This is a genomic window from Pedobacter sp. KACC 23697 (assembly GCF_045348445.1).
GTDB lineage: Bacteria > Bacteroidota > Bacteroidia > Sphingobacteriales > Sphingobacteriaceae > Pedobacter.
Window position 1 is genome coordinate 4,325,361 of sequence record NZ_CP157485.1, and the last position, 57,671, is coordinate 4,383,031.

At 39.3% G+C, this 57,671-nt stretch carries 55 protein-coding genes and 1 riboswitch (2 of these 56 cut by a window edge); of the genes, 25 read left to right on the plus strand and 30 right to left on the minus strand.

Annotated features, from left to right (window positions below; translation table 11 throughout):
* From ABEG20_RS17415 to ABEG20_RS17425, 3 genes are all read right to left on the minus strand, one after another.
* A protein-coding gene (locus tag ABEG20_RS17415) for a pectinesterase family protein (RefSeq protein ID WP_406824523.1) crosses the window boundary here: on the minus strand, positions 1-199 show its beginning. Its footprint begins 758 nt before the window's first position; only the first 199 of its 957 coding nucleotides appear in the window; the start codon lies at positions 197-199; the stop codon falls past the left edge of the window.
* 214 nt (positions 200-413) lie between these two features.
* The gene (locus ABEG20_RS17420; protein ID WP_406824524.1) at positions 414-665 is read right to left on the minus strand and encodes a DUF6814 family protein; all 252 of its coding nucleotides are present in this window, start codon (positions 663-665) and stop codon (positions 414-416) included.
* Positions 666-670: 5 nt separating this feature from the next.
* On the minus strand, positions 671-2,194 hold the full coding sequence (locus tag ABEG20_RS17425) for an MFS transporter (protein ID WP_406824525.1): 1,524 nt from the start codon (positions 2,192-2,194) through the stop codon (positions 671-673).
* A gap of 151 nt (positions 2,195-2,345) precedes the next feature.
* On the opposite strand from ABEG20_RS17425, the gene ABEG20_RS17430 reads away from it, so the two are divergent.
* Positions 2,346-3,236 carry a bestrophin family protein gene (locus tag ABEG20_RS17430; protein WP_406824526.1) on the plus strand — a complete coding sequence of 297 codons (891 nt, stop codon included), beginning with the start codon at positions 2,346-2,348 and terminating at the stop codon, positions 3,234-3,236.
* Positions 3,237-3,350: 114 nt separating this feature from the next.
* Here ABEG20_RS17430 and ABEG20_RS17435 read toward each other — a convergent pair whose 3' ends face one another.
* The 4 genes from ABEG20_RS17435 to ABEG20_RS17450 form a co-directional block, all read right to left on the minus strand.
* A complete protein-coding gene (locus tag ABEG20_RS17435; protein ID WP_406824527.1) occupies positions 3,351-3,893 on the minus strand; it encodes a TlpA family protein disulfide reductase in 543 nt (180 codons plus the stop codon).
* A 68-nt stretch (positions 3,894-3,961) separates the two neighbouring features.
* Positions 3,962-5,248 carry a hypothetical protein gene (locus ABEG20_RS17440; protein ID WP_406824528.1) on the minus strand — a complete coding sequence of 429 codons (1,287 nt, stop codon included), beginning with the start codon at positions 5,246-5,248 and terminating at the stop codon, positions 3,962-3,964.
* 147 nt (positions 5,249-5,395) lie between these two features.
* Complete coding sequence (locus tag ABEG20_RS17445) at positions 5,396-5,923, minus strand: hypothetical protein (RefSeq protein ID WP_406824529.1); 528 nt, start codon at positions 5,921-5,923, stop codon at positions 5,396-5,398.
* Complete coding sequence (locus tag ABEG20_RS17450; RefSeq protein ID WP_406824530.1) at positions 5,916-6,473, minus strand: RNA polymerase sigma factor; 558 nt, start codon at positions 6,471-6,473, stop codon at positions 5,916-5,918. The genes ABEG20_RS17445 and ABEG20_RS17450 overlap by 8 nt, the downstream gene beginning before the upstream one ends.
* Before the next feature lie 1,234 nt (positions 6,474-7,707).
* Here ABEG20_RS17450 and ABEG20_RS17455 point away from each other — a divergent pair.
* The 3 genes from ABEG20_RS17455 to ABEG20_RS17465 all read left to right on the plus strand — a co-directional run bounded on the left by ABEG20_RS17455 (position 7,708) and on the right by ABEG20_RS17465 (position 9,028).
* Positions 7,708-8,112 (plus strand): hypothetical protein, encoded by a 405-nt coding sequence (locus ABEG20_RS17455; RefSeq protein WP_406824531.1) that lies wholly within the window; start codon positions 7,708-7,710, stop codon positions 8,110-8,112.
* A gap of 90 nt (positions 8,113-8,202) precedes the next feature.
* Positions 8,203-8,427 (plus strand): DUF2798 domain-containing protein, encoded by a 225-nt coding sequence (locus tag ABEG20_RS17460; protein ID WP_406824532.1) that lies wholly within the window; start codon positions 8,203-8,205, stop codon positions 8,425-8,427.
* A gap of 31 nt (positions 8,428-8,458) precedes the next feature.
* Positions 8,459-9,028 (plus strand): Crp/Fnr family transcriptional regulator, encoded by a 570-nt coding sequence (locus tag ABEG20_RS17465; RefSeq protein WP_406824533.1) that lies wholly within the window; start codon positions 8,459-8,461, stop codon positions 9,026-9,028.
* A 29-nt stretch (positions 9,029-9,057) separates the two neighbouring features.
* On the opposite strand, the gene ABEG20_RS17470 is transcribed toward ABEG20_RS17465, so the two are convergent.
* Complete coding sequence (locus ABEG20_RS17470) at positions 9,058-9,207, minus strand: hypothetical protein (protein WP_406824534.1); 150 nt, start codon at positions 9,205-9,207, stop codon at positions 9,058-9,060.
* A gap of 153 nt (positions 9,208-9,360) precedes the next feature.
* On the opposite strand from ABEG20_RS17470, the gene aspS reads away from it, so the two are divergent.
* On the plus strand, positions 9,361-11,106 hold the full coding sequence (gene aspS, locus ABEG20_RS17475) for an aspartate--tRNA ligase (RefSeq protein ID WP_406824535.1): 1,746 nt from the start codon (positions 9,361-9,363) through the stop codon (positions 11,104-11,106).
* A gap of 189 nt (positions 11,107-11,295) precedes the next feature.
* Here the strand turns inward: aspS and ABEG20_RS17480 are convergent, their stop codons facing one another.
* The 7 genes from ABEG20_RS17480 to ABEG20_RS17510 all read right to left on the minus strand — a co-directional run bounded on the left by ABEG20_RS17480 (position 11,296) and on the right by ABEG20_RS17510 (position 16,376).
* Positions 11,296-11,733: a hypothetical protein gene (locus ABEG20_RS17480; RefSeq protein WP_406824536.1), complete on the minus strand. Its 438-nt coding sequence runs from the start codon at positions 11,731-11,733 to the stop codon at positions 11,296-11,298.
* Positions 11,720-12,097 (minus strand): phage holin family protein, encoded by a 378-nt coding sequence (locus tag ABEG20_RS17485; RefSeq protein ID WP_406824537.1) that lies wholly within the window; start codon positions 12,095-12,097, stop codon positions 11,720-11,722. The genes ABEG20_RS17480 and ABEG20_RS17485 overlap by 14 nt, the downstream gene beginning before the upstream one ends.
* Positions 12,098-12,150: 53 nt before the next feature.
* Positions 12,151-12,417 (minus strand): YtxH domain-containing protein, encoded by a 267-nt coding sequence (locus ABEG20_RS17490; protein WP_406824538.1) that lies wholly within the window; start codon positions 12,415-12,417, stop codon positions 12,151-12,153.
* A gap of 72 nt (positions 12,418-12,489) precedes the next feature.
* Positions 12,490-13,539 (minus strand): AI-2E family transporter, encoded by a 1,050-nt coding sequence (locus tag ABEG20_RS17495; protein WP_406824539.1) that lies wholly within the window; start codon positions 13,537-13,539, stop codon positions 12,490-12,492.
* A gap of 65 nt (positions 13,540-13,604) precedes the next feature.
* Complete coding sequence (locus tag ABEG20_RS17500) at positions 13,605-15,023, minus strand: sigma-54-dependent transcriptional regulator (RefSeq protein ID WP_406824540.1); 1,419 nt, start codon at positions 15,021-15,023, stop codon at positions 13,605-13,607.
* Between the two features lie 147 nt (positions 15,024-15,170).
* Positions 15,171-15,950, minus strand: coding sequence for an enoyl-CoA hydratase/isomerase family protein (locus tag ABEG20_RS17505; protein ID WP_406824541.1), 780 nt, complete (start codon positions 15,948-15,950; stop codon positions 15,171-15,173).
* Between the two features lie 3 nt (positions 15,951-15,953).
* Positions 15,954-16,376, minus strand: a complete 423-nt coding sequence (locus tag ABEG20_RS17510) for a cobalamin B12-binding domain-containing protein (protein WP_244278738.1) — start codon at positions 16,374-16,376, stop codon at positions 15,954-15,956.
* A 113-nt stretch (positions 16,377-16,489) separates the two neighbouring features.
* On the opposite strand from ABEG20_RS17510, the gene ABEG20_RS17515 reads away from it, so the two are divergent.
* A complete protein-coding gene (locus ABEG20_RS17515; protein ID WP_406824542.1) occupies positions 16,490-18,145 on the plus strand; it encodes a glutamine--tRNA ligase/YqeY domain fusion protein in 1,656 nt (551 codons plus the stop codon).
* 147 nt (positions 18,146-18,292) lie between these two features.
* Here the strand turns inward: ABEG20_RS17515 and ABEG20_RS17520 are convergent, their stop codons facing one another.
* On the minus strand, positions 18,293-19,129 hold the full coding sequence (locus tag ABEG20_RS17520; RefSeq protein ID WP_406824543.1) for an N-acetylmuramoyl-L-alanine amidase: 837 nt from the start codon (positions 19,127-19,129) through the stop codon (positions 18,293-18,295).
* Positions 19,130-19,242: 113 nt separating this feature from the next.
* Between ABEG20_RS17520 and ABEG20_RS17525 the strand changes: the two genes are divergently transcribed.
* Together ABEG20_RS17525 and ABEG20_RS17530 are read left to right on the plus strand one after the other, a co-directional pair.
* Positions 19,243-20,922, plus strand: coding sequence for a dipeptidyl-peptidase 3 family protein (locus ABEG20_RS17525; RefSeq protein WP_406824544.1), 1,680 nt, complete (start codon positions 19,243-19,245; stop codon positions 20,920-20,922).
* A gap of 622 nt (positions 20,923-21,544) precedes the next feature.
* Entirely contained in the window at positions 21,545-23,986 is a 2,442-nt protein-coding gene (locus ABEG20_RS17530; RefSeq protein WP_406824545.1) for an outer membrane beta-barrel protein, read from the plus strand.
* Between the two features lie 135 nt (positions 23,987-24,121).
* Here the strand turns inward: ABEG20_RS17530 and ABEG20_RS17535 are convergent, their stop codons facing one another.
* The 6 genes from ABEG20_RS17535 to ABEG20_RS17560 form a co-directional block, all read right to left on the minus strand.
* The gene (locus ABEG20_RS17535) at positions 24,122-24,616 is read right to left on the minus strand and encodes an N-acetyltransferase family protein (protein ID WP_406824546.1); all 495 of its coding nucleotides are present in this window, start codon (positions 24,614-24,616) and stop codon (positions 24,122-24,124) included.
* Complete coding sequence (locus ABEG20_RS17540) at positions 24,613-25,173, minus strand: thiamine pyrophosphokinase (protein WP_406824547.1); 561 nt, start codon at positions 25,171-25,173, stop codon at positions 24,613-24,615. The genes ABEG20_RS17535 and ABEG20_RS17540 overlap by 4 nt, the downstream gene beginning before the upstream one ends.
* A 63-nt stretch (positions 25,174-25,236) precedes the next feature.
* On the minus strand, positions 25,237-26,529 hold the full coding sequence (locus ABEG20_RS17545) for a hypothetical protein (RefSeq protein ID WP_406824548.1): 1,293 nt from the start codon (positions 26,527-26,529) through the stop codon (positions 25,237-25,239).
* Between the two features lie 59 nt (positions 26,530-26,588).
* Complete coding sequence (locus ABEG20_RS17550) at positions 26,589-27,233, minus strand: thiamine phosphate synthase (protein ID WP_406824549.1); 645 nt, start codon at positions 27,231-27,233, stop codon at positions 26,589-26,591.
* Between the two features lie 125 nt (positions 27,234-27,358).
* Positions 27,359-29,803: a TonB-dependent receptor gene (locus tag ABEG20_RS17555; RefSeq protein ID WP_406824550.1), complete on the minus strand. Its 2,445-nt coding sequence runs from the start codon at positions 29,801-29,803 to the stop codon at positions 27,359-27,361.
* A gap of 624 nt (positions 29,804-30,427) precedes the next feature.
* Positions 30,428-30,958: an AAA family ATPase gene (locus tag ABEG20_RS17560; protein WP_406824551.1), complete on the minus strand. Its 531-nt coding sequence runs from the start codon at positions 30,956-30,958 to the stop codon at positions 30,428-30,430.
* Positions 30,959-31,391: 433 nt separating this feature from the next.
* On the opposite strand from ABEG20_RS17560, the gene ABEG20_RS17565 reads away from it, so the two are divergent.
* Both ABEG20_RS17565 and carB read left to right on the plus strand, forming a co-directional pair.
* A complete protein-coding gene (locus ABEG20_RS17565) occupies positions 31,392-31,712 on the plus strand; it encodes a carboxypeptidase regulatory-like domain-containing protein (protein WP_406824552.1) in 321 nt (106 codons plus the stop codon).
* Between the two features lie 207 nt (positions 31,713-31,919).
* On the plus strand, positions 31,920-34,757 hold the full coding sequence (carB, locus tag ABEG20_RS17570; RefSeq protein WP_406824553.1) for a carbamoyl-phosphate synthase large subunit: 2,838 nt from the start codon (positions 31,920-31,922) through the stop codon (positions 34,755-34,757).
* 163 nt (positions 34,758-34,920) lie between these two features.
* Here carB and ABEG20_RS17575 read toward each other — a convergent pair whose 3' ends face one another.
* Positions 34,921-36,228, minus strand: coding sequence for a M20/M25/M40 family metallo-hydrolase (locus ABEG20_RS17575; protein WP_406824554.1), 1,308 nt, complete (start codon positions 36,226-36,228; stop codon positions 34,921-34,923).
* 234 nt (positions 36,229-36,462) lie between these two features.
* Positions 36,463-37,587 carry a DUF4407 domain-containing protein gene (locus ABEG20_RS17580; RefSeq protein WP_406824555.1) on the minus strand — a complete coding sequence of 375 codons (1,125 nt, stop codon included), beginning with the start codon at positions 37,585-37,587 and terminating at the stop codon, positions 36,463-36,465.
* A gap of 128 nt (positions 37,588-37,715) precedes the next feature.
* Between ABEG20_RS17580 and ABEG20_RS17585 the strand changes: the two genes are divergently transcribed.
* Together ABEG20_RS17585 and ABEG20_RS17590 are read left to right on the plus strand one after the other, a co-directional pair.
* Positions 37,716-38,033, plus strand: coding sequence for a rhodanese-like domain-containing protein (locus ABEG20_RS17585; RefSeq protein WP_215165554.1), 318 nt, complete (start codon positions 37,716-37,718; stop codon positions 38,031-38,033).
* Positions 38,034-38,077: 44 nt separating this feature from the next.
* A complete protein-coding gene (locus tag ABEG20_RS17590; protein ID WP_406824556.1) occupies positions 38,078-38,341 on the plus strand; it encodes a DUF6358 family protein in 264 nt (87 codons plus the stop codon).
* A gap of 106 nt (positions 38,342-38,447) precedes the next feature.
* Here the strand turns inward: ABEG20_RS17590 and ABEG20_RS17595 are convergent, their stop codons facing one another.
* Entirely contained in the window at positions 38,448-39,479 is a 1,032-nt protein-coding gene (locus ABEG20_RS17595) for a dipeptide epimerase (protein ID WP_406824557.1), read from the minus strand.
* 78 nt (positions 39,480-39,557) lie between these two features.
* On the opposite strand from ABEG20_RS17595, the gene ABEG20_RS17600 reads away from it, so the two are divergent.
* Positions 39,558-40,694 (plus strand): hypothetical protein, encoded by a 1,137-nt coding sequence (locus ABEG20_RS17600; protein WP_406824558.1) that lies wholly within the window; start codon positions 39,558-39,560, stop codon positions 40,692-40,694.
* Positions 40,695-40,861: 167 nt separating this feature from the next.
* On the plus strand, positions 40,862-41,845 hold the full coding sequence (locus tag ABEG20_RS17605; RefSeq protein ID WP_406824559.1) for a hypothetical protein: 984 nt from the start codon (positions 40,862-40,864) through the stop codon (positions 41,843-41,845).
* A gap of 220 nt (positions 41,846-42,065) precedes the next feature.
* On the opposite strand, the gene ABEG20_RS17610 is transcribed toward ABEG20_RS17605, so the two are convergent.
* From ABEG20_RS17610 to ABEG20_RS17620, 3 genes are read right to left on the minus strand one after another with little or no spacing between them, the layout of a single operon-like run.
* Positions 42,066-42,680: a rhomboid family intramembrane serine protease gene (locus tag ABEG20_RS17610; protein WP_406824560.1), complete on the minus strand. Its 615-nt coding sequence runs from the start codon at positions 42,678-42,680 to the stop codon at positions 42,066-42,068.
* A gap of 6 nt (positions 42,681-42,686) precedes the next feature.
* Positions 42,687-44,426, minus strand: a complete 1,740-nt coding sequence (locus ABEG20_RS17615; RefSeq protein WP_406824561.1) for a M14 family metallopeptidase — start codon at positions 44,424-44,426, stop codon at positions 42,687-42,689.
* Positions 44,427-44,456: 30 nt separating this feature from the next.
* A complete protein-coding gene (locus ABEG20_RS17620) occupies positions 44,457-45,098 on the minus strand; it encodes a hypothetical protein (protein WP_406824562.1) in 642 nt (213 codons plus the stop codon).
* A gap of 149 nt (positions 45,099-45,247) precedes the next feature.
* Between ABEG20_RS17620 and pepT the strand changes: the two genes are divergently transcribed.
* The 3 genes from pepT to ABEG20_RS17635 all read left to right on the plus strand — a co-directional run bounded on the left by pepT (position 45,248) and on the right by ABEG20_RS17635 (position 48,084).
* Positions 45,248-46,501, plus strand: a complete 1,254-nt coding sequence (gene pepT / locus ABEG20_RS17625) for a peptidase T (RefSeq protein ID WP_406824563.1) — start codon at positions 45,248-45,250, stop codon at positions 46,499-46,501.
* A 104-nt stretch (positions 46,502-46,605) separates the two neighbouring features.
* A complete protein-coding gene (locus ABEG20_RS17630) occupies positions 46,606-47,472 on the plus strand; it encodes an aldose 1-epimerase family protein (protein WP_406824564.1) in 867 nt (288 codons plus the stop codon).
* 339 nt (positions 47,473-47,811) lie between these two features.
* The gene (locus ABEG20_RS17635) at positions 47,812-48,084 is read left to right on the plus strand and encodes a VOC family protein (RefSeq protein ID WP_406824565.1); all 273 of its coding nucleotides are present in this window, start codon (positions 47,812-47,814) and stop codon (positions 48,082-48,084) included.
* A gap of 116 nt (positions 48,085-48,200) precedes the next feature.
* Here ABEG20_RS17635 and ABEG20_RS17640 read toward each other — a convergent pair whose 3' ends face one another.
* Positions 48,201-48,767: a Crp/Fnr family transcriptional regulator gene (locus tag ABEG20_RS17640; protein ID WP_406824566.1), complete on the minus strand. Its 567-nt coding sequence runs from the start codon at positions 48,765-48,767 to the stop codon at positions 48,201-48,203.
* A gap of 168 nt (positions 48,768-48,935) precedes the next feature.
* On the opposite strand from ABEG20_RS17640, the gene ABEG20_RS17645 reads away from it, so the two are divergent.
* Positions 48,936-49,598 carry a DUF1349 domain-containing protein gene (locus ABEG20_RS17645; RefSeq protein ID WP_406824567.1) on the plus strand — a complete coding sequence of 221 codons (663 nt, stop codon included), beginning with the start codon at positions 48,936-48,938 and terminating at the stop codon, positions 49,596-49,598.
* A gap of 153 nt (positions 49,599-49,751) precedes the next feature.
* Here ABEG20_RS17645 and ABEG20_RS17650 read toward each other — a convergent pair whose 3' ends face one another.
* Positions 49,752-51,050: a leucine-rich repeat-containing protein kinase family protein gene (locus tag ABEG20_RS17650; protein WP_406824568.1), complete on the minus strand. Its 1,299-nt coding sequence runs from the start codon at positions 51,048-51,050 to the stop codon at positions 49,752-49,754.
* 317 nt (positions 51,051-51,367) lie between these two features.
* Positions 51,368-51,456: riboswitch (TPP riboswitch) on the plus strand.
* 64 nt (positions 51,457-51,520) lie between these two features.
* Between ABEG20_RS17650 and thiS the strand changes: the two genes are divergently transcribed.
* The 7 genes from thiS to moeB all read left to right on the plus strand — a co-directional run.
* Positions 51,521-51,724, plus strand: coding sequence for a sulfur carrier protein ThiS (gene thiS, locus ABEG20_RS17655; protein ID WP_406824569.1), 204 nt, complete (start codon positions 51,521-51,523; stop codon positions 51,722-51,724).
* A gap of 110 nt (positions 51,725-51,834) precedes the next feature.
* Complete coding sequence (gene thiC / locus ABEG20_RS17660; protein ID WP_406824570.1) at positions 51,835-53,718, plus strand: phosphomethylpyrimidine synthase ThiC; 1,884 nt, start codon at positions 51,835-51,837, stop codon at positions 53,716-53,718.
* A gap of 9 nt (positions 53,719-53,727) precedes the next feature.
* Complete coding sequence (locus tag ABEG20_RS17665) at positions 53,728-54,342, plus strand: thiamine phosphate synthase (protein WP_406824571.1); 615 nt, start codon at positions 53,728-53,730, stop codon at positions 54,340-54,342.
* On the plus strand, positions 54,339-54,983 hold the full coding sequence (locus ABEG20_RS17670; protein ID WP_406824572.1) for a thiamine phosphate synthase: 645 nt from the start codon (positions 54,339-54,341) through the stop codon (positions 54,981-54,983). Before ABEG20_RS17665 ends, ABEG20_RS17670 begins: the two co-directional genes overlap by 4 nt.
* A gap of 2 nt (positions 54,984-54,985) precedes the next feature.
* Entirely contained in the window at positions 54,986-55,756 is a 771-nt protein-coding gene (locus ABEG20_RS17675) for a thiazole synthase (protein WP_406824573.1), read from the plus strand.
* Complete coding sequence (gene thiH / locus ABEG20_RS17680; protein WP_406824574.1) at positions 55,743-56,861, plus strand: 2-iminoacetate synthase ThiH; 1,119 nt, start codon at positions 55,743-55,745, stop codon at positions 56,859-56,861. Before ABEG20_RS17675 ends, thiH begins: the two co-directional genes overlap by 14 nt.
* Positions 56,858-57,671, plus strand: the 5' portion of a protein-coding gene (gene moeB, locus ABEG20_RS17685) for a molybdopterin-synthase adenylyltransferase MoeB (protein WP_406824575.1). 215 nt of this gene lie beyond the right edge of the window; the window shows 814 of its 1,029 coding nt (coding positions 1-814); its start codon is at positions 56,858-56,860; its stop codon lies off the right edge, out of view. The genes thiH and moeB overlap by 4 nt, the downstream gene beginning before the upstream one ends.

Consider the following 57,671-nt stretch of genomic DNA (forward strand, 5'->3'; position numbering starts at 1 on the left):
TCAGCTTTTCTTTATAGATGCCTTTTTTGATAAAAATTACAGTTGTTTTATTTCTAAAATCGGGCACCGCATGGATAGCTTCCTGTACGGTTTTAAAATTTCCGCTTCCATCTGCAGCTACGATAAAATCGGGTTTAACATTGGCTGCATTTGCGATGAATGAAAATACGAGCAGAAAGAACAGGATAATTGCTTTCATATCAATTTGGTTAGGCTAAAATTAAAATCGGCCGCATAAGAATGTAAACTTCACTACGCAGCCGAATTTTAAAAATATATGATGAACAATTTTAAACATTAAAATTCATCAGAATGATTTTTTTTTCGAAATTAAACGTTGCAAACGATCTCGGGAACGATTGCACAGTATTAATTTATTTTATAGATCTCCGAAAATTCTAAACAAATAAAAACTATAATTCTTCAGAACTTTCTGGCAGACGATCGTACTCGCCTTTCCATGCATAAAAGCCGAATATCATCAAGCCCAAACTAATTGGGAGAAAAATAAAAAGGATAATTGCCCACTGCAATATGGTATTGGTACGTTCAATATCTGTATGGGTCAAACCTACCTTATCTATCGCCTGGATAAACAAAAAAGTCATGGTTAATGGCCCTAAAACCATCCAAAACAAGCCTAAAAATTTCTTTAATGTATTCATCCTATTTAGTCGTTAATTTTTTCGTCTCTTTTATTTGATAAATAAATTGTGCCAATAACCAAACTTAGGGCTGCTATCCCTATCGGATACCAAAGGCCGGATAATGGTGTAGCGCCAGAAAAACTTGCAATTAGTGTAGCGATAAATGGCACAAGCCCCCCAAAAACACCATTGCCGATGTGGTAGGGCAGTGACATGGAAGTATACCTGATTTTAGTAGGGAACAGCTCGACCAGAAAAGCAGCAATTGGCCCGTAAACCATGGTTACCAACAAAATCTGGAAAAAGATCAGGCCAACAAATTTCCAGAATACCGGTGTGGGTAAAATTTTATCTTTTATAATCTCCTTACCTAAAAGGATCCCTTTTGTTGCAGAAATGGTATCAATTTGTATCTTATTAAAGGAAGCCCCATTGCTAAGCCTTACTTTAGTGGAAACTGTTCGTAAGCTATCGGTTGAGTTCTCCATTAAAACAGCTGTAAACGGAGCCGGTGTAACAGATAAGATATCCGCCTGTTCAATTTTAGTATAATCGGTATCATCCAAAAAAATCTGATAGATTGGTCGGTAAAAAAGAATACCCAAAAGCATACCGCTTAACATGATCCATTTACGGCCCACCTGATCGCTCCAGGCACCAAAAACCACAAAAAATGGCGTAGCAAAAGCGATTCCCCAGAGCAAAATATATCGCGAATCGTTAAAATCCAGCTTACAGGTGTTTTCCAAAAATGATTGTGCATAAAACTGCCCTGTATACCAGATTACACCTTGCCCCATAGTAGCGCCAAACAGTGCCAGAAGCACCATTTTAAAATTCGCCTTATTGTTAAAACTTTCTTTCAGTGGATTCTTGGAGATATTTCCTTCAGCCTTCAGTTTAGAAAATAGGGGCGACTCGTGCATTTTCATGCGGATGTAGATCGAAACCACAACCAGTACAATCGATAACAGGAAAGGGATTCTCCACCCCCAATGGCCAAATGTTTCAGCTCCTAAAATATTTTTTGTGATGACGATAATCCCTAACGAAAGGAACAAACCCAAAGTTGCAGTGGTCTGGATCCAGCTGGTAAAATAGCCGCGTTTGTTTTTGGGCGCATGCTCTGCCACATAGGTAGCGGCACCACCATATTCGCCACCCAAAGCCAAACCCTGGATTAGCCTTAATATTAAAACCAAAATTGGTGCAGCATAACCGATGCTTTTGTAAGATGGAATTAAACCGATAAAAAATGTAGATCCACCCATGAGTACCAAAGTGAGCAAAAAAGTATATTTCCGGCCAATTAAATCGCCAAGCCTGCCAAAAACCAATGCACCAAACGGACGGACAATAAATCCCGCTGCGAAAATCGCCAAAGTATTGATCAAGGCTGATGCACCTGCATCTTCCGGAAATAACTGATGACCAATGATCACCGCAAGGCTGCCAAAAATGTAAAAATCGTACCATTCAATCAACGTGCCCAGAGAGGATGCACCGATTACTTTAAAGATATTGTTCTTGGGTAAATTGTCGCTCATAAGTGATCCGGAATATTTGGTTTACCAAGATAAACATTTGCGCCATAAACGGCAACCAGTAATGTTTGTCGGTTAATTTGTTACAAAATCAAACATTTTGGCTTTAGTTTTGTAATTTCACCGATAACTAATTCATTTTCCATCATATTATATGCTGTTAATACAAAACATCAGGTTAAGTAGAATTTTGAGGAATACATGGCATGTTGATCTGATCATGATTGCCTCTTGTACTGTAGCTTATCTTGTACGAGAATATTTAATTGCGCATCATTTTTCCATTCCATCAATAATCCCAACCGTTTTAGGTACGGCGATTGCTTTTTTCATCGGTTTTAACAATAACCAGGCTTACGACAGGTGGTGGGAAGCAAGAAAAGTATGGGGAGCCCTGGTAAATGATTCCCGCTCCTATGCAAGGGCTTTGCTCAATTATGTTGAGGAAGATGAAGAAAGCGTAAAAAGGATGATTTACAGGCATATTGCATTCTTATACGCACTAAAAGCTAATTTAAGGGGAGCGGTAGACGAAATTTATACCAAATATTTAACCGCAGCCGATTTAAAAGAAATAGAAAAACACAACAATAAGCATAATGCCATTTTAAATATCCAATCGAGGGATTTACAAAAGTTATCAAAATCACATGCTATTGATGGCTTCCGTTTTATCGAGATTAATGAAATGCTCACCCGGTTTTCTGATTCAATGGGTATGAGCGAGCGCATTAAAAATACCATATTCCCCACAACCTATACCTATCTTACCAAGGTGTTTATCTGGTTATTTGTAGTTACATTTACCCTCGTAATTAGTCAGGATGCTGGGCCTGCTGCCATCTTTTTAGGTTGGCTGATCGGTTTTGTATTTGTATCTACGCAGATTAATGGCATGAGCCTGGTTAACCCTTTCGAAAACAATTCGGCAGGCGTTCCGCTAAACCAAATTACCAGGACGATAGAGATTAATCTTTTGCAAATGTTGGAAGAAGAAGAAATTCCGGAGCCGGTTAAGCCTATCAATGAAGAATACGTTCTTTAAATTTAGGTTTTTCCCATAGATACGAAGGGAAAAAGCCGGGAGACCATAACTGCATTCAGATAGCTTTTAGATGATGCATCTGTGGCAGATTAATAAATGCATTCATCATTCCGACTAATTCTTTAACTCAATTTTTAATTTCTCTTCAAAAAGCACTGATTTAGCCTTGAACTGTGGATCAGAAAAAGAAATATTGGCTGTGGCATAAATAATCTTGCTATCTTTTCCAACCAGCACATTAGATGGAAAACCATGATTAACATTTAGTTTTCTAATCTCGTCATTACTCAGGGATACTATTTCATATTTGTAGCCGTTTCGTTTTTGAAATCGCCTGGCAATAGCAGGACTATCATGGGTAATGCCGATAAACCTTACAGCCTTTTTGCCATATTTAGCGACCAGGTTATTCAATTCGGGCATTTCGGCTATACATGGAGGGCATTTTTCGAACCAAAAGTTGATCACGACTATCTGGTTTTTTAAATCGATATTGGAAAATGGTTTTTTATTGATGGTTACACCATTAAAAGAAGGTAAATCTTTACCCGTCAAATCTTCAAAAAAAGTTTCCTGCGTAGCCCATTTAACCGGGGCATCTTGGGCAAATGCTTTAAAAGAAAAAACACAGCATAAAAAGATAAGGTAAATTTTCATCAGCGTTAAATATAAAAAAAGTCCGGCCATTACAGCAGGACTTCAATATTTGTTTGGTTTAGAAAATCTTATTTAAAGGTAATGGAGCCATATTCAGATTTGATGGATACGTTTGCAGCACCACCGCTACCGATTTTGCCCGTATATTTTTTAGTTTCATCATCTTTACTAACCAAACTTGATGTGACGTTTGAACCATATTTAAAGCCGGCATACGAAGTAGAAACATTGAAGTTACCATTATAACGATCTGCAAAGCCCAATCCAACATTTGCATATTCACCCCCGAAAGTGAAGTTTTTACAAGCCGGCGTAATTTCGTTCACATTTAGACGGTTGTAATCCATTTTGATGGTAGCATCACCATTCAACGTACCTAAATTAACATTTGAGTATTCTGCGTTAACTGCAATTTTACCTGCTGATGCAATATTTAAATCGCCATAAGCTTGTTTGACTACCGCATTGCCTTTAACCGTATTGATGTTTACTTTGGCATATTCGGCACTCAAGAGCAAGTTGCCGCCTATGGTGCCAACGGTTAAGCCTCTTCCATACTCTACTTTAAGATCCGCAGATTTTCTGATGGTATTGATGTTTACGGCTACGTATTCCGCAACGAGTTCTAAAGTGCCTACAGCACCAATGGTTACCGGTCCGTTATATTCGTGCTTAATCACGGCTGCATTTAAATCCTGAATATCACATTTCCCATACTGAACATTGATATAGTTGTTGGTATTGCTCAGGTTTCCTGCTACAAGATTGCCGTATTCTACCTTTAATGAAGTTGGTCCGGCAAAATTGCCCATTTCAACACTACCATATTGCTGTTGCACGGTTAAAGGATTTACTGCTGGCATAAATACGGTATAATTCACCTTTACTTCTCTTCTCCAGGTCGTCACACCATTTTTTATTCCACGTCCATAACGCCCGTTTCTGTCACCCATATTGGTTTTGAAAGAAACCACATCCCCATTTTTAGTGGCATCAATACTCACGCCATCAATTAATTTCTGCACATCGCTGTCTGAATTGCTGTAAGCTTTAATATCTACATCAACACGTACCTCATTTTTATCCCAGGTTTTGATTACGATAGACCCGAACTGGTTATTTAAACTCACCTTGTCATTTCTATCCACATTAAAGCTTTTACTAAAGGATTTTGAACGTTCAGCATCGCTGCCTGTTTGCTTGTATACAGAAGTATTAACCATCGCAATCATTGATGAATTCTCTGTATGATCTACCATTACTTTCTCTGATGGACTATTTACCACCACTTCCTGCGCATTGGTTTTTACGGCAACTAAAGCCAAAAAGGCTAAAAATATTCTTATTTTTTTCATGTTGTTAAATATTAAACACCTATGCGCTTAAAACCTGCCGGCTGGCCTTAAACTTTCGATGTGGTGAGCGTTCTCCTATTCGTATCAAGTATGTTGAATCAAATATCAAGACAGATGTTGATACCAAATTTGTTTGTTTTACTTGTATTAAATCTGGTTAACTCTTTTATAATCGTCAACCTGGTTAATAATCAATAATTGTTGTTTTAATAATTGCAATTGTATTTCGCGGTTTTTTACCATAGCCTTTACCACAAAAGTTTGGTTAGGTGAGGTTGGCAATTCTGCTTTTAATTTTTCGTAATCTTCGTCGAGTTTTCTTAAATCAGCTGTAAATTTTTTATAAAGTTCTGGATTTGCTGAAGCAAAAATGGCCAGACTATCTCTTTTTTCGGTTATTAAACCTGCAAAATGAACATCCTTTTTGGCATATGAAGCACTAACGTCTGCAATTTCTAAATCTTTGTTTCGTGATTTTCCTACGTACAACCAGGCTAAACCGAAAATAACCACTATAGCCGCTGCCGCACTCATCCATAAATACAGTTTGACCGGTTTTTTTTTCTTTTTTTTATCTAAACCTTGTTCAATCTTTGCCCAAAGATCTGCCGATGGCTCCATCATATCGAAAGCTTTACGGTTTTCTTTTACAAAGGTTTCCAATCTATTATTCATCTCTCATCCCTTTCGTTTCTAAAATACTTTTTAACTTATTTTTAGCCCTCATGTACTGCGTACGGCTGGTATTTTCGCTTATTTTTAAAATATGTGCAATCTCCTCATGGTCGTATCCTTCCAAAAGGTACAAACTTAATACTACCCTGTAACCATCCGGCAATTGGGTAATGGCCTGCCTTATTTCTTCGGCCTGCAATTTCATTTCACTGTCATCAAAACTATCTTCGTCCGGTACTTCCGATATTTCATCCGTACCTACAAACTCCATCTTCCGCTTACGCAGGTAATTGATGGATTTGTTGATCACAATCTGCTTTAGCCAGAGCCCAAAGGTAGTTTCCTGCCTAAAATCAACAATTCTGGTAAAAGCATCTAAAAATGCTTCCTGTAAAACATCTTCAGCCTCTTCCTCGTAATTTAAAATGCGCAGTGCCACATTATACATCGCCTTTGCATACAGCTTGTACAATTCAAACTGTGCTGCGCGACTGCCCTGCATGCATTTTTTAACGAGTTCCAGATTTTTATCGATGTATACGGCTTCCAAAATTTCGAATATTCTGATAATAAGACATCAAGGATTTTAAAACGTTGCATCAAGGTAGAAAAAATTTTAAAATATCTTAATTTCAGGTTAACATGTGGAACATGCAGGAAACATGTCTATGTTAATCATTTTTCTATTTCTTAAAATAAAGTATTTTCCAAAAACCGTAGTGACTTACATGTACTAACCTGATTTGAATTAATAATGTAGCTTTAAATTTGTCTCATTTAAGATATTTTTAATTCTGAATCGTCACCCTGAATTTATTTCAGGGTCTTTCATGCCAAAAGATGCTGAAATAAATTCAGCATGACGAATACAGATAAATCCGGCGCTTTTAAAGCACTATTTCAACAAATAACTATCAATTTCAGGTTATCAGTAAATGTAGGGTTCTGTGCTTTTGGCCATTTCAGCCCCGCTTTCCATTACAAGTCCTCGCTGCGCTCCGGGCTTTCCATTGCAATCCGGGTTTAATTACAAAGCCTGGCGTCCTGAAAACGGGCCATTGTTAATAAACCCGACAGCAGCGAACACGTAGTGCAACGAAGTAAAGCGGATGGCGGGACTACAGTACCGATGAAATGCTGCACTTTCATTTCCAAAAAATAGAGATCATTTAAAAGTATCAGGAAATGTAGGGTTCTGCACCTTTGGCCATTTCAGCCCCGCTTTCCATTACAAGTCCTCGCTGCGCTCCGGGCTTTCCATTGCAATCCGGGTTTAATTACAAAGCCTGGCGTCCTGAAAACGGGCCATTGTTAATAAACCCGACAGCAGCGAACACGTAGTGCAACGAAGTAAAGCGTATGGCGGGACTACAGCACCGATGAAATGCTGCACTTTCATTTCCAAAAAATAGAGATCATTTAAAAGTATCAGGAAATGTAGGGTCCTGCACCTTTGGCCATTTTAGCCCTGCATTTGGTACGAGTTCCGGTGAAGGACCGGAAGCTCTTCCCGACAATCAGGTTTAGAGACAACGTTTGGTGCACTGAAAACTAACCTTTTTCATCAACCCGACAGGAGCGGGCATCCCGATTTTTTCAATCGGGATAAAGCGGATGGCGGGACTACAGCACCGATGAAATGCTGCACTTTCATTTCCAAAAAATAGAAATAATTTATAAATACCAGCAAATTAAATGCCCTTTGCTTTTTGACATTTGTGGAAAATCAGCTGCCAGATCATCATAAATTTGAAAACCCTGATCCAAACCATTAACTTCATGCCATGGAAACCGATTTAATCCTTTCAGAAATTAACGAGCTACACCAAAAAGCAAACCAGGCTTTAGAAAATAAAGATTTAATGGCCTATACATCGATGTTTGGCGATGATTTGAGTTTTACCCCTTTCGAAAAACCCACCATAAACAAACGTGATTTTACCATCGATTTAAAAAAATATTTCAGCGGGGCCAGAACCATACAAACCAGCCATTATCGGATCAAATCGTCTGTGGAGAATGATATTTTTACCGAGAAAATTGCACGTAAATCGGTTATTTTAAAACCCAATCTGCTTTTTTTTACTAAAAAACAGACCATACAAACGGAAGAAATTTACCACTGGAAAAATAGTAAAGGAGAATGGAAGGTTATCGCCCTGGAGATTACTTTAGAAGAAAAGTATTAGCAAATAAAGTATAATCCCTTCATTTTTTGACCTATATCAAAGGTTAAGTTTTTTAATCCCCGCACCTTTGGAGTATTAAAAAATTTAAAAATGAAAAAAGAACATTTCAAACACATCAACACACTTTTTGTGGTTATCCCCATGACATTAATTATGGCATTTGTGGGTTTAATGCGGAACTATGGTTTTGGCGAGGGTTGGTTCCTCAAATTCTTAAAGGCCTGGAGCGTGATGCTGCCTGTAGCTTATTTTGCAGCCTTTATTATTATTCCCAACGCCCGGAAACTGGCAGAAAAAGTCACTTCTAAAACCTAAACATGGTTACATTTGGCTAAAAGTATTTTTAATGTGCAAACAGCTTTCTAATTATATCAGAGAAAAAATTATCATCAGCGATGAGGTGATGGAAAAAGTATTGTCTTTTTTCAAGTTCGTGCAGGTAAAGAAAAACGAAATCCTGATCAGCCCTGGCGAAACATGTCAGCGCATTTACTTTGTTGACAAAGGTTGTCTGCGAATTTTTTTCTTAACAGCAGGTGGCACCGAAGCCACAAGGCATTTTGCTTTCGAAAACCAATTTGCAACAGCCCTGGTGAGTTTCATTACCAACGAAACGTCAAAGGAATTTGTGCAGGCCGTAGAAGACACGAATCTATCCTATATTTCGCAAAACGATTTTTACTCCCTGCTTCAAATTGTGCCCCAGTGGGAAAAACTTTACCGCCATTATCTGGAGTACGCGTACGTGACCAATACCAACAGGCTGATGTCTTTTATTACGCTTGATGCCACAGCGCGTTACCGCCAGTTACTTGCACAAAATCCGAGCATAGTGATGCGCCTACCCAACAAAATGGTGGCCTCTTATCTCAATATTTCACAGGAAACGCTGAGCAGATTAAAATCGAAAGCATAAATTTAGGCCGTGATTTTAAGTCTGCCAGGTTATTTTATCCAAACATATTTGTTCGCTACAATATTTGCATTTTCATCTACACTTTTTAGCTGGTTAAAACGACCAAAGTGTATCTTGCGAAATTCATGAAACCAAACCAATAATAGTATTTCTGCCAAAGGATAAAGTTTTAACATCATACAATATGGTTTTCTTCACTAAAATTTTCATTAATTAAAAGTTTTCAAAATGCAAACTTTTAAGGTCCTAAAAATCCAGTCCAAAAACCTTCAGCTATAGCACCAACTTTAAAACAAAATCGGTATTTTTGCCGCTCAATTTAGATTATATATATGTTAAGAACAGTAACTTGTGGTGCATTAAACCTAAATAACTTAGGCGAAAGTGTTACGTTATGTGGTTGGGTACAAAAATCAAGAGATTTGGGCGGTATGACTTTTATCGATATCCGCGATCGTTATGGTATTACCCAGTTGGTTTTTAACATGGACGATAATCGTGAGCTTTGCGAAACCGCACGTACTTTAGGTCGCGAGTTTGTTATTAAAGCTGTTGGTACCGTTGTAGAAAGAAGCAACAAGAACCCAAAAATGGCTACCGGCGATGTGGAGATTAAAATTTCGGCATTAGAGATTTTAAATTCTGCAAAATTACCACCGTTTATGATCGATGATGAAACGGATGGCGGTGATGAGTTGCGTATGAAATACCGTTATCTGGATTTACGCCGTAACCCGGTGCGCAATAATCTGGTTTTACGTCATAAAATGGCACAATCGGTTCGCCGTTATCTGGATGCTTTAGATTTTATAGAGGTTGAAACGCCGGTGTTAATTAAATCAACACCAGAAGGCGCAAGAGATTTTGTAGTGCCTAGCCGCATGAATGAAGGTGAGTTTTATGCTTTACCTCAATCGCCGCAAACCTTTAAACAATTGTTGATGGTTTCGGGTTTCGACCGTTATTTCCAGATTGTAAAATGCTTCAGGGATGAAGATTTAAGGGCCGACCGTCAGCCGGAGTTTACACAGATCGACTGCGAAATGTCGTTCATCGAGCAGGAGGATATTTTAAATACTTTTGAAGGATTGATCCGTACTTTATTTAAAGAAGTGCGCAATTACGACCTACCGGAGGTGCCACGTATGCAATATGCAGACGCGATGCGTTTATATGGTTCTGACAAACCAGATACCCGTTTTGCCATGCAGTTTGTGGAGCTTAACGATCTGGTAAAAGGAAAAGGCTTTCCTGTTTTCGATCATGCTGAATTGGTGGTAGGTATCAATGCAAAAGGAGCGGCAAGCTATACACGCAAGCAACTGGATGAATTAACAGATTTCATCAAACGCCCGCAAATTGGCGCTACAGGTTTAATTTATGCCCGTCATAATGACGATGGAACCATAAAATCTTCCGTAGATAAATTTTTTAATGAGGAAGACCTAAAACAATGGAGTGAGGCTTTCGCTACAGAAAAAGGCGATTTATTATTGATCTTAGCCGGTTCTACCGATAAAGTACGCAAACAGTTAAATGAGCTTCGCTTAGAAATGGGTAACCGTTTAGGCTTACGCGATAAAAATACGTTCTCTGCCCTTTGGGTATTGGATTTCCCGCTTTTGGAATGGGATGAAGAAACCGAACGTTACCATGCCATGCACCATCCGTTCACTTCACCAAAACCTGAAGATATTGCTTTATTGGATACCAAACCGGGTGAAGTACGCGCCAATGCATACGATTTGGTGATTAACGGAACGGAAGTAGGTGGCGGATCGATCCGGATCCATGATCGTGCATTGCAGGCTTTGATGTTCAAACATTTAGGTTTTAGCGCAGAAGAAGCACAAAAACAATTTGGTTTCTTAATGGATGCTTTCGAATTTGGTGCACCTCCACATGGCGGAATTGCTTTTGGTTTCGACCGCTTGACTTCAATTTTCGCAGGTTTAGACTCCATCCGTGATGTGATTGCTTTCCCTAAAAACAACTCAGGAAGAGATGTCATGATTGATAGCCCGAGTACAATTGATGAGAAACAATTGAAAGAATTGAAAATTAAGACGGATTTATAAACAGATCCATCATGCTGAACTCGTTTTCAGCATCTTTTTAAAGAGCCCCTGAAATAAATCCGATAGCTATTGGACAGGGTGACGAAACGCATGAAAAAGCCTCAGAATTTAAAATCCTGAGGCTTTTTTGATTGAAGTCATTATGAGTTTCGCTCACTAATTGCCTAATGAACTATTGAACCAATTTAACTAATATGTTTCACTATCTGGCGGGATGCCATAATCAATAAACTTCTTTTCTTTTTTTTCTTTCTTTTTACCGAACCAACCTTTAACAGAATTAAAAATTGCCGATAAATGTTCTGCATCAAGTGATTTACCAACCTTGCCCGAAATCAGACCTACTGCTGCCTTGGTTAAAAAACCAGCCCCTCTGAAGAGGGTTTTATTCATTACCATAGGTAAAAGCAATGACATGGCTGTACCACTGATATTTAATTTTTCGTCTGCTTTGAACAGATTATTAGGTGTAGCATACCGTTTAATCAATGCACCAAGCGTAAACTGCTTAAAAAAAGTTTTGGTATCTGATTTAAGCATATTTTGCTTAAGGGTATACTCCACCTTAAGTTCTAATTTTCTCGCCTGCAGATCTTCTAAGTTCCGGATTTCTTTATAACTTCTCATCTTCCTCCTTATCTGCAAGTTTATCAAAGTATTTTCTAATTGCTACATTGATAATTGCTTTTTCAATGTATTTATCTTTGGTTAAATAAACAATGATGGCCAATAAAATATAGAATAGGGAAACGCAGCCAAAACCTCCGGCATAACTACCCAACAGATCTGATACGTATAGCGCCAAGGTTACCGAGCCAAATAAAAAGGCCAAAATAAAGCAAACAATAACAGCAGTACTGGTTACCAGATCGGCAAAAATTTTTGATGCCTTTTCTACAATGTAAAGTCTGGCATACTCTACCCTGGCTTCTAAAAAACCCTTAGCATCGTCTACCAGATCTTCAATACTTTTATCTTTATTCTCCTGCATAATTCAGATGAGATTTAACCGGTAAATACCCGGCTATGCAATATATTTATTTATTAAGCGTGCTCTATATCGTCGCTGTATTCTTCTTCTACACTTCTCAACTTGGTTTTGATAGAGCTTACTACTTTATCTTTTAGGCTAGCGAGATTGTTAATCTCATCTGCTGCTTTATCTTTGATAGAATCGCCAAGATCTTTTAATGATTGGCTTAGTTTATCACGGGTTTCATCACCTTTATCTGGTGCGAATAAAATTCCTAAGGCTGCACCGGCAGCTAAGCCTGCTAAAAGCGCAACTACAACTTTTGAGTTATCATTCATAATCAATTTATTTTAAGGGTTTAACAATGATGTACAATATAAAACTATTACATTATTTATTGTTAAGCTATATTATAACTCACTATGCTCATTATTTGTTTTAATTCTTTCCAATCTTTCTGATGCCAGTGTACTGGTTTCGTAAATCTTAACAAGCAATATAAAATAAGATAACAGTAGCGGACCAAAAACAAGGCCCAGTATTCCGAACAAAGGGATACCAATAATTACGCCAATTACGGTTATTATAGGATGAATATTGCCAACTTTTTTTGCAATCATAAACCGCAGCACATTATCGATATTGATAATAACTACAAAACCAAAAATAAGCATGGCCCAGCCTGCAAAATTATTCCCGTTTGCGATCTGCAAAATCGCGGCCGGAACAAAAACGACAGGAGGTCCTAAAACAGGCACAAAAGAAATAAATGTTGTAATTACGCCCCAAAACACAGGATCTTTATAACCCAAAACATAAAATGACAGGCTTACGAGTGAACCTTGAACAAGACAAATTAACCCCTGCCCCAATACATTTGCATAGGTTGTATTCCTCATTTCATCGCCAAAGCGAAGCGCATTCTGCTCTCTAAAAGGTGCATATTTAACAAGCGAAAATTCGAATCTTTCCCGTTCTATCAACATAAAGTAGAGTAAAAAGTACATAACTAACAAGCTTAATACAATATTTACTGCACTCGATAGTAAAGAAGGAAAAAGATCAGTAGCCCAATTGCCTAAACGGTTTAACCCTTCCTGAATAAGTTCCTGATTGATTTTAAAAGGAATAAGGTGTTGTAATTTAATCAGCAGGTTCTTAAAAAAAACCTCATTATTCTTTAGTTCCGAAATTTTACTGATCACCATGCTGCTTAACGCATAAAATGGCATTACAATCAGTATGATGGATATAGCGATGAGGAAAATAGCCGTGACTCTTCTGTTCCACCCCTTGTTTTCAGCCAAATGGATATAGGCTGGCCGCATGATCGTATAAAGCACCAGCGTACTTAAAATAGCACTAAAAATACTCTGCAGGGAGTATGCGATTAATACGCCGAGCGCAATAATAATAACCAGATTAATGTTATTGCGCTGCTTATAAGAAAATACTGACATTTCTGGACAATAAGGTTATTTCTTTAAATGCTAAAATGGCTGGTTTTGTTTTCCCGATTTAAAATTTATGTCCCCTTACTAAAATCAATAAATTTGATTTTATTATAAAGTGTTTTTCTGTCGATGTTTAATAATTTTGCGGCCTTGGTTTTGTTAAAATTAACTGTTTTCAGCACTTCTAGAATTGTATTATATTCAGCTTCCTTAGTAGCGTGTCGCAAATTAAGTGATTTGTCATGATTTAATGCCAGCGGAAAAAGGGTAACCTTTTTTTCATTCGGTTTCTTCCGATAATCAGTCATACCAAATTCCAATGGTAAAACCCGGGGCTCTATCCAATCGCCATCAGTTAATAAAGCAATGCGCCTAATTACATTTTTCAGCTCGCGTACATTACCCGGCCAATTGTATGCCAGCAAACATTTCTTCACCTCATCAGAAAAGCCTTTAATTTTTTTATTTAATTCCTGGTTTACGGTGGCCAAAAAGTGTCCGGCAAAAATCAGGATATCATGGTCACGATCTTTCAATGCCGGTACATGTATCGAAAATTCATTAAAGCGGTGATATAAATCTTCCCTGAATGTACCTTTTTGAATCGCTTCCGCTAAATTTTCATTGGTGGCTACTATAAGCCGCACATCAAGATCAATTTCCCTTGTACTTCCAATCCGCTTTATTTTCCGCTCCTGTACTGCCCTGAGCAAGGTTGCCTGGATCTCGTACGACAAATTACCGATTTCATCAAGAAATAATGTGCCACCATTAGCTTGCTCAAAGTGACCAATCTTCGTGAAGGTTGCTCCGGTAAATGCGCCTTTTTCATGTCCAAAAAATTCGCTGGCGGCTAGCTCTTTAGTTAAAGAGCCGCAATCCATCGCAATAAAAGGCTGTTCACGACGAGAACTATTAAAGTGAATGGTTTTGGCCACACATTCTTTTCCTGTTCCACTTTTCCCCGTTAAAATAACGGTATAACCTGTTGGTGCAATGAGCTGGATCTGCTTCAGTAGAAACACCGAAGCATCGCTCTCTCCATTTATATACTCTGGGTAATTGATCACATCGGAAATAACATTACCACCGGCTTGTTCAAAATTTTTAGGAGATTTCAGTTTTCCCTCTGTTTCCAGGGCTTTATTGATGGTATTTAAAATTTCATCCGGGTAAAGCGGCTTCACAATATAATCGTAAGCACCAAGTTTTATCAATTCTACAGCAAGCTTAATGTCTGAATAACCTGTGATAATAATTACACTGGTGTTTGGATAGTTTTCTTTAATGTAAATTAAAATTTCTTTCCCATCAATATCATCTAAACGATAGTCACATAACACCAAATCGAAACGCTCCTTTTCAAGCGCTTGCAGAACCTTTTTACCACATGTTACATTGGAAACTTCAAATCCTTTTTTGGTTAAAAACTTGAAGAGCAATAAGCCGATGCTAATTTCATCGTCAACAATGAGTATCTTCTTTTTCATGAGCAGCGTTGTTATCATCAAAACCCATATGTATGAACAACATATACAGTTAATAATTAAATAACATAATTACTCAAAAAAATTTGTATTGAAAAGGCTTTGCAACATTTTTGTTATACAAAACACCAGATTAATACTACACCTTTACTACTTTCCTGAAAAATTTGGTTTTCTTTTTTCAAAAAATGCAGTTACACCTTCTTTAAAATCGGCCGTTTCGAAACATCTGCCAAATGCTTCAATTTCGGTAGCATAACCATTGTTATGATTTACCGCGGCAATAACAGCTTTTATTGCAGCCGAAACAGCTAATGGTGCGCGTTGCTTAATGACATTCAATATCTCTTCAGCTTTGCTCATCAGATCAGGCTGAGGAACAACGTAATTTACAAGTCCTATTTTTTCTGCCGCTGAAGCCGTAATCATGCTTGCAGTTGTAATCATTTCTATTGCCTTGCCTTTCCCAACCAATTGGGTAAGGCGCTGGGTACCTCCATAACCAGGAATCAAACCCAAAGTAACTTCCGGTAAACCCAACTTCGCATGGTCTGAAGCGATACGCATGTGGCAGGCCATAGCCAACTCCAACCCTCCACCTAAGGCAAAACCATTAATTGCGGCAATAAAGGGTTTTGAAGAATTTTCAATAGCATTAAAAACCCGATCGTGACCAAGTTTGGCTAAATCTTCTCCCTGCTTGCCACTATAATCAGAAAATTCTTTAATGTCAGCCCCTGCAACAAAGGCTTTTTCGCCCGCACCTGTTAAAATAACGCCTCTTACCTGATCCGTTTTATCTGCATAAGTGATTACATCCGCCAGTTCTGCCAAAGTATCCTTGTTTAAAGCATTTAGTGCCTTTTCTCGATTGATGGTAATGTATAAAATGTTCTCTTTTAGTTCTGAGATTAAATTTTGATATGACATAGCTTAGAAATTTCTGTTTTCTGTTACCCAATTCTGAATATATTCTACAATACTGGCCATCGTTGTACCTGGAGGGAATAACTCCCCAACTCCCATAGCTGCCAGTTTCAACCGATCTGCTTCGGGTATAATCCCACCGCCGGTTAATAACACATCATCTAACTGTTTTTCTTTCATAAAATGAATAATTTTTGGAAAAACCGTCATGTGTGCACCCGATAGAATAGAAATTCCGATGGCATCAACATCCTCCTGAAGCGCCGTGTTCACCACCATTTCCGGTGTTTGGCGCAGTCCGGTATAAATGACTTCCATGCCAGCATCCCGTAAGGAAGTTGCAATTACTTTAGCCCCCCTGTCATGGCCATCTAATCCAACTTTAGCTACTAAAACGCGGATAGGCCGATTTAATACTTTGCTCATCATTCATATTAAGTTGATGTAAATGTATCGATTTTGGCGCTCAAATTAATCATTAACTAAAACAAGTAGAATTACGCTAATCTTTTTACATTTGCATTCCTAATTTACAGGTTTTTATGAGTGAAGAAAAGTCATTGAACTTTATTGAAGAAATTGTTGAGAACGACTTAAATAGTGGTAAGTATGAAACTTTGGTTACGCGTTTCCCGCCTGAACCCAATGGTTATCTACACATCGGCCACGCGAAAGCAATATGCTTAAATTTCGGACTAACACAAAAATACGGCGGTTATACCAATCTGCGTTTTGACGATACCAATCCGGTTACAGAGAAAACAGAATATGTAAACAGTCAGCAGGAAGATATCAGGTGGTTGGGTTTTAACTGGAAAAATGAATTATATGCCTCAGATTATTTCGATGAGTTGTATGGCTTTGCCATTAAGCTGATCGAAAAAGGTTTGGCTTATGTTGATGAGAGTTCTGCAGATGAAATTGCAGCTTTAAAAGGCACACCAACAGAACCAGGACAGGACAGCCCATACCGTAACCGCAGTATTGAAGAAAATTTAGGCATTTTCACGAAAATGAAAAATGGCGAATTTGCAGATGGCGCTTATATTCTGAGGGCAAAAATAGATATGGCCAGTCCGAATATGTTAATGCGCGATCCGATCATTTATCGCATTAAACATGCCGAACATCACCGTACAGGGAACAAATGGTGTATTTACCCCATGTACGACTTTGCTCATGGACAAAGTGATAGTATTGAACATATTACCCATTCAATTTGTACATTAGAATATGTTTCGCACCGCGAACTGTACGATTGGTTTATTGAAAAATTAGAGATTTTCCCCTCAAAACAATATGAATTTGCCCGTTTAAACCTGACCAGTACGGTAATGAGTAAGCGTAAGCTGCTTCAATTGGTTAACGAAAACCTGGTAAATGGATGGGACGATCCGCGCATGCCTACCATTAGTGGTTTGCGCAGGAGGGGTTTTACACCAAAGAGTATTCGTGAGTTTTGCGAACGTATTGGCATTGCCAAACGCGAAAACTTAATTGAGCTCAGCTTATTGGAATTTTGCATCCGCGAAGATTTAAACAAAACGGCTAACCGGGTAATGGCAGTTTTAGATCCGATTAAACTGGTGATTACCAATTACGAAAAAGGAACTGAAGATTTAATCGGCGAAAATAATCCTGAAGCAGAAGATGGAGGAGGTACACGTATAATTCCTTTTAGCAATGAACTTTGGATCGAGCGCGAAGATTTTATGGAAGTGCCGGCAAAAAAATGGTTCCGCCTGGCTCCTGGTGCAATGGTACGCTTAAAATTCGCTTATATTGTTAAATGCGAAGATTTTGTGAAAGATGAAAACGGAAACGTTACTGAAATCCGTTGTACTTACATTCCCGAATCGAAAAGCGGAAACGATACCAGCGGCGTAAATGTTAAAGGAACCATCCATTGGGTAAGTGCTCCACATGCCAAAACTGCCGAAATTCGTTTATACGATCGTTTGTTTACTTCAGAAACACCAGATGCTGAGGAAGGCGACTTTAAAGACTATTTAAATCCTGAAAGTTTAACGGTATTGCCAAACGCTTATATTGAGCCAGCATTAGCCGATGCAGATTTGGATGGCCGTTACCAGTTTATCCGTAAAGGTTATTTCTGTTTGGATAAAAATTCTACCGCTGATAAATTGGTTTTTAATAGAACAGTAACCCTAAAAGATACATTTAAGAAGCCAAACTAGTTTTTGCTTTTTTTGGCCACAGATAGGCACAGATGAACACAGATTAATGTGATTTGTCTGTGCTTTTTTGTTAGTTCACTGGTTCATTAGCCATTAGTAACCTGTAGAGCTAGATAATTCCATGATCCATTTTACATCTTCCATCTTTTAATATTTCGTATAAACATTATAGAGCACCAAAATATCTACTGGTGTTAAGGTCGGCGTAATATCACTCTGAATAAAGTGGATTTTGAAAGCGGTAATTGCAGCAGGGAGGTTGCTGGTATCGTAACCAATGTATTTCAGGGCCATTTCGGTATTAAAATCTGCTGGTGGGTTTTTCAGTATGTCATCATACCAATAACCGAAGCCTTTATCGGCCAGTTTTTTCCATGGGAAATTTTTAGGATCGTTTTTACGTTTAGGTGCAATATCTGCATGACCGATGAAATTTGCGGTAGGGATGTTATATGTTTTTTTTAACGTGGCCAGTAATTTTAACAAGCTATTCATCTGCGCATCCGGCCAGGGGTCGGTTAAGCCATTATTATCCAGCTCAATGCCAATTGATGAAGAATTAAGATCAGTATCTTTTCCCCATTTACTCACACCGGCATGGTTTGCACGTAAGTAATCATTAACCATATGCACCACTTTACCGTCGCGACTAATTACATAATGCGCGCTGGTACCTGCTTTGGTCGAAAAAAATGTTTTGATGGTTTGCGCCAAACTATCCTGAGCCGTATGGTGGATCACCACAAAATTTGGTTTACGTATGCCAAAATTTACAGAACCAATCCATTGCTGATTTGCTGCATTTAACGAATCGTACAATTGCCCGGCGGGAGGTACCGTTCCAATAATTTCTGCAAAACCTTTTGCTTTATCTTTATAAATTTTTTCTGTTGCCGCATACCTGCTGGTGGTGCATGAGGCTAAAATCATGGTCAGAGAAAAAGCAGTTAAGATAGATGTTTTATATAAATTAGAAAACAGCATAGGTATGTTGATTAAAAAAATGAAGGTACAAAGTTATGCTAAACTTCGCCCAATGCATCAAACTTTATACAAAGCTTTCAAAATTTACTAATTTAGCAGCCATATACTTTAATATGAAGAATTTACACAGATCAGCCCTGTTTTTATCAGCAATAGCCATCTCGGCAGGCGCTTTGTCGTCTTGTACGGGTAATAATAAATCTAATGATGAAAAGACTGTGGTAGTACAAAAAGATAGTCTTACCGATTATGTTGCACAACGGTTACCCATCTATGAAAGGGTAAAATTAACCACCAATATTAACGGGCTCAGCATTAACGACCGTAAAATTTTGCCTTTGTTAATTCAGGCGGCAGAAATTATGGATCAACTGTATTGGAAACAAGCTTATCCACAAAGAGATAGCCTGCTGGCCACCATTAAAGATGAGAAAACACGCGATTTCGTGAATATTAATTATGGCCCCTGGGACAGATTAAATAACGATAAACCTTTTGTTGAAGGTGTGGGCCCCAAACCAGAAGGAGCATTCTTTTATCCATATGGAATTACAAAGGAAGCTATAGAAAAATCAGATCTTGAAGATAAATTTGGTGCCTATTCCGTGATTCAAAAAGACAGCACAGGCAAATTATCAACCGTACCTTATCACGTACTATTTGCTGCAGAATTACAAAAAGCGAGCTCTTTGCTAAAACAGGCTGCTCTGGTTGCGGACGATGCTGGTTTAAAAAAATATCTAAATTTAAGGGCCGATGCTTTGGTAACTGATAATTTTACGGCAAGTGATTATGCCTGGCTGGATATGAAAACCAATGGTTTGGATCTCATTATTGGCCCGATTGAAAATTATGAAGATAAACTCTTTAATGCCCGTACCAGTTACGAAGCTTATGTTTTAATTAAAGATAAAGAGTGGAGTAAACGCTTGGCCAAGTATGTAAAAATGCTTCCCGAATTACAAAAAAACCTGCCTGTTGCAGCAAAATACAAAACGGAAACACCCGGAACAGACTCTGAGTTAAACGCGTACGACGTTGTTTATTATGCCGGAGACTGTAATGCCGGATCTAAAACCATTGCGGTTAACCTGCCAAACGACGAAAAAATTCAGCAGGAAAAGGGCACGCGCCGTTCGCAGCTAAAAAATGCCATGCAGGCGAAGTTTGATAAAATTCTGGTGCCGATATCAAAAGAATTAATTGAAGCAGACCAGCAGCAGTACATTAAATTTGATGCTTTTTTTGCAAACGTCATGTTTCATGAAGTAGCGCATGGCTTAGGAATTAAAAAGACCATTACCGGAAAGGGTTTTGTTCGTGCTGCATTAAAAGAACAATACAGCTGGCTGGAAGAAGGCAAAGCCGATATTTTAGGTTTATATATGGTAACCGGCCTGCTCAAAAAGGGCGAATTGCAAGGTGATATAAAAGATTATTATACCACATTTATGGCTGGGATTTTACGTTCTGTACGCTTTGGTGTTTCTGAAGCACATGGAAAAGCAAATATGCAGTGCTTCAATTACTTTCAGGAAAAAGGGGCTTTTGAGCGTACAGCCAAAGGCACTTACAAAGTAAACTTTGAAAAATTTGCATCTGCCATGAACGATCTTAGTGCCTTCATTCTTACCCTTCAGGGTAACGGCGATAAAGCTGCAGTAGAAAAAGCACAAAAAGAGAAAGCAGTGATCCATACAGCGCTACAAACAGACCTGGACCGGTTAACTAAAAAGAATATTCCGGTTGATGTGGTTTTTGAACAAGGTGTTGATGTGTTGGGTGTGAAATAAAGGATTTCTTTTACTAAGCAACTTAAAGGCCATAGATAGACGAGTTAACACTTGTTGTCTGTGGCTTTTTTATTTATTAGTTTATTTTTCCTGCAGCGTCTGGTAACGATGAACTGGCAATTCGTTAATTGTTCTAATTCGTTATTGACAAACTGCAAACAGACAACTAATTAATGATTCCTGATTTGCCGAGTTCCTTAAGTGCAAATCGTCATCCTGAACTTGTTTCAAGATCTACCAACAAGCGTAGTTCTTCTTTTGAAAATAGGAGATATCTTCACTCTTTAAAAGATTCTGAAACAAGTTCAGAATGACGTAACGAAATAAATTTTGCATTTACGTATCGCCATAGTTAGTTGAAACAAGTATAAACATTGATTTAAACGGAGCTGTATTGATTTTTCAATCTTTACACCTCAAATTTACAACAAGACGCTCAATTTTGGCCTTTTTCAAAATCCATGTAACCTTTTTAAAAAACGGACGTCTTATCTATAACTAAACAATTGGAACCTTTCGCTTCCGGCTAAACTTTAAAATAAGCAGGTCATTAAACTGAAAGTGCATGCACATGCGGTACAGGAATTTTTTTGCCCATTTTTTAAAGAATAAATACCTAAACATGAAAACACTATACAAAATAACATTTACCGTTATACTTCTCTTTACTATTACAATAGGTTTTGGGCAAACAAGTCCTAAACCAAACATCAGCGGAATAATTTTAGATGAAACTAAAAAACCTGCAGATTATGTTACCGTTGTACTCTTTAAAGCATCTGATTCCAGCGTAGTTAAAACGGCATTTACCGACCCAAGTGGAACATTTAATTTCACTATTTCGGGCAAGGGGAGCTATTACTATAAAGCCAGTAATATGGGCTATCAAACGTTTAAAAGTAAAACCATTGTTTTAACAGAAGATAATCAGAAAGCAGATTTCGGAACTGCACAGCTTATTGCAAGCACTCAAAACTTAAAAGAAGTGAATGTAGCCCTAACCAAACCCTTAATCGAAAGAAAAATGGATAAGATTGTGATGAATGTTTCCAATAGTGCGATTATGACAGGCGCTACTGCGCTCGAAGTTTTACAAAAGGCACCAGGTGTAACGGTAGATCAGAATGATAAGATTTCGATGATGGGCAAACAGGGGGTACTCATTCAATTGGATGGTAAACAAACTTATATGAGCAGTGCCGATGTGGCTAACCTCTTACGCAATATGCAGAGTTCAGACATTGAAAGCATTGAATTGATTACCAATCCATCTTCCAAATACGATGCATCAGGTAACTCAGGAATTATTAATATCAAAACCAAAAAGAATAAAAACGGCGGCACAAATGGCAGCTTAAACGGATCTTTAGGTTATGGTAAAAACCTAAGGGGGAATGCAGGTTTAAACCTGAACCACCGTACACAGAAACTTAATCTTTTTGGTAATTACAACTATGGCAAATTTGAGCGCGATAACCTGATCGCTATCGACCGGATTTCGAACGGTACACCCGATACCTACTTTATGCAAGTGGGTAAGAGCAACAGAAAACAATATAACAATAACCTTAAGGCAGGATTGGATTATTTCATCGACAAAAAAAATACCATTGGCATATTGGTAAATGGTTATTTTAACCATGGGACTGAAGCCTCTGCTAACAATACCTTAATTGGCCCATCCTTCCAAAAAGCAGATTCGAGCCTGATCACCAATTCATTGCAGACAAACAAATACAATAACGTTTCTTACAATTTAAATTATAAATCTGTTCTGGATACGGCGGGTTCAGAAATCTCGGCAGATGTAGATTATTCCAGATATAAAGGAAATGATGGTTCTGATTATGAAAATGATTACCGGTTTCAAAATGGAGACCGAATCCGCCCGGTCATTTATACCAGGAACAACACCCCTTCCATGATTGATATTAAAGCATTTAAAATTGATTATAATGTTTCCCTAACCAAAACGGTTAAACTCGAAGCCGGGCTTAAAAGCAGCTGGGTTAAAACAGATAATGATCTTCAGGCAGAAGAGTACGTCAATAATATATGGCGGAACGACATTAAAAGAAGCAATCAATTTGTATATGACGAAAATGTAAATGCAGCTTACACCAATGTAAATAAACAGTTTAAAAATACCAGTGTACAAATTGGACTGAGGGTTGAGCAAACCAACTCGAAAGGGAACCTGATCACCAAAAATACCGTTGTAGAACGAAATTACTGGGATTTCTTTCCAACGCTCTTTGTTCAGCAAACGCTTTCAAAAAACAATCAGTTAGGGTTTTCTTACAGCAGAAGGATAGACCGTCCGAGTTATGACGCTCTAAATCCATTTATTTATTATCTGGATGAATTTACTTACAGCAAAGGAAATCCATTTTTAAACCCTCAGTATACACACAATTTTGAGCTGAGTTATACCCTGTTGCAAAAATACATGCTCTCGATAGGCTATAGCAGGATTAACGATGTAATTGCTGAAGTAATTTTGCCTGATGCAGCAAGCCAATCGTTATATCAGACCAATGCAAACATTGCCACCAACATTAGCTACAATGCCAATTTAAATGTACCGCTTCAGCTTACCAAATGGTGGCAGACCAATAATAACCTAAATGTTTTTTACCTTAGTTTTGAAGCGCCGGATCTGGCAGGGAGCGCTTTAAAAACCGGAAAAACATCTTTCCAGTTTAAATCACAGCAAACCTTTACCATTATGGATGGCTTTACTGCAGAGATAAACGGCAGTTATGAATCGCCACTAGATTACGGAACACTCAGTTTAAAAGCCCGTTACTACATTGACGCAGGTTTGAGCAAATCGCTGTTCAATAAAAAAGCAAGCTTGAAACTAGCCTTATCAGATGTATTTAATATGTCTGAAAATAATTTATCAAGCGCTTATCCTGGTTTAACCTACGCTTTACACCAAAAAAATGAAACCCGAATCGGCCGGATCAGCTTCACTTATCGTTTTGGCAAAAATGAAATTAAGCCGGCCCGCCGCCGCTCTACAGGCACTGAAGCAGAGCAGGGAAGGATGAAGAATTAGTATCCATAGCCACGTCATCTCGACTGAAGCGCAGCACAACGGAGAGATCTGCTAAGATAGATTTAGCTTCGCTGAGCACTACATGGTTCTCGGCTGCGTTGCACTACGCTCGAAATGACGATAATTTGAGCAGATTTAAAACTTATATTCCATTACATAATCATCCATAAAATAACCCTCTCCTATGTCAAGCTTTACCGACTCCTTAATGGTAAAACCGCCTTTCAGATAAAAGTCTTTGGCTTTATTATGCTTATTTACATTCAATTGCAAAGCGCTTCCGCCTGCATTTTTTACCTGGTTAAAAACCTCATTAATTAAGATTTTTCCAACACCTTTACCATGTGCTGATGGCAGCACATAAAGTTTATGCAGTTTGTAAACGCGTTCTTCATGACCAATGATGGAATATCCTGCAAAACCGAACTGAGTTTCGCCTTCCTCTGCAATCAGGAAAATATGTCCTTCCATCAGCTGTTTCAGCAACTCTCCTTTGCTATACATTTTCTCCAACATATAATCTATCTGCGCCTGCCCGATAATATCCATATAGGTTGAGGGCCAGGTTGCCACAGCAATATCCCTGATCACTTCTATATCTTCTTCTTTTGCTTTTCTAAGGGTGATCATATAGGTTCGCTAATAAAAATCGGTTGTCCGGAAAAGGTAAATTCTACAAAGCCATCTTTAACTACAGTAAAAATTTCTTCTTCATTCTGCGCAAGGTTGGTCACTTCGAGATATCGGTTGCCGTGAATCAGAAATTCGCTTCCTGCAGGTTTCCAAACAGAGAATCCCGATTTTATGGGATAGTGCTTTGCCCTCTCCGTAAATACCACCAGGTTAATTTTATCTTCAAATCCGGCAAATTTCTCCAGGTCGAATTTCCCCGTAATCACATTTACCGCAGGATATTTTTCTTCGTACAGATAATTAATGGCTACCATTAAGGCATCAACAGGTCCCTGAACAACTTTTGTATCTTCCTGCGTATCCTGCCCATTCCCATTTACCAGTACATCAACTTTTAAACCCAAAGAAAAAATCTTATCGTAATTTTCTCCGTTAACCAAAAGCGTAGGGCTCCATTCAAGCAGCTGCCCCAAAAATTCTTCGTTAAAATTCCCAAGCTCATCGATGTATAAAGCCGGCTCTTGTTTTTCTTTTACAATATGGTGTGAAGACATACTGCGAATATATAAATTTCGCTTTAAGTACGGTAAAGTAAGAATCTGCCTGCCGTAAAATGATTAACGATTGTATGGATACTCACTTACCCAATGAAAACCCCTGTTGATGAGTTTAAACGCCTTGAGGTCTTTTCGCTTAAAACTTACCATAACAGAATCTTTTTCTGTGAAGCCTGATAAAATCAGTTTATCTTTTCCAATAAAATTATAGTTTAAAACATATTTTGTGGAGTCTTTATCAGTTGATTTGAGTACCAGTCCTTTTTTCTTCTGATCAAAAACCGTAGTGAAATTAGCGGAGCTATCGTTCATCTTTTTTATCCGGGCATAACCTGAATAATTAATAATCATTTGCTTCCATCTGGTGCTATCAGTGGCTAATGGCATTAAGGTTTTTCCTTTAACCTTCATGCTTTCAACATCATAAATGCCATACATAAATGGCTTTGGCGCGGCGCTACCATAAGTTTTCCTTTGTTCGATTAATGAAGAGATCAAGAAGATCAGCGAAGCTGCGATGTACAGGTATTTAACACCATAAGCCGTGAGGTCAAGCCATCTTTTTTTAAATTTAGGTTGGTACATTTTCTCAAGCTGCTGACTTTCATAATTAATAAAGAAACGATATAGCTTTAAGAAATGAGGGGCCAAAATAAAAAGACACATCACCACCAGTGCAGTTGAAAGTAGTTTTACAGGAACATCGAAAAAATAATTCATCGCCATTACGTTAACTGTTGCGGCAAGGGATAAAAAAGCACCCACAACTACTGTTCTACGGAATAAAAGCATGATGGCAGAAACTTCAACAATGCCCATAAAAATATTATACCCTTTTGAAAACCCGAGGAAGGTCCACGCAAGCCCCATTGGCGAAGCATTTCCGAAAGGTTGAAGCAACCTCATTAAAGAAGGATCGGGAAACTGGAGTTTGATTACTTTTATAGCACCATATAGTATCAAGGTAAAAGCTAAATAAAATCTCACCAGTACCACAAGCCAATAATAAGCTGCGTTGTAACTTTTGCGTTTACGATCTACAGCTGACCAAACAATACTACCAATTACCGATACCAAAAATATAACGAGTAGCAATACCCAATCATAAGAGGTATCGCCGCTGCCATTAGTATAAATGGTAAAATCATAATTATAGTGGATAATTTGTTTAGAGAACCATGGAATAAAATCATGCAATACCAGATTTGGCAGCTGCAGTACACTTGAGAAGAAAGTAAAGGCTCCATTGTTATTCAAGATGATGAAAAGTGACAAGAGCAGGAAAAAGAACCTGAAAGAGATTTTTTTATAAATGTTCCAGGGTGCAGGATTTTGAAGAGCTTTTTCAGACATATTTTGTTTGGTTTTACCCAAAGCTAAAAATTATCCTACCTGGTTCAAATTGTAAAATGTTAATTAACAGCACCTTCTTTAACTAAATTGTAAAAATCCTGATAGGCTTCAATAAAATCGCCAGCAAAATTTAGGGCTCCTGATATAGCTATGCCGTAAATACCGGTTTGCATTAAAGCTTCCACATCGTAGGTTTTTATCCCGCCCACAGCCAATAACGGAATGCTGATGGCCTGAGCTTTCAATGCGCTGACCACATGCTGGTAGCCTTCAATACCTAAATGCGCATAATTGTTGGGTTTGGTTTCCGTATCTGCAAATGGACCATAGCCCACATAATCGGCGCCATCCCGGGCAAGCCGGATTAGATTTTCTACCGTATTTGCAGATCCTCCGAGGGTAATATCATGGCCTACCAGTTTACGCAAGGCGATAAAATCAGCATCCATATCTTCTATATGAAACCCCTGAATATCGGCTTTTCCATTTAAATGAACATGATCGGTAACGATTAAAGTGGTGCCCCAATCATCACAGATTTCGGCTATTGCCTTAATATCTTTTAAGAGTGCTTCATCATTTTTGCTCAGGCAACGGTACTGGATCCATTTTGCACCGGCCTCGCAGGCCAGCAGTACCTGTTGAACGTGGCTTAAATGTGGGATATCGTGTGTGATGTAATGGAGCTTTTCGATGTATTTCATGTTGGATCAGGATGGTTAAAATTAAAGGATTTTAAGATCAGGAAAGCAAGATAAACAAAATCGCCATTGAGCGTTTATCTTACAATGGCGATTTTAATGATTTTCAGCTTTTTGCTTAGTCTTACTTAAAACTTAACATTCAAACTTAACAAAAAGTTGGTGCCTGCTTGTGGGTAAAAAAAGTTTTCGGTTATCCTGCTTCCTCCATATTGGTAGCCATAAGTATAACCGTTGCTTGCGTATTTTTTGTCTAAAATGTTATTGACTAACAAACCCAGGTTAATATTTTTAACGCCGGCAAATTTAAAATCGTAACCTAAACGTGCATTGCTTACCCAGTAACCATTAATGGTTCTATCGTTGTTCTGCGTGTTATCCAGATATTGTTTGCTCACATATTTACTTTGCAAAGCTACCGCAAAACCGTTAACCGGTTTGTAAACCAGCTCTCCGAAAAGAACCGCTCCCGGAGAATAAGAGATATCAGTTAATTCATAGTTTTTAATTACTTGTCCACCATTATCGTAATCATCGTAATACTCGGTAAAGTTTTTGATTTTGTTGCGGCTAAAAGCAGCGTTGGCATTTACAATAAACTGTTTGCTCATGGTATAAGAACCATCAAGCTCTATCCCTAAACGGTAACTCTTGTCCACATTCTGACGGAAGTTTCCGCCAACATCATTTATTTTTCCTGTTACCACCAATTGGTTTTTATAGAACATTCCATAGGCATTGGCACCTATATTAAATTTGTCATTTTTAAAACGGTATCCCAATTCTACATCGTTCAAACGCTCCGGTTTAGGGGTAATGCCAACTGTTGCATCCGCATAATCATCGCGGTTTGGTTCTTTATTCGCCACACTGAACGAAGCATATACATTGCTCTGTGGATTGATAAAATAGGTTGCCCCAAATTTCGGATTAAAGAAATTTAAGGTTTGGTTAATGGCCAACGTATTTAACTTATTTTCTGTTCCGGCAATATCATAATATACACGGCGGTATTGCAGATCGGCAAATAAACTCAAATCTTCAATAGGGCTATAATTTACTTTGCCATAAACATTAAAATCGGTTTTAAAACCATCATTATCATAATAATGCCTGTCGATGTTTCCGTTTGAAGCATATTGTGCCCAGATTACCTGCCCAAAGTGCGCACCTTTATATTCGTTGTATGCACCACCCAAAGTAAAGTTTAAATTCTTTTGGGGTACATAGTTAAAGGCATAAGTAACACCGTAGAAATCGTTATCCAACCAACGGCGGCGGATTAAATCTGTTTTGGCAACAGGTGTACCACCAGCAACAGCAACGGGGTTCAAGCCATAATGTTTCAGACTATCCTGTACTACATATTCTTCATAATAACCTTCGCCTTTAGTATAATGTAAAGCGCCATTGAAAGACAACTGATCAGAAATCTGCCTGGCATAAATGAGCTGATAATGGTTCTGGGTGTAATTATCCGTTTGATTATTATAAAGGAAACTATTATACCTCCTGCCCGAGTTTAGCAGGTTTGCCGCATCTTCAGCACTCAATCCATTTCTATCAATATAAGCTTGCATTCCAGGTAAATCATTTTCTAAACGCGATTGCGGGATTCCGTTCCAAGATTGGTAGGTTTTCTCATTTCCGGAAAAAACATTTACACGCAACAAGTCCTTATCTCCGTGGTATGCACCAGACAAAAAGTACGATTTTAATACAGAAGATCCACGATCCACATAACCATCTGAGCTGATTCTCGATAAACGTCCGTCAAAGCTAAAACGGTTGTTAATTAAACCTGTGCCCACCTTTACGGTATTTTTCCAGGTATTAAAACTGCCGTAAGTATTGTTCAATTCAGCATAGGGTTCTGTCTCGCTGGCCGTAGTTTGGATGTTCAAACTTGCGCCAAATGCGCCTGCGCCGTTGGTTGAGGTACCCACACCACGCTGAATCTGCACATTATCTACTGATGAAGCAAAATCGGGCATATTTACATAAAAAGTTCCCTGGCTTTCGCTATCGTTGATAGGAATGCCGTTAACAGTGACGTTAATCCGGCTGTTATCGCTCCCGCGAATCCGGATACCCGTGTAACCCACACCAGCACCTGCATCAGAGGTAACGACCACACCTGGCGTATTTTGAAGAATAAAAGGCAAATCCTGTCCGAAATTATTCTGCTGGATTTCTTCTTTACCAATGTTCTTATAAGTAGTGGCCGATTTATCTGTGGCACGGGTTGCACGCACAATTACTTCATCAGCCAGAAAATTTTGTGGCGCCAGGCTAAAGTTTAGTGTTGTATTTTGCAGAAGGTCTATCGCTTTTTCAATAGATTTATAACCTACATAACTTACCACAATGATATATTTCCCGGTAGAAAGATTTGTAATGGTGTAAGTTCCGCCAGCATCGCTCACTACCGCTGTTTTTTGATTTCTCAATTTAACCGTAGCACCCGGCAGCGGCTGCTGGTTTTGATCGGTTACTTTACCTGTAACCGAAACCTGTGCCGATACAAAGAAGGGCAGCATTGCAACAAGCGCTGCAAAAAGTAAATTTTTCAATTTTATTGTTTTTAGTTAAACCCATCGGAAAAAGGGGCTTCCCCGATTTCAGTTAAACTTCCATAACTCCAATCCCTACGCCGGCATTACCCGGATCAGGTGCATTCGAGGTTGATGGCTGGAAGGTTTTAAGGCTGATGGGGGTTTACCCTCTACCTTTTTACCTCCTACCTTTTACCTCAAAATGGGTATGATCTCAGCCTGTTTTTGTGTTTATTTAAACAAGGCACCCCTAATGATGCAGCAAATGTATAAAATATTTAACAACAAGCATGTTTTTTGATACTTACTAAACAGATAAATCTAAAAATGGATTAATAACGGTCAATTTTACGAGTTTTAGGTCTAGAAAACTACAGGTTCTGTGCGTTTGGTATTTTCAGCCCCGCTTTACGTTCCAAGTCCTCGCTGCGCTGTGGGCTTTCCACTTCAATCGGGTTTAGGTGGCATGACAGATACAGCTATTAATAGCTGGTATTTTATGCGGAAAATCAACAAGCCTTGTTCTTAAACCCGATAGTAGCGAACACGAACCCCGATTTTTCATCGGGTGAAGTAAAGCGAAAGCGGGACTGCCGGCAGCCAAAAGCTACTGGCAATCATTTCCAAAAAAAGATAAATCTCCTATCTGACCAAAAAATCATCAATGGCTTTGACCGCATTTGCGAACCTTTCATCGCCCAAACCGCTAATTACTTTATAATTTGCATTTAAGACACGGAGTTCTCTATGCCAAACCTCCATAAAATATTCCCGTTTCTCCGGAAAATCGCGCAGTGGATCGTCCTGCCAAGGTAAATCAATATCCATTAACAGATACAGGTCGTACGGCTTTTTAGGTAGTGCATCCAATACAACCTGCGGTGTTTTTCCAAGTACTTCGTCGCTCCATATCTTTACCGTAATAAAAGTGGTATCGCAAATAATGAAATCACTTTCGGTGGTAACCAAAATTGCATCTTCTAAAGCTATCTGTCCGTAATACATATTCACTTCATCTTGCAAAGTATAATCGGCCACCAGATTTTCACAGTAATAACGGGCGTATTCTGGCACCCAAGAAACTTTATAGTATCTGGCCAGTAGCTGAGATATGGTAGATTTCCCGGTACTTTCGGGGCCAACAACAGCGATCTTTTTAATATTTTTATTCACAATAGGTCTTCTGGATACAGTCAAATGTAAAGGAAAAAGCCTTAAAAGAAAAAATCCGGTTGAGGAGGGCTCCTCTAACCGGATAATAAACCAAACAAACTATTTATGAAGAAATCCTCATGGCGGGTAACTAATCCGCGGAGGAGGCTTTAGATCATTGTCTAAAGTATATACAAAACGTATATATGTTTTCATTATTACAACATTATTGCCAATAATGAGATCATCACAACTTCGTGACTTAATTCTGACCAACAGCATCACATTTGTGAAATTGTTTTAACACTAATTAACATTTGCAACAAATATATACATTTAGATTTTACATTCGTGTATAATTTATAGTACAATTTAAAAAATAGTGTTCATTATTTAAAACTTTTTGTACTAAATGCTGTTATGTATTTGAGACAATAAGTAACTAAAATGTTATATGATGAAAAAACTGTGTATTGTATTATCGCTGCTGATTGTATTTGCTTTAGGTTCAATTGCCTTTACCAATATTAAAACGGGTGGAATAATAGGGAAAATCACGCCGGTTGACGCCGCTTCAACAGTATCACTTGTAGCAGCGAAAGACACGCTAAGTACACAGATCAATCAGGGTGTTTTTACTTTTACAAACCTTAAAGAAGGCGTTTATACTGTAGTGGTAAAAGCCACTTTACCATATAAAGATGCTGTAGTAGAAAAGGTTGCCGTAAAAGATAGTGCCACCACTGATTTAGGCGAAATTAAATTACAGCAGTAACTCATTTATCAAAAGAAAAATCTGAAAAGAGCGCTCAAATAGCGCTCTTTTTTATTTTAAAAAAAACGCCTTAAAATCACATCTATGATGTATCTTTGCATCCCGACAGAACAGTTGGGATTTTTCTTCTCGCAAGCATAAGACCTCTTGCTTCTTCACCTTCGGGTTCAAATACTTTAGAATTTTAATTATTGTTTAAGCTTTATCATGCCTAAAGACACTTCCATACGCTCAGTACTGATTATCGGATCTGGACCAATTATTATTGGCCAAGCCTGTGAATTTGATTACTCAGGTTCGCAAGCGGCGCTTTCTTTAAAAGAAGAAGGGATTACCGTTTCTATTATCAACTCCAATCCGGCCACGATCATGACGGATAAGGTTATCGGCGACCATGTTTATCTGCGTCCGTTAACCGTTGATTCAATAGAGGTTATTTTACAAGAGCATATAGACTCTGCAGATTTACCTAGAATTGATGCCGTACTTCCTACCATGGGAGGACAAACTGCACTAAACCTTTGTAAAGAAGCGGAAGAACGGGGTGTCTGGGAAAAATACGGTGTAAAAGTAGTTGGTGTAGATGTTGCAGCGATTGAAAAAACCGAAAATCGTGAAGCTTTCCGCCAGTTAATGGTTGATATTGGTGTAGGCGTTGCACAATCGAAAATTGCCAACTCATTTTTAGAAGGTAAAGAAGCTGCACAAGAAATCGGCTACCCATTGGTAATCCGTCCTTCATATACTCTGGGTGGATCTGGTGGTGGTTTCGTACATAAAAAAGAAGAATTCGACGCGGCACTAAAACGTGGTTTAGAAGCTTCGCCAACACATGAAGTACTGGTAGAGAAGGCAGTTTTAGGCTGGAAAGAATACGAGTTAGAGTTATTAAGAGATAGCAATGATAACGTGATCATTATCTGTTCGATCGAAAACTTCGATCCGATGGGTATCCACACCGGAGATTCCATTACTGTAGCCCCGGCAATGACCCTATCTGACCGTTGCTACCAGGATATGCGTAACCAGGCGATCAAAATGATGCGCGCCATCGGTAACTTCGCCGGCGGCTGTAACGTGCAGTTTTCGGTTAACCCGGCAAACGACGAAATTATCGCCATCGAAATTAATCCAAGGGTATCTCGTTCATCAGCTTTAGCCAGTAAGGCAACCGGTTACCCGATTGCGAAAATTGCAGCTAAACTGGCTATCGGTTATAACCTGGATGAAATTGAAAATCAGATTACCAAAACAACATCTGCATATTTCGAACCTACTTTAGATTACGTGATTGTTAAAATTCCGCGCTGGAACTTTGATAAATTTAAAGGCGCTAACAAAGAGCTTGGCCTGCAGATGAAATCGGTAGGTGAGGTAATGGCCATTGGCCGTACTTTTATCGAAGCACTACAAAAAGCCTGTCAGAGTTTAGAGATCAACCGTGCTGGTTTAGGTGCAGATGGCAGACAGGTTCGTAATATAGAAGAAATTATGGACGGTTTGGAGCATGCTTCATGGAACCGTTTATTCTTGATAAAAGATGCCATGGCCATGGGGGTACCTTTGGAGTCTATCCGTAAGGTTACCAAAATTGACAAATGGTTCTTAAACCAGATTCAAGAGCTTGTATTACTTGAAACTGAATTAAAAAGATATTCACTAAACAATATTCCTCAGGATTTCTTTGTAACACTTAAACAAAAAGGGTTCTCTGATGTTCAGATCGCCTGGTTGCTAGGCAATGTTACGGAAGATGAAGTATACGATCGCCGTAAAGCTTTAGGCATCAACAGGGTATATAAAATGGTTGATACCTGCGCGGCAGAGTTCCCGGCCAAAACACCATATTACTATTCTACTTTTGAAGAAGAGAACGAATCAAAACCTTCAGACCGGAAAAAAATAATCGTTTTAGGTTCGGGCCCCAACCGTATTGGCCAGGGTATCGAATTCGATTACTCATGCGTACATGGTTTATTGGCCGCAAAAGAATCGGGTTTCGAAGCCATCATGGTTAACTGTAACCCTGAAACGGTTTCAACCGACTTTAACATGGCAGACAAGTTATACTTCGAGCCGGTTTTCTGGGAACACGTTCGCGAAATTATCGACTTAGAAAAACCTGAAGGTGTAATTGTTCAGCTGGGTGGTCAAACTGCGCTGAAAATGGCAGAAAAATTAACGGAGAAAGGCATTAAAATTATCGGAACATCTTTCGAGAACATGGATATTGCCGAAGACCGCGGCCGTTTCTCTGACCTATTAAAAGAATTAGACATCCCTTATCCAAAATATGGTGTTGCAGAAAATGCCGAGGAGGCCATTGTTGTAGCAAATGAGGTAGGCTATCCGGTATTGGTTCGTCCGAGTTATGTATTGGGTGGACAGGGTATGAGCATCGTAATTAACGATGAGGACCTTGAAAAAGCAGTGGTGAAATTATTAGGAGATTTGCCTGGGAACCGCGTATTGATCGATCACTTTTTAGATAGGGCAGAAGAAGCAGAATCTGATTCGATCTCTGATGGTGAAGATGTACACATTGTGGGTATGATGGAACACATTGAGCCTGCAGGTATCCACTCAGGAGATTCATTTGCAGTCTTACCTACATTCAGCTTATCAGAAACGGTAACCAAAGCCATGGAAGAATACTCCATTAAAATTGCAAAAGCGTTAGATGTACGTGGCTTACTGAACATTCAGTTTGCTATTAAAGATGAGAAAGTATATGTAATCGAGGCGAACCCCAGGGCATCACGTACGGTTCCGTTCATCGCAAAAGCTTACGATGTTCCATACATCAACATTGCGGCTAAAATTATGTTAGGCGTAGCAAAACTGAAAGATTTTACCATCGAGCGCAAGCTTAAAGGTTACGCCATTAAAGAACCGGTTTTCTCTTACGAAAAATTCCCGGAGGTAACGAAGGAACTAGGTCCGGAAATGAAATCTACAGGTGAGGCCATCCGTTTCATCAAAGATTTGGAAGACCCTTACTTCCGTAAGCTTTATAAAGACAAATCAATGTATTTAAGTAAGTAATCTGCTTACGAAGATTATAAAAATAGCAATGGCCAGTGATGATTTCACTGGCCATTTTTTGTTTCGTCATCTCGACTGAAGCGCAGCGAAATGGAGAGATCTTTTAGCTGGTGTAAAAGAATTCTCCACTTCGGTCGAAATGACGATCTGGATTCAACCTCGGTTACTGCTTCAACTTCGGAATCCTTGTTGGTGTATCTGTTCCGTTTACAATGCTGGTTGCACTCTTGGCAATGGCTTTAATGGTGGAAAGGATATTGTCTACATCTAAAGAGCTATATTCGTCTTTTACACTATGGTACAACTTATCTATATCAATTTTATCGGTACTAATGGTGTGTGCCGGAACGCCTAAAGCAGCTAAAGTAGCATTGTCACTTCTATAAAATAAGTTTTGATCCGGATAGGGATCCGGATGGAAAGTAAATTCGGTCCCAGCTAAGTTTTTCTGTAAAATCTTCCCAAAATCCGATCTTTCATAACCCGTAATAAAGGCCGTATTTTTACCAAATTTCGAATCTTTGCCAATCATTTCAATATTGAACATGGCTACCACATCATCAGGATTTAATTTTTCTGAGAAATATCTTGCGCCAAAACCACCAATCTCTTCTGCTGTAAAAGCAACAAAAATTAAGGTACGCTCATTGTTTTTCTGCGCTTTATAATATTTGGCAAGGGCAATCATGGCCGTTGTACCAGAAGCATCATCATCAGCGCCGTTGGCAATACTATCGCCATCTACTGGTTTTAAGAAACCCAGGTGATCGTAATGACCAGAAAAGATAACCATTTCTTTCGCTTTGGATTTACCCGGAATTACTCCTGCCACATTGAACAATGGCATTTTATCTATCTTACTTTTAATTGTTGCCGAAAAATCTGTTGCGGCATCTTTACCTAAAACAAACACCTGTACAGCACTGGTAGTTGCTTTTACATCTTTTTCATCAACTGTAGTTGGTTTGCTGAAATGATCTTTATAACGGTTAAAAAGATCAGCAAACTTATTGTCGACTAAAACGATCTGGCTTTTGTCAGTATTTAACATGGCTCTGAACTGTGCTACGAAAGGCTTTTCGGGGTCTAACTTAACAACAGTGGCGTTGGATTTATCAAGCGTAACACTTTCTGTGCTCACGCCGGTAACCATTATGTTTGCCAGTGCGATTTCCTGTCCGTCTATTTTAACGCTGGTACTTTGGTTAGCAACCTGGTATTTGTTAAAAGTTTGGCGGAAGGTTTTTTCACCTGTTAAAGGCTGCAGACCTATTTTCTTAAATTCTGATTCGATAAAGGTAGCTGCTTTATCAATTCCGGGCGTAAAAGTTGCACGCCCCTGCATATCATCTGCACTTAAAGTTTTAATCAGGTGATCGGTGTAATCACGTGTGATGATTTTATCGATGTTTTGCGCTTGAAGCTGCAAACTTGCCATCCCGACAAGGGTAAAGAGAAATATTTTCTTCATTTAATAAGTTATATAGGTGTGAATTTAGGATTTTTGATTGATAATTCTGAGGTTTTGTGGTTGATAGTTTATCGGTTTAGGGTTTGATCATTTATGATAATAGCCATAGTTTGAGACATGATCCAGCTTTATATTACAACATTTCAATCTTGAACATTTCAAGAATACAATTAAAACAAAACTAACTATAAATAACATGCTCCATTATACCTCTTTCATTAGCCATCTTCCATACTATTCTCCATCCCAATCGTATTTTTCGAGATCGCGGTAAGCTTTTCCTTTTATTATTTCCTTCTTTTTTGAAGACTCGGAATCGACCCTGGTTTCGTGAATGTTATCGGCCACTTCAAAATGAAAATCCTTATCTTTTTTAGAATGATAGATGGATACCTCTTCTCCATCCGCTATCGCGTAGTCATAAGGTCCGCGGGCACTCATCAGTTTTACAAACACAGGTAAACATTCAAAAAAGATAAACAGCAGCCCGATAAAAGTAACCGCAATCGCTGTATTGTTATCCCGCGAGCCATCTACATTAAATTTAAGTTGCCCCAACGCCCAGTTGCGATCTGCGAAACCAGCAATATCCGATAAACTGTCTAACTGTTTTTTGGTGTATAGCTTTTCGGTAAACAGTCCATCAAATTCTTTGCGTTTATCTACAAAGCTTTCCGATTTATTGATGCTGGCTTTCAGCGAATCTAATTCCGCTGTACGCTGTGCAATTTCTGCTTCCTTGCGTTTGGCGTATGGTCCATAGCCCATTACACCCGATGTTTCGGTGGTTTTATTTCCAAAGATCTCGAAATTAAGTTTTTGCCTATCGGCTTTAATTCCTTTCTCCAGTGAATCCCTGGTGGCTTTCTGCTGATTTAACCTGCCGAATTCAACCTGATATTTTTTCTCAAAGGCTTTGTTTAAAGTATCAATTTTTGCACGCTGACCATTTAAGTAACTCACTTTCAGGCGTTCTTTAATTTCTTTATCGAAAATTTTAAGCTCTATTGGCCTTGAAATAACCATACCAATCATAATGGCCAACAGGATACGCGGTGTAGCCTGTAATAATTGTTTATTGGTGCCGGCACTTTTATTAATACTGGAGACGATGTACCGATCCATGTTAAAGATAGCTGCTCCCCATAAAAAGCCGAAAACAATGGCAAAAATTACAGCCATATCATCGCCTTTAAACACAAAATACATGGCATAGCCTCCAGAAAGTGCGGCAAACAGTCCGGTAAAAAAGATGGTGGCGCCAATGCCAGTATATTTATTTTGTTCTGAAGGATATTTTTCCAGTGTCGGGATGTGAGCGCCAGAGCAAAACCAAAAGAAACGGTTTAGTTTGTCCATTTGTAACTATTTATAGTTAAACGCTTAAGGTTAATAGTTGTTACAGTTTCAGACCAAATTTATGGCATTTTTTTGATAGGGAGCGTAAATTTGATTTTTCATATATTTGCATAAATACATTTTATAAAATGAAAGAAATATCGGTACAAGAACTAAAAGAGAAAATCGATAACAAAGAAGATTTTCAATTAATTGATGTTCGTGAAACATTCGAATATGAGGTTTCCAATCTTGAAGGCGAGAATATTCCTCTGGGCGGAATTTTAATTGAGGCTGATAAGGTTGCGAAAGACAAGCCGGTAATTATCCAATGCCGCAGCGGAAAAAGAAGCGCAGCAGCAGTAATGCAGTTGGAGCAACAATACGGATTTGACAATCTTTATAACTTAAAAGGCGGTATTTTAGCCTGGCAAGAAGCTTTTGACCCTAATATGCCGGTATATTAATGATAGCATGAATGAGTTTTGAATGAATAAATGTTAATAGCATAATGCTTATTCAAAATTCATTTTATAATTCAGTCATTCAATCACTCTCTAACTCAATCATTTCTACCGTGGGTAAAAAATTTGCTTTAAATATCTTCTATAACCTGGCCATTATCCTTTCTATTTTCGGACTGGTTTGGTGTTACAATAATCACAAATATCTTCCCGCTGGTTTTTTAGTGGGTACAACGGCTTGTTTGTTCTATTTTAAGTATCAACTTACCAAAGACATCAGAAAAAGCTTTAAAGAAAAAGATCAGAAGTAGTAATTTAATGATAGAATGAGTGAATTTTGAATGAGTAAATGTGTAATTCTTCAAGATTCAAACATCTTTCCTCCTCCTTCAATCATGACTATCATTTCTACGCTGCCTACGGAAAAAGATCGGAAGAAATACCTGATAAGCCTAAACCTGGCAGATTTTTTAAGATATACTTCCCATTTTCGAAAGCTGGATCAGTAAATGGATTATTCTTGGTGAGCCACGGCCCATCCAAATCGGCCCAGTTACATAAAGGAGCCAAAGCCGCTGCAGCCAAAGTGGCGCAACTGGTTTCGCTCATGCAACCGATCAGCACTTTCATCCCAAAAGCACGGGCTTTCAAAATCATCTGATACCCTTCGTACATGCCGCAGCTTTTCATCAGTTTTACGTTAATACCATGATAAGCCCCTTTTAATTTATCCATATCGGCTAAACGCTGTACGGCTTCATCGGCAAGTAGCGGAATAGGGCTACGCTCGGTTAACCAGGCATTTCCATCAAGATTATTTTTATCCATAGGTTGTTCAATCAAAACCACACCCTGGTTATGCAGCCAGTAAATTAAATCAATGGCTTTAATCTTATCTGCCCAGCCCTGGTTCGCATCTACGTATAAGGGCACATTGGTTATACTTCTGATCGTTTCGATAATTTCCTGATCGTTGTCCCTGCCCAGTTTAACCTTAATCACTTTAAAAGCTTCGGCATCTTTCAGTTTTTCACGGATGACTTCAGGAGTATCAATCCCGATGGTATAAGAAGTTACCGGCATTTTAGCCGGGTCTGCACCATAAACTTCATAACAGGGTTTATTTAACAGTTTCCCTTGAATATCGTTAAGCGCAATATCAATGGCTGCTTTAATGGCCGGTTGACCTGGCACAAGGCTATCCAGATAGGCCATAATTTCTTCAAAGTTGAATGGAAACTGGATTTTATCCCAGTCTACCAGTTGAAGAAAACTGTTCGCACTTTCGTAGCTTTCGCCCATATATGGCACCATAGAGGCTTCGCCATAACCCACAACGCCTTCATGTTCGATCTTTAATAACATTAAAGGTGTACTGGTTCGGGTAAATTTTGAGATCGAAAAAGGATGTTTTAATTCTAATTCAAATGGCCTGCAACTAATCTTCATTATCAATCGTCTACTAAATAAATGAGGTAATTATCGGGTTACAAATTATCTTTGTTTTATTAACATAACGCCATCGCCATGAAAAACAGCTCAAGATTACGGTATTTTATTTATTTATCCTTAATAATTATTGGAGGATGTACCACAGGAAAAAATGCCCTGCAAAAAGGTGATTATGATTTATCGGTTGAAAAATCGGTAAGCAGGTTGCAAAACTCACCTAAAAACAGCGAAGCCATGCAAGTATTAAAAATGGCTTACGACTTAGCTTTGAAAGATCATTTACGGAAAATTGATGAGGCTAAAATGTCTAACGATCTATTCAGGTGGGAATCGGTGATGTATGATTATCAAAAAATCAATCAATTGGCGGATGATATCAATAGCTGTCCGGCATGTTTGGTCATTATTCCAAACCCTTCGAAATATATTAGCGAGCTAGCTGATAGCAAATATAATGCTGCTGCTGCAAGGTATAATTCTGGTTTGGGTTATATGAGGGAAAACAATCGCAAAGCTGCAAAAAAAGCCTATTATGAATTTGAGAAAGTGATCAATCTTCAACCCGATTATAAGGATGTAAAAACGAAACTGGACGATGCTTATTGGGCGGCAGTTACGAGGGTTGTGGTGCAGCCGATTTTGATAAACAGTAATACGTACAAATTGAGCGGCGATTATTTCCAACAGCAGATAGATCAGTACATCGCAAAATACTCGAGAAATAAGTTTGTTATTTTTTATGGCGAAGCGCAGGCAACAGATCAAAAAATTGTTCCTGATCAGGTACTGAGTTTAAACTTTGACGATTTTATAGTAGGCCAAACCTATGTAAAAGAACGCGTTGAAAAATTAGAACGCGACAGTGTAGTGATTGGCGAAACACGCAATAAAAAGCCAATTTACGGCACCGTAAAAGCAACATTGAGTATTTTTGAAAAGAATGTTTCATCATCAGGATTATTGGATATGAGCATTACCGATTGGAAAACAAGAAAATTGGTTCACCAACAGAAATTTCCCGGAACCTATGTTTGGAGAGACAGTTGGGCCAGTTATAAGGGTGACGATAGGGCCCTGACTAAACAACAATTGGCTATTACTAAAAGAAGGGAGCAATTACCACCGCCCCCGAGCGCACTGTTTTTAGAATTTACCAAACCGATTTACAACCAGCTTATTGATGATATCAGTTATTATTACAATAACTACTAGCTTACCCGGCTCATCCTTGAAAAAGAGGGGAAAGCACCTCCCTTTGTTTAAGCAATGGCTTTACGTACTACCTGGGCATCCTTCTCCTGTGGGAGGACATTAATGGGATGAGGTGCTTGTAATCCCTGCGTTAAAATAAAACATCATTGCTTAGCCCTAAAAATATAATGGCTAATATTGCAGTGATGAATACCGGCCTATACAATCCTTTCCAAAACTTCGATTTTTTATATAAAACCTGCTTTTTAAGTGGAAAAACCTTTAATTCTCCTGTCATTCAGGTACCTCTGCTTCCAAAATGGTTATTGGAACAGGCAGGCTTAAGTGGCGAGGAGCAGATCCAGTTTTTGGATGAAAGTATCCGTTCGTACAATACACTGGTTATCCCGGTAAATACCGAGATCAATGAGCAGTTTTTAAATCCGCTGGAAGATAAAATCGAAGTAGCCTTCGGACAAGGGTATGGTGCCGTTTCTGCATTACCTGAACTGGATCTCTTCAACTGGATCGGCAAATTTTTATATGGCTTTGTCTATATCGAAATGCATTCGGCCTTACGCAAGGAAATGACTGCCGATGGTTTAAACATGTCGCAATCACTGATGATGAAATTTGCCAACCTGAATTTCATGATGCAAAATCTGTATACCAGCCTGGAATTTGAAGATTTTACACCATGGTCAATTACCGTGGTAAAACTGGAAAACGGAGAAACACCATTTAGTTTCCGTGATGAGATTAATACCTTAACCTTCTCGTTGAAAATGAAAGATTTTGGCATCATTGCCTGCTTACAGGATAATGGCACCAATAAACGCTATCATCAGGATCTTATCAATGAGATAAAAGGAAAAGCCTTAACTGCGGAGCAATTTGAAGAGTTAAGTGCCCGCTTTTATTATTCTGCTTATCTCTTTAACCGTTTACCCGAATATACCTTTATGCCTGTAGAAGGTACTATTTATATTGAAGCGATGCCTTTACGTGGCAATATGACCAAACCACTTTTTGATGTTTGGCAGCATAAAATATATGCCCAGGTGTTGGAAAATTTCTGGAAACCCTGGGGGTACGTGGTGTTTGAGATTATTAAAAACCCTGATGAACCGATGAGCTTCTTTGAGAAACCTTATCTGCCTACGGCAGGGTAATAATGAACCCGTCACCCTGAACCGAGCCTTAGCGAGCTCACCGAAGGTAATTCATTTTACTTCGTAGCTTTCCGCTTCGCTACAGGTCAGGGTCTACCTGCTGGAAAGATGCTGACCACGTAGTAGCTACAAGGCAATTGAAAATATTATTTCTACTTGTAAAATAAATTCAGCATGACGATCGTGGGGAGCGACTTGGGCTAAACATTAAATGTTAACACTACCTCCCACCTGTTAAAATGGCGATAAAATTTTGCAATATGCCCGGAACAAAAATGATCGTAAATATCAATCCGGTTAATGCGCCAAAAAAGTGTGCATCATGATTGATATGATCTCTTGAATTACGGGAAGCATAAGCACAATAAATTAAATATATAATTCCAAAAACTACGGCAGGAATTCCGATAGGGATAAACATGATATAAATTTTAGACATTGGATTATATAAAATATAACTAAAAAGCACTGCGCTGATTGCCCCTGATGCGCCGAGGCTATTGTAGTTAAAGTTATCTTTATGTTTGATCACCGTTGGCAGATCGCTCAGCACCAAACCCAAAAAGTAAAGCAATCCAAAACGCCAGCTCCCCATCATACTTTCAAGTGCAAAGGCAAAAGCGTAAAAGGTAAACATGTTAAAAAACAGGTGCATCCAATCAGCGTGTACGAGCCCGCTGGTAATTAAGGTATATACATTCTGCCCTTTTGAAACACTATAAGGATGCAGCATAAATTTTCCATAGATGGAGTTATCGTAGAAAGCATATAGGCTGGTAATGATAGTAAAAACAAAAATTACGGAGGCAACGGGGGCAATATTGAAGTATTCCATCTGGGTTTATTTTAAATCCAGTTTTACGTCTGTAACCAAACGTGCAACCGGATATCTGTTGTGTGTTTTTTCGTAATAATCAGAATTTTTATACACAAAATCAAGTTGTGCGGCACCATTCTTCGCAAATTCGGGGTCAGCCGACTTTCTGGCCTCCAGTTTATTTTTTAAATCAGGGTTATTTTTGAGCAGTTCTGCGGCTGTATCTTCAAAAACATAGGCCGAATAGTGCTCTTTCATATCCAAAATAGAATCAAAAAAATTCCAGTTGAAATAAGAATCTGTAGCCTGAGGCTCTAAGGTTTCTACAATATACCGGTTACTTGGCTGGTTTACATAAACCACATAATCTCCGGCATAGTATTGCAACTGCTGTGGAACGGTATTGATTGCTACACCGGAGTGCAGGTAATGCCCTTCATATGGCTTGGTCCCGGTTTTAAAGTCGCCGATATAATAACTGTCGACAGCAATTTTCTGATCGCTTTTCAACTCTCTGAGTTTAACCTGATTTAGTTTAAGCAATGTAACTACGCGATCCCAGGCTTTCGGAATGATGTAGGCCACGGGCTTTTGAACAGATAATGCAGGTTCATACTTGTTCCATTCTTTAATGGTTTTAGTGTAAGGCTTGGTACGATCATAGTATAAACGATCTTCGCCGCTCACCGCACTGGGTTTTTGACCGGCTTCAAAACCTTTAAAAGTGATATCGTTAACTTCGTTTTTATTCAGTTTCCATGCCAAAGGAAATTCTTTTTGTGCAGCCACAAATTCGTCAGCCTTTCGCTTATTCGCTCCAATAATTTTGGCATCCCGTTCTACCACCTGAATATAGGTTTGTAAAAGTTTGTAAGTCGCATCCACACGTAAATCGTACGGTTTTAACATATGTGTTTCGGGCATAAAACCGATGGTATTGTGCAGCGTGGTGTAACCAGTGGAGTACCGCGGCGATTCGATAAAGCCTGTTATCCCGGTTTCCGGGGTTTCGCCTATTGAGTTTACATAGGGAATCATCGGGTAACCCAGCTTTTCCATACCAGCATATAAGTCAGGCACTAAAGTTTTGGTTAAATAATCAGCAAGTATGGGGTTTAGCTTATCTTTTTGCGTTGGGATAAGTGTCATCACATATTGATAATCGGCACCATTGCTGGTATGGGTATCTACAAATATTTCGGGCTGCCAGGTATTAAAAATGAGTTGAAATGCTGCCGAATTTTTGGAATCTGTTTTAATAAAATCACGGTTCAGATCGAGGTTTTTGCTATTCCCTCTAAAACCGTAAGCAACCGGCCCATTCTGGTTAGCCCTTGATGTTCCGCTACGGTTAAAACTGCCGTCTATATTGTAAAGCGGAATGATGCAGATCACTACGTCTTTTGGCAGTTTACCTGCTTTAAGCAGGTCGCGGGCCAGCATCATCGACGCGTCTATACCTTCAGGTTCGCCCGGGTGAATGCCATTATTGATCAAAAAAATTCTTTTATTTTGTTTCCTGATCTGTGCCGGATCAAAAACCCGGTCACGTGATAAAACCAATAAGTGTAAAGGTTTTCCAAAATCGGTATGCCCGTAGGTTAATAATTTGGCTTCGGGGTAGGTTTTGGCCAGATTTTCGTAATAAGGTATAGCTTCAGTATATGTTGTGGTTTCTTTTTTTCCGCTTAATTCGAAAGGTGTTTTTTGTGCAATAGCTTTTAGCCTCAAGGATAGCAAACACAACACAAAGAGTTTTCTCATACCCTAAAGCTAAGCAATGAAATGGTGTTATTAAAGTGTTTTACGATAAGATTTAATCTTACCCAGCATATACTTAAAACCTATGGTGTAGGTATTGTAAACATCTGGTGAGTAGTTTTTAAATTTGTTACTCGCATCATTATAGCCATCCAGCCCTTCGCCAAAAGTAAAGTTAGATTGTGCATTGATATTGATGATATACCGCATATAACCATAGCCATCATTAATGAAATAGTTAAACCCGAAGTTTAAGGGCACCAACAGGTTCAAACTTTTATCTTCGCCCGGAAAAGGACCATAACCCGGATCGTTAGCGGCCCAGCTTGGTTTATACCTGACGATATCGGTAATGTTATTTTTGATTACACCTATACCCAGGCCTGCATATAAACCTCTGATGTTATATAAAAATTCACTTTTATCATAGTTTACCACTTCGCCTAGCATTAATTTTGCATTGGCACTAAGCGCTGTATATTGATTTACAAATTGACGGTTGTGCGGATCCGTTTCTATATTTCCACCTTGAACCATACCATACTGCCCCTCTAAACCAAAGGTTACAAATGGGGTAATATGAAAATCGAATACGCCATAGGCGGTATACCCAAAACTTCCCTGATATACGTCGGTGTAAGACTTGTTTACCCCTCCACCAAAGCCGTAAGACATTTTAAAATAATTAGATTGAGCAAAAGAAAAACTTCCTATAAAAACAAGCAGAAGAGTTAGATAAGTAGCTTTCAGCAAATTAAAAATCATATCGTTTTTTTACAAAAATAATATGTTTATCGAATATCTATAACTTTTACCTTTGAATTATGAGCACATACACTAACTTTAACAAATCGCTTGAGCAGCGATTTATAAAATATGCTAAAATTGATACCCAGTCTGATCCAAATTCTCCTACCTGTCCATCCACCCCGAAACAAAAAAATTTAGGTCAAGTATTGGTTCAGGAATTGTTAGACATTGGCATTTCTGATGCCGAAATGGACGATAATGGCTATGTGTATGGTACCATCCCATCAAATACAAACAAGCAGTTACCGGTTATTTTCTTCTGTTCGCACATGGATACTTCGCCTGATTGTAGCGGTGAAAATGTTAAACCGATTATTCATGATAATTATCAAGGACAAGACTTGATTCTGCCAGACGACCACCATATTGTAATCAAACTTTCCGAGCACAAAGACCTAATACATCAGATTGGCAACGATATCATTACCGCAAGCGGCACCACTTTATTGGGGGCCGATAATAAAGCAGGATTAGCTGAAATTATGGAAGCGGCGGCCTTTTTAATGAAAAATCCAGGGGTAAAACATGGAACCATAAAACTTCTTTTTACGCCAGATGAAGAAATAGGCAGGGGTGTAGACAAAGCTGATTTAAAGAAATTAGGAGCCGATTTTGGTTATACCATTGACGGAGAAACACTCGGATCTATTGAAGATGAAACTTTTTCTGCGGATGGGGCTACCCTTAAAATTCAGGGTGTTAGTACACATCCGGGCTTTGCAAAAGGAAAAATGGAAAGTGCGATCAAAATACTAGCCGAAATTTTAGATTCACTGCCAAAAGATACCCTTACACCAGAGACTACACACCAAAAAGAAGGCTTTATCCACCCGGTGAGTATAAACGGACAGGTAGAAGAAGCAGAAGCACAGTTGATCATCAGGGATTTTACCGACGAAAAATTAGCTGCACACGGTCAATTTTTGGAAGAAACCGTAAAAAAGGTAATGGCTAACTACCCAAAATCTACCTATAAGCTTAGTATTAAAGCACAATACCGCAACATGAAACAGGTTTTAGATCAGCATCCCAGGATTGTACAATACGGTATTGAGGCGATTGAAAGAGCTGGTGTAGTCCCTAAACAACAAAGTATCCGTGGAGGAACCGATGGCTCACGACTTTCTTATATGGGTTTACCATGTCCCAATATTTTTGCCGGAGAACATGCCTTTCATAGCAAACAAGAATGGGTAAGCGTACAGGATATGGAAAAAGCCGTGCAAACCATCATAAATATTGCTTGTATCTGGGAAGAGCGTGGTTAGTCTGAAGTCACAAGTCTCAAGTCTTGAGCTAATTCAGTCTAATGATTTCCCCTTATTTAAAAAAGATCTCTTCAAAACACAAATTTTGCTAATTTTAACTTGCAATGATAACTCTCGAAAACGATTATATAAAAGTTAGCCTGACGGCTAAAGGCGCAGAACTTCAAGGTTTATTTAATAAAGAAAACAAGCTTGAATATTTATGGAATGCCAACCCAAAATATTGGGCAAAACATAGCCCGGTATTATTTCCCATTGTTGGCTCATTAAAAAACAACAGTTTTATTTATCAGGGTAAAAACTACGAGCTACCCCGTCATGGTTTCGCCCGCGATCATGTTTTTAATTTCGAAAAAATTAGTGAAAGCGAGGGTGTTTTTACGTTAACCCAAAGCGAAGATACTTTAAAAGTATATCCTTTCTATTTTGAACTGAAACTGAGGTATCGATTAATAGATAGAAAGTTGAATTTAACTTACGAGGTAACAAACACTGGTACCAGCGAGCTTCTATTCTCTATTGGTGCGCACCCGGCATTTGCAGTACCCAACACGCCAGATACCGTTTACGAAGATTATTACCTGGCCTTTAATGCTGACGAAAAATTGACTTTCTGGAAACTTGAAGATGGTCTGGTAGCCGACGAAACCAAAAATATTGAGCTTAATGCACATCAGCTTAAACTTACACACGATCTGTTTTATAACGATGCGCTGGTTTTTAAAAACCTGCAAAGCAACTGCATCAGTTTAATGAACACTAAAAATGATTATGGCCTGCATTTCCATTTTGAAGACTTTCCTTTTTTTGGCATATGGGCGGCAACCGATGCGCCGTTAGTGTGTTTAGAACCCTGGTGTGGCGTTGCGGATGGCGTTAACCACAACCAGGAGCTATCAAGTAAAGAAGGGATAATAAAACTTGATGCAGGTAAAAACTGGTCGCGGTTTTGGGAAGTAGAGTGCTTTTAAACTGGTTAAGGGCATAAAAAAGAAGGACAATTCTTTCAAATAGGACGAGATGCTTTGTGCAGATAACCATAAAGCCTGATTATATCTAATAAATTTAGAATGTCTAAAACGGCCTCAGATTTGTCCTGTCTGCACCCGCTTTCTTTTTTTAGGCTACTGTATCTTAGTCTTAACAAAAAATAGACTATGGCAACCATGCACCCGTACTTAAACTTCGATGGCAAGGCCGAAGAAGCTTTTAATTTTTATAAATCAGTTTTCGGTGGAGAATTTATCTTCTTTGGAAAAATGGGTGATATGCCCTAATCCGATAAATTAACCGTAGATGAAAAAAACCGTGTGATGCATGTGGCTTTACCCATTAACGAGCACACTATTTTAATGGCCTCTGATTGCGTACCTTCTTCCGGGCATGTACTTCAGGAAGGTAATAACATGTACATCAACATCAACGCCGATAGCCGAGAAGATGCCGATCGGTTATTTATTGGCCTCTCTGAAGGCGGCACCATCGAAATGCCTATGGAAGATATGTTTTGGGGCGATTATTTTGGAAGTTTTAAGGATAAATTTGGCATCCAATGGATGATTAATTTTGGAAGTTATAAGTAGATTCAATGTTCTTTTTTAAAAATGTAATCTCCTGATAAACGCCTCACTGTCTGTACTCCGCGCCTTTTTTCTGTGATCTTCGTGGTAAAAAAGTGGGGCTAAAAAGAACATTAAATTTAAAGCGATAACCTGCTTAAAGTTTCTCTGCTTACCCCAAGATAGGATGCAATAAGTGTTTTGGGAATTCTTTTCTGTAAAGTTGGGTATTGGTTCCGCCATTGCTTGTAACGCTCTCCGGCATTGTTGCTGAGTAAAGCCAATACACGTTTTTGCAAAGCCATGTTGCCGGTGGTATACTTTTTCCTGAAAAAATACTCCATTTTGCGGGAGGAGGCACAGAGCTTTTCCTTATTTTCAAAAGAGATAGAAAGTGTTTCGGTATCTTCTATACAATCTACATTTAAAGTAGCAGGTGTTCCGGTATTAAAAGCATTTGGGTCAGAAAACCACCATTCTTCCATGGCCAGCTGTAAAATATATTCTTTTCCCTCATGGTCGGTATAAGAAGATTTTACAATGCCCTTTAATACAAAATGTTCCTGACTGGCCGTATCACCTGCCTGGATAATATACTGGTGTTTTTTGTATTTCCGCCTGGTAAAAAAAGATGCAGCATGCTCAAATTCTTCATCTGTTAAACAAATGATCTGGTGGATGTGCGCCCTTAAAAAGTCTAATTCCATGTTTCTGATGCAGACAAATGTACAGTTTATTCAAGATTTTTAAACCTGATGGATTTGCTTTGACCAAATATTGGCGTGATAATCATCACATTAAAATAGTGATGTATGTCCTTTACTAAAAATTTTCCCTGCATTATGTTTGCAGCACACAACATACAAAACACACAAATGAAACTTAAATCACTTGCTATCATTGCGGTACTATCGTCTTTATTGAGCTTAAAAACCTATGCCCAGAGTTTATCCAAAATGAGCTGGTTTAATGAACCTGAAAAATGGGAGATTAAGGATAAAAATACTTTTAGCATGTTTGTGCCTGCCAAAACCGATTATTGGCGAATATCACATTATGGTTTTACCGTTGATGATGCCCCTTTTTACTATGCTACTTACGGTGGCGAGTTTGAGGTGAAGGTAAAAATTAACGGAAATTATGTCACTACTTTTGATCAGATGGGATTGATGCTCCGCATTAACGAAGAAGAGTGGATTAAAGCCGGAGTAGAATTTGTGAATGGAAAACAAAATGTAAGTGCCGTTGTCACGCATAAAACCAGCGATTGGAGCGTGGTAGAACTGGAAAAAGCACCGGCATCAATATGGATGAAAGCGATTCGGAAACTGGATGCAGTTGAAATTTTCTATTCCCTGGATGATAAAAAATATACCATGCTCCGTACCTGTTATTTTAAAGATAATGCGCCAGTGATGGTGGGTTTGGTAGCCGCCTGTCCGGATGGTAAAGGTTTTAACGCCACCTTTGAAAATTTCAAGGTTACAACCATGCCCGATCAGCGCAGGTTGGATTGGGCAAAAAAGCAGCAGGATTAATATTTTTCATAAAGTGATCGTCATGATGAAGTTGAATTTATTATATAAATCAACACAGATGGCAGGTGATTTTAGAAAGCTGATAGGACGCGAAGATCCGTCATTCCCAACTTGATCCGAGCCATCGGATAACGACCTGTCTAGCCATTGTAATTAAATCTTAACCAACTGATTAACCAAATCCTGAAAACCAGGCCTGTCCAAAGGTGCTGTAGTTAAACAGGCATCTCTTAATTCACTAATCATCTTATAAACTTCTGCTCTCACCTTTTCATCTTTTAAAGCAAGTAAATCATCCAGCAGGTAACCATAAGCACTTACTTCAATCCGCTCCAGCGCAGCAGCCGTTTTAGCGGTTTTATCGTAAAAACTTGCTGCACCAAAATCGCCGAATAAGGTGTGCCCATCTTCATCAATCAAAGTATTGTGTGCATATAAATCGCCATGCATAATGCCAGCCTCATGGAGTTGGGCTGCTAAGGAAGCAATGGTTTTAGCGATGCCTATAATTTGTTTTTCGGAAAGTGTTCTGTCTGGAGGAAAAACATCCCTTGTACAACTTTCTAAACTCGGCGGAAGACCTAGATTATAAAAATGATGCGGGATCAAATCCATCACCAGTCCTTTTTTTTCATCAGGGTGGTGCGCAATCTGTCCAATCAGGTTAACCAAACCGGGGTGGTAACCTGCAGCAATGTAGGCGGTCATTTCATCTTCCGGTAAGCCGTCACTCGTTACATTACCCTTAAATATTTTAACTGCTACCTCCTGGGTTTCATCGCCAATGGTTCTATTTGCCTTCGAAATCATGCCTGAAGCACCCTCACCCAATAAATGGCTGATTTCCAAATCATGCCAACTGATCAAAGAAAGTCTTTCAACAGCTGGTATCTTGCTAAAATTATTGCCCGAAAATGCAATCCAGGATAATTTTGGCAGTTGTGTAATCCAATGCGGTAATTCGTAGAGTTTATTGGCCGCTATCCGCAATAAACTCAAATTCTGGCAATTGCTTAATTCTTCAGGCAGTGCCGATAAACGGTTACCCGATAACATCAGCTTTTGCATCCGCGTACATAGGCCGATTTCTTTGGGTAATTCGGCAATGTTATTATTGGTTAAGATTAACCAGCGGAGATTAGGATTTAACGATTTAGCAGGCAACGATGTTATCTGGTTGGATTTAAATCCCGCAATATCAAGCAAAGGGCAGTCGGCCAATTGCTCAGGCAAAACAGTAAATAGGTTATCAGAGCAGAAAAAAATCTTCAGTTTCTTTAAAAGGCCAAAATCTGCAGGCAATGAACTTAATTTATTAAATGATAAATCCAGCACTTCCAGGGTATCGGCCAGCCCGAATATTTCCTTTGGAAATTCAGTCAGGTTTTCAGAAAGTTTTAACGATACTGCTCCTTTCAGTTTTCCGCTTTGTAATGTTAACAGGCTTTGCATAAGTGTACGGGGTTTAATAATCGGAGACGAAGATAAGAGATTTGGTTTGGAGTTTCCGGCAGAAGCAGAAGGCACGAAATTATTAAGCAAAAATTAAGCTTTCCATCCCCAGATTATCATCATGAGTATCAAGAAGGATCTTTATCGTTCATTTAAGTTTATCTCAAAGATTTGCACCGGAGCACCTCCGGGCTCATCACCAGGTTCATAATACCAAAAATTATAATACAGTTATAAACTATGTTGTTTACTTTAAGATATAGATTTTATCTATTTCATTTTTTACCTGCATTAAAAATTTAATCACATATATTTACAAAAAACTTTAGGGGTGCCTACGTGCTGAGAAATACCCTTTGAACCTGATGCAGTTAGTACTGCCGAAGGGAAAAGTGAAAGCAATATACATATTGCTGTCTTTTCGATCTCCATTCCGGGGCAATCTCTATAGTTTTTCCAATATTTTAAATATGGAAGTAACTATAAACAATCAAAACTACCAACTTAACGAGGCCTGCTCTATCGAACAGATGTTGGCTGCTGTCATGTCGACAGAGACCAATGGCCTGGCCATAGCGGTTAACCAAACCATCATTTCCAAATCAGTCTGGAACACCCATGTGCTAAATCCCGGCGATCAGATTATACTCATTAAAGCCACCCAAGGGGGGTAAATAGAAGGATTGAATTTTTGAATGATGGAATGGGGATACTTACATTCAAAAATCCAATCACTCATTCCTTCATTTCTCCTTTACTCATTCTCTCCTTCAAACATTTCAAAATGAAAACAGAAAAAACACCAAACCAGGAAGTCATCAGCCGCAGTCCGTTTCCGGCTTCACGCAAAATATTCGTGCCGGGAAAAATCCACGATATCCGGGTGGCCATGCGCGAAATCAGCTTAACGGAAACCAAAATTCATAATGGCTTTGGTTTAACCGAACCGAATCCACCGGTAACCGTATACGATACCAGTGGCCCTTATACCGATCCAGATGCCGTTATTGATGTACGAAAAGGGCTTCCAAGATTAAGGGAACAATGGATTAAAGACAGGAAGGATGTTACGCAGCTCGCTCAACTATCTTCTGCTTATGGACAACAACGCCTTGCAGATGATAAACTTGATGCTTTACGTTTTAATTATACCACTAAACCTTATAAAGCCCAGCCTGGCGCCAATGTATCGCAAATGCATTATGCCAAAAAAGGAATCATCACCGCCGAAATGGAATACATTGCCATTAGGGAAAACCAACAGATCGAACTGCTGAATGCACAATTGGGCGAGCAGCACGAGGTAATGAATCACCAGCATCAGGGCAATAGTTTTGGTGCCAATACCCCACGAGGATACATTACGCCAGAATTTGTGCGGGATGAAGTGGCTGCCGGACGTGCGGTAATTCCATGCAACATCAACCACCCTGAACTCGAACCGATGATTATCGGCCGCAATTTCCTGGTGAAGATCAATGCCAATATCGGCAATTCTGCAGTTACCTCTACCATTGAAGAAGAAGTGGAAAAAGCAGTTTGGGCCTGCCGTTGGGGTGCCGACACGATTATGGACCTTTCTACAGGAAAAAACATCCACGAAACCCGCGAATGGATTATCCGCAATTCGCCAGTGCCCATTGGTACGGTACCCATTTATCAGGCCCTTGAAAAGGTAAACGGAAAAGCAGAAGACCTCACCTGGGAAATTTTCCGCGATACCTTAATTGAACAGGCTGAGCAGGGTGTAGATTATTTTACCATCCATGCAGGTGTGCTGCTTCGATATGTGCCGCTCACAGCCAAAAGAATTACCGGAATTGTTTCGCGTGGCGGATCAATTATGGCCAAATGGTGTTTGGCGCATCACAAGGAAAACTTCCTTTATACTCATTTTGAAGAGATCTGCGAGATTATGAAGGCTTACGATGTGGCTTTCTCTCTAGGTGATGGCTTAAGGCCAGGCTGTATTGCCGATGCGAACGATGCCGCACAATTTTCGGAGCTTGAAACCCTTGGCGAACTGACCAAAATTGCGTGGAAACATGATGTACAAACCATCATTGAAGGCCCCGGCCATGTGCCCATGCACCTGATTAAAGCCAATATGGAAAAACAGCTGGAACATTGCGCCGAAGCTCCATTTTATACCTTAGGTCCGTTAACCACCGATATTGCGCCAGGTTACGACCACATCACTTCGGCTATTGGTGCAGCTATGATTGGATGGTTCGGAACAGCTATGCTCTGTTACGTTACCCCTAAAGAACATTTAGGCCTGCCAAATAAAAAAGATGTGAAAGACGGTGTAATTACCTACAAAATTGCTGCACATGCAGCCGATCTGGCCAAAGGGCACCCCGGAGCACAATACCGCGACAATGCTTTAAGCAAGGCAAGGTTCGAATTCAGGTGGGAAGATCAGTTTAATCTCTCGCTCGATCCGGATACGGCAAAAGAATTCCATGATGAAACCCTGCCCGCAGAAGGGGCCAAGATTGCCCATTTCTGCTCCATGTGCGGACCAAATTTCTGCTCAATGAAAATTACCCAGGATGTACGGGAATATGCTGCAAAACAAGGTGTAGCAACAGAAGAAGCTTTAGCGAAGGGCATGCAGGAAAAATCGAAAGAGTTTACCGAAAAAGGAAGCGAAATTTATTCCTAACCTATTATTATGGAACTGATTGTAATCTCTAAACCGACCGTTTTTAAAGAAGAAAGCAGCCTGATTAACCAGCTTTTCGAAGCCGGTTTACAGGTTTTTCACCTGCGTAAAGAAAATGTTGCCGAGGCCGGTTACCGGAAAATCATTGGAGGGATTTCTTCTGAATATCATCCGCGGATCGCTTTGCATCATTTCCATTCGCTTGTTAACGACTACAATATCCATCGGATCCACCATACCGAAAGTTTCAGGAAAGAAAGGAATAATGGGGAATGGCCGGAAAACAAGATCTTCAGCACTTCTATCCATCACCTGGCTGACCGGGAACAGATCGGGCAATATCAATACAGTTTCTTTGCGCCTGTATTCAATAGCCTTTCCAAACCTGGACATCAAGGCGTAATTCCGCCAGGCTTCCGTTTGGAGAAACAACAAGCCATCCCTAAAATCATCGCACTTGGCGGCATCGGCTTAGCCGAAATCGACCAGGTTAGCGCAATGAATTTCGATGGCGTTGCACTGTTGGGCAGCATCTGGAACGACCCTTCTCAGGCCCTAATCATCTTTAAAAAAGCTCGGGCCAAATGCCTTGCTTATGCTCAAAATTTAACAATACAACAATGATTCAGCCATTACAATATATCTCGCAAACCCCTAAAAAAGGCACTCATATCGATGCCATTGAGCAGGTACTCCAGGCCGGTGGAAAATGGATTCAGCTCCGCATTAAACACCAGGCCGAAACCGAGATCCTGCCTTTTGCACAGGCAGCACAAGCGTTATGCGAAAGTTATGGCGCCAAACTGATTATAAATGATTATCCGCACCTGGCAAAAGCCGTAAACAGTTATGGCGTACATTTAGGTCTGCAGGATATGCCCATTCCGGAAGCCAGAAAAATTATCGGCAAACACCAGATCATTGGAGGTACTGCAAATACTTTCGAACATATCCTGCAAAGGGTAGCCGAAGGAGCAGATTACATTGGCCTTGGCCCTTTCAGATTTACCAGAACCAAGGAAAACCTAAGCCCGATTGTTGGCTTAGACGGTTACCGGAAGTTGATGGAAAAAGTAAGAAAAGCCGGAATCAACACACCCATTATTGCCATTGGCGGTATTGAAGCGGCTGATATTCCGGCTATACTGGAAACCGGAATTTATGGAATTGCCATCTCGGCAGCATTGACTAACCAAATCCAAACTTCGACTGTGTTAGCAGAAATCAACAATAAAATTCATCATGCATCCGCTTTAAAACCATGAACATGTTAAGAATAGCAGATCAAACCTTTAGCTCCCGCCTTTTTACCGGAACCGGAAAATTCAGTTCGGCCAGCGAAATGGAAAACGCCTTAATCGCCTCAGAATCCGAACTCGTTACAGTAGCCCTTAAACGGGTTGACTTAAAAGGCAAAGACGACGATATCTTAAAACACCTTAAACATCCGCACATTAACCTATTGCCCAACACTTCTGGGGTGCGTAATGCAAAAGAGGCCATTTTTGCCGCGCAATTGGCACGCGAAGCTTTAGAAACCAATTGGATCAAGCTGGAAATTCACCCTGATCCAAAATACCTCATGCCTGACCCCATCGAAACGCTGAAAGCGACAGCAGAACTGGTTAAACTTGGTTTTGTGGTATTGCCCTACATCCATGCCGATCCTGTTTTGTGCAAACGGCTAGAAGAGGTGGGAACCGCAGCAGTAATGCCGCTAGGATCGCCTATCGGCAGTAATAAAGGTTTAAGAACCATCGATTTTTTAGAGATGATCATCAGTCAGAGCACGGTACCTGTAATTATTGATGCGGGTATTGGAGCACCATCTGATGCGGCCAAAGCCATGGAAATAGGGGCCGATGCCGTTCTGGTAAATACAGCCATTGCAATAGCTAAAAACCCAACCAATATGGCCATCGCCTTTAAACTGGCTGTAGAAGCAGGCAGAATGGCTTTCGAATCTAAACTAGGCACGAGAACACATGATGCTGCGGCAAGCAGTCCACTAACCGCATTTTTAGATGAAGAGTTTTAACAAGGTATTCGAATCTTATAATTGGGCCGATACCAAAGCCAGTATTTATGACAAAACGGCTGCCGATGTAGAAAGCGCTTTAAATAATCAGCAACGGACACTGGAAGACTTTAAAGCATTAATTTCCCCAGCTGCATTACCCTATCTCGAAGATATGGCGCAGATCAGTCAGCGCTTAACCTTAGACCGCTTTGGCCGTGTGATTCAGCTATACATCCCGCTTTACCTCTCCAACGAGTGTAATAATATCTGTACCTATTGTGGTTTCAGTTATGACAATAAGGTAAAGCGGAGAACGCTCAATCCAATGGAAATTATGCAGGAAGTGGCTGTAATTAAAGGAATGGGTTACGACCATGTACTGCTGGTAACGGGCGAAGCCAATCAAACGGTGCATACCGATTATTTTAAAAAAGTACTGGACCTGATCAGCCCCCATTTTGCCCATATAGCGATGGAGGTTCAGCCTTTGGATCTGGAAGATTATGAAACACTTATTCCCCATGGCTTAAATACGGTACTGGTTTACCAGGAAACCTATCATCAGGATGATTACCGAAAACACCACCCTAAAGGTAAAAAAGCTAACTTTTTATACCGCTTAGAAACACCTGACCGCTTGGGGCAGGCCGGGATCCATAAAATGGGGCTGGGCGTACTCATCGGACTGGAAGATTGGCGCACTGATTCATTTTTTACGGCCCTGCATCTATCATACCTCGAAAAACAGTACTGGCAGAGTAAATTCAGTATCTCCTTTCCGAGGTTGCGCCCATTTAGTGGCGGTTTGGAACCAAAAGTAGTGATGAACGATAAGGAGTTGGTACAGCTGATCTGTGCCTACCGTTTATTTAACAGTGAAGTGGAGCTGTCTATCTCTACCCGCGAAACAGAGAATTTCAGAAACCATATTATTAAATTGGGGATCACGGCCATTAGTGCGGGTTCTAAAACCAACCCAGGGGGTTACGAAGTAGAACCTCAATCGCTTGAACAGTTTGAAATATCCGACGAACGTTCGCCGCAGGAAATTGCCGCCATGATCAGAAAACAAGGTTACGAACCCATCTGGAAAGATTGGGACAGGAGTTTAATCCACAAATGATGTTAGCTAAAGCAGAATTAAACCGCTATAACCGCCAAATGATTTTGCCTGAATTAGGCCTTAAAGGACAAGAAAAGTTAAAAGCCACCAGCGTACTGGTTATCGGCGCCGGTGGTTTAGGCTGTCCCGTACTGCAATATTTGGCCGCAGCCGGGGTCGGAACAATCGGCATTGTAGATGATGATGTGGCGGAGTTGAGCAACCTGCACCGGCAGATTTTATATAACCATAACGATATTGGCCAGCCAAAAGCAAAGGTAGCAAGTGCGAAACTGGCATTGCTCAATCCCCACGTTAGTTTCACGTCTTATTACGAACGTTTTACTCCTGATAACGCCATAACTATATGCCGGGAATATGACCTGATAATGGACTGTTCTGATAATTTTACTACCCGCTATCTGGTAAACGATACCTGTGTAAATTTAAACAAAACACTCATTTTTGGCTCCATTTTACAGTTTGATGGTCAGGTTGCGGTATTTAATCATCAAGGCGGAGCAAATTACCGAGACCTCTACCCGGCTCCACCAACCGAAAATATCAATTGTATAGAAGGTGGAGTAATCGGCATTTTACCTGGTATAATAGGTTTGTATATGGCTAATGAAGCCATTAAACTGATCTGTGGCATCGGCGAAACCCTTTCAGGAAAATTAATGACCATCGATGCGTTGAACAATATTGTATCCATATTTAAAATTGCATCTGAAAAGCAAACAGTCGGCATTAAATCTGAAGCGAAGGCAGTAAAAGAAATTGATAAAGCAACTTTAGATCAGTGGCTTTTGACTAACCAAGATGAAGTTT

Coding starts and splice junctions, on each gene's coding strand:
- ABEG20_RS17420 (WP_406824524.1), bottom strand. CDS start 665: ATGAATACATTAAAGAAATTTTTAGGCTTGTTTTGGATGGTTTTAGGG.
- ABEG20_RS17425 (WP_406824525.1), bottom strand. CDS start 2,194: ATGAGCGACAATTTACCCAAGAACAATATCTTTAAAGTAATCGGTGCA.
- ABEG20_RS17430 (WP_406824526.1), top strand. CDS start 2,346: ATGCTGTTAATACAAAACATCAGGTTAAGTAGAATTTTGAGGAATACA.
- ABEG20_RS17435 (WP_406824527.1), bottom strand. CDS start 3,893: ATGAAAATTTACCTTATCTTTTTATGCTGTGTTTTTTCTTTTAAAGCA.
- ABEG20_RS17440 (WP_406824528.1), bottom strand. CDS start 5,248: ATGAAAAAAATAAGAATATTTTTAGCCTTTTTGGCTTTAGTTGCCGTA.
- ABEG20_RS17445 (WP_406824529.1), bottom strand. CDS start 5,923: ATGAATAATAGATTGGAAACCTTTGTAAAAGAAAACCGTAAAGCTTTC.
- ABEG20_RS17455 (WP_406824531.1), top strand. CDS start 7,708: ATGGAAACCGATTTAATCCTTTCAGAAATTAACGAGCTACACCAAAAA.
- ABEG20_RS17460 (WP_406824532.1), top strand. CDS start 8,203: ATGAAAAAAGAACATTTCAAACACATCAACACACTTTTTGTGGTTATC.
- ABEG20_RS17465 (WP_406824533.1), top strand. CDS start 8,459: ATGTGCAAACAGCTTTCTAATTATATCAGAGAAAAAATTATCATCAGC.
- ABEG20_RS17470 (WP_406824534.1), bottom strand. CDS start 9,207: ATGATGTTAAAACTTTATCCTTTGGCAGAAATACTATTATTGGTTTGG.
- aspS (WP_406824535.1), top strand. CDS start 9,361: ATGTTAAGAACAGTAACTTGTGGTGCATTAAACCTAAATAACTTAGGC.
- ABEG20_RS17480 (WP_406824536.1), bottom strand. CDS start 11,733: ATGAGAAGTTATAAAGAAATCCGGAACTTAGAAGATCTGCAGGCGAGA.
- ABEG20_RS17485 (WP_406824537.1), bottom strand. CDS start 12,097: ATGCAGGAGAATAAAGATAAAAGTATTGAAGATCTGGTAGACGATGCT.
- ABEG20_RS17490 (WP_406824538.1), bottom strand. CDS start 12,417: ATGAATGATAACTCAAAAGTTGTAGTTGCGCTTTTAGCAGGCTTAGCT.
- ABEG20_RS17495 (WP_406824539.1), bottom strand. CDS start 13,539: ATGTCAGTATTTTCTTATAAGCAGCGCAATAACATTAATCTGGTTATT.
- ABEG20_RS17500 (WP_406824540.1), bottom strand. CDS start 15,023: ATGAAAAAGAAGATACTCATTGTTGACGATGAAATTAGCATCGGCTTA.
- ABEG20_RS17505 (WP_406824541.1), bottom strand. CDS start 15,950: ATGTCATATCAAAATTTAATCTCAGAACTAAAAGAGAACATTTTATAC.
- ABEG20_RS17510 (WP_244278738.1), bottom strand. CDS start 16,376: ATGATGAGCAAAGTATTAAATCGGCCTATCCGCGTTTTAGTAGCTAAA.
- ABEG20_RS17515 (WP_406824542.1), top strand. CDS start 16,490: ATGAGTGAAGAAAAGTCATTGAACTTTATTGAAGAAATTGTTGAGAAC.
- ABEG20_RS17520 (WP_406824543.1), bottom strand. CDS start 19,129: ATGCTGTTTTCTAATTTATATAAAACATCTATCTTAACTGCTTTTTCT.
- ABEG20_RS17525 (WP_406824544.1), top strand. CDS start 19,243: ATGAAGAATTTACACAGATCAGCCCTGTTTTTATCAGCAATAGCCATC.
- ABEG20_RS17530 (WP_406824545.1), top strand. CDS start 21,545: ATGAAAACACTATACAAAATAACATTTACCGTTATACTTCTCTTTACT.
- ABEG20_RS17535 (WP_406824546.1), bottom strand. CDS start 24,616: ATGATCACCCTTAGAAAAGCAAAAGAAGAAGATATAGAAGTGATCAGG.
- ABEG20_RS17540 (WP_406824547.1), bottom strand. CDS start 25,173: ATGTCTTCACACCATATTGTAAAAGAAAAACAAGAGCCGGCTTTATAC.
- ABEG20_RS17545 (WP_406824548.1), bottom strand. CDS start 26,529: ATGTCTGAAAAAGCTCTTCAAAATCCTGCACCCTGGAACATTTATAAA.
- ABEG20_RS17550 (WP_406824549.1), bottom strand. CDS start 27,233: ATGAAATACATCGAAAAGCTCCATTACATCACACACGATATCCCACAT.
- ABEG20_RS17565 (WP_406824552.1), top strand. CDS start 31,392: ATGATGAAAAAACTGTGTATTGTATTATCGCTGCTGATTGTATTTGCT.
- carB (WP_406824553.1), top strand. CDS start 31,920: ATGCCTAAAGACACTTCCATACGCTCAGTACTGATTATCGGATCTGGA.
- ABEG20_RS17575 (WP_406824554.1), bottom strand. CDS start 36,228: ATGAAGAAAATATTTCTCTTTACCCTTGTCGGGATGGCAAGTTTGCAG.
- ABEG20_RS17580 (WP_406824555.1), bottom strand. CDS start 37,587: ATGGACAAACTAAACCGTTTCTTTTGGTTTTGCTCTGGCGCTCACATC.
- ABEG20_RS17585 (WP_215165554.1), top strand. CDS start 37,716: ATGAAAGAAATATCGGTACAAGAACTAAAAGAGAAAATCGATAACAAA.
- ABEG20_RS17590 (WP_406824556.1), top strand. CDS start 38,078: ATGCTTATTCAAAATTCATTTTATAATTCAGTCATTCAATCACTCTCT.
- ABEG20_RS17595 (WP_406824557.1), bottom strand. CDS start 39,479: ATGAAGATTAGTTGCAGGCCATTTGAATTAGAATTAAAACATCCTTTT.
- ABEG20_RS17600 (WP_406824558.1), top strand. CDS start 39,558: ATGAAAAACAGCTCAAGATTACGGTATTTTATTTATTTATCCTTAATA.
- ABEG20_RS17605 (WP_406824559.1), top strand. CDS start 40,862: ATGGCTAATATTGCAGTGATGAATACCGGCCTATACAATCCTTTCCAA.
- ABEG20_RS17610 (WP_406824560.1), bottom strand. CDS start 42,680: ATGGAATACTTCAATATTGCCCCCGTTGCCTCCGTAATTTTTGTTTTT.
- ABEG20_RS17615 (WP_406824561.1), bottom strand. CDS start 44,426: ATGAGAAAACTCTTTGTGTTGTGTTTGCTATCCTTGAGGCTAAAAGCT.
- ABEG20_RS17620 (WP_406824562.1), bottom strand. CDS start 45,098: ATGTCTTACGGCTTTGGTGGAGGGGTAAACAAGTCTTACACCGACGTA.
- pepT (WP_406824563.1), top strand. CDS start 45,248: ATGAGCACATACACTAACTTTAACAAATCGCTTGAGCAGCGATTTATA.
- ABEG20_RS17630 (WP_406824564.1), top strand. CDS start 46,606: ATGATAACTCTCGAAAACGATTATATAAAAGTTAGCCTGACGGCTAAA.
- ABEG20_RS17640 (WP_406824566.1), bottom strand. CDS start 48,767: ATGGAATTAGACTTTTTAAGGGCGCACATCCACCAGATCATTTGTTTA.
- ABEG20_RS17645 (WP_406824567.1), top strand. CDS start 48,936: ATGAAACTTAAATCACTTGCTATCATTGCGGTACTATCGTCTTTATTG.
- ABEG20_RS17650 (WP_406824568.1), bottom strand. CDS start 51,050: ATGCAAAGCCTGTTAACATTACAAAGCGGAAAACTGAAAGGAGCAGTA.
- thiS (WP_406824569.1), top strand. CDS start 51,521: ATGGAAGTAACTATAAACAATCAAAACTACCAACTTAACGAGGCCTGC.
- thiC (WP_406824570.1), top strand. CDS start 51,835: ATGAAAACAGAAAAAACACCAAACCAGGAAGTCATCAGCCGCAGTCCG.
- ABEG20_RS17665 (WP_406824571.1), top strand. CDS start 53,728: ATGGAACTGATTGTAATCTCTAAACCGACCGTTTTTAAAGAAGAAAGC.
- ABEG20_RS17670 (WP_406824572.1), top strand. CDS start 54,339: ATGATTCAGCCATTACAATATATCTCGCAAACCCCTAAAAAAGGCACT.
- ABEG20_RS17675 (WP_406824573.1), top strand. CDS start 54,986: ATGTTAAGAATAGCAGATCAAACCTTTAGCTCCCGCCTTTTTACCGGA.
- thiH (WP_406824574.1), top strand. CDS start 55,743: ATGAAGAGTTTTAACAAGGTATTCGAATCTTATAATTGGGCCGATACC.